Source organism: Cytobacillus oceanisediminis (assembly GCF_004366035.1).
Classification (GTDB): Bacteria; Bacillota; Bacilli; order Bacillales; family Cytobacillaceae; genus Cytobacillus; species Cytobacillus oceanisediminis_C.
The window spans coordinates 1-57671 of record NZ_SOEE01000016.1; the positions used below are offsets into that span (position 1 = coordinate 1).

49 protein-coding genes, 2 tRNA genes, 1 rRNA gene, 1 pseudogene and 3 riboswitches (1 of these 56 running past the window's edge) are annotated in these 57671 nt (G+C 40.6%); of the genes and pseudogenes, 48 read left to right on the forward strand and 5 right to left on the reverse strand.

Features of this window, described 5'->3' with window-relative positions; all coding sequences use genetic code 11:
• From rrf to tsaD, 7 genes are all read left to right on the forward strand, one after another.
• Positions 1-95: ribosomal RNA gene (gene rrf, locus DFO72_RS25995) — 5S ribosomal RNA — on the forward strand; the annotation flags it as partial.
• A gap of 42 nt (positions 96-137) precedes the next feature.
• A tRNA-Met gene (locus tag DFO72_RS26000) sits at positions 138-211 on the forward strand.
• A 3-nt stretch (positions 212-214) separates the two neighbouring features.
• Positions 215-291 (forward strand) — tRNA-Asp (locus DFO72_RS26005).
• Between the two features lie 367 nt (positions 292-658).
• Complete coding sequence (gene tsaE / locus DFO72_RS26010; protein ID WP_113885267.1) at positions 659-1114, forward strand: tRNA (adenosine(37)-N6)-threonylcarbamoyltransferase complex ATPase subunit type 1 TsaE; 456 nt, start codon at positions 659-661, stop codon at positions 1112-1114.
• The gene (gene tsaB / locus DFO72_RS26015; protein WP_113885268.1) at positions 1111-1815 is read left to right on the forward strand and encodes a tRNA (adenosine(37)-N6)-threonylcarbamoyltransferase complex dimerization subunit type 1 TsaB; all 705 of its coding nucleotides are present in this window, start codon (positions 1111-1113) and stop codon (positions 1813-1815) included. The genes tsaE and tsaB overlap by 4 nt, the downstream gene beginning before the upstream one ends.
• An 18-nt stretch (positions 1816-1833) precedes the next feature.
• Positions 1834-2283, forward strand: a complete 450-nt coding sequence (rimI, locus tag DFO72_RS26020) for a ribosomal protein S18-alanine N-acetyltransferase (RefSeq protein ID WP_113885269.1) — start codon at positions 1834-1836, stop codon at positions 2281-2283.
• Positions 2283-3311, forward strand: coding sequence for a tRNA (adenosine(37)-N6)-threonylcarbamoyltransferase complex transferase subunit TsaD (gene tsaD, locus DFO72_RS26025; RefSeq protein ID WP_113885270.1), 1029 nt, complete (start codon positions 2283-2285; stop codon positions 3309-3311). Before rimI ends, tsaD begins: the two co-directional genes overlap by 1 nt.
• Before the next feature lie 228 nt (positions 3312-3539).
• On the opposite strand, the gene DFO72_RS26030 is transcribed toward tsaD, so the two are convergent.
• Positions 3540-5462: an ABC-F family ATP-binding cassette domain-containing protein gene (locus DFO72_RS26030; RefSeq protein WP_113885271.1), complete on the reverse strand. Its 1923-nt coding sequence runs from the start codon at positions 5460-5462 to the stop codon at positions 3540-3542.
• A gap of 190 nt (positions 5463-5652) precedes the next feature.
• Between DFO72_RS26030 and moaC the strand changes: the two genes are divergently transcribed.
• Together moaC and DFO72_RS26040 are read left to right on the forward strand one after the other, a co-directional pair.
• On the forward strand, positions 5653-6135 hold the full coding sequence (gene moaC / locus DFO72_RS26035) for a cyclic pyranopterin monophosphate synthase MoaC (protein ID WP_113885272.1): 483 nt from the start codon (positions 5653-5655) through the stop codon (positions 6133-6135).
• 27 nt (positions 6136-6162) lie between these two features.
• Positions 6163-6807: a redox-sensing transcriptional repressor Rex gene (locus tag DFO72_RS26040; RefSeq protein ID WP_113885273.1), complete on the forward strand. Its 645-nt coding sequence runs from the start codon at positions 6163-6165 to the stop codon at positions 6805-6807.
• 20 nt (positions 6808-6827) lie between these two features.
• Here DFO72_RS26040 and DFO72_RS26045 read toward each other — a convergent pair whose 3' ends face one another.
• The gene (locus DFO72_RS26045) at positions 6828-7031 is read right to left on the reverse strand and encodes a YdiK family protein (RefSeq protein WP_113885274.1); all 204 of its coding nucleotides are present in this window, start codon (positions 7029-7031) and stop codon (positions 6828-6830) included.
• A gap of 46 nt (positions 7032-7077) precedes the next feature.
• Positions 7078-7803, reverse strand: coding sequence for a CPBP family intramembrane glutamic endopeptidase (locus DFO72_RS26050; protein WP_113885275.1), 726 nt, complete (start codon positions 7801-7803; stop codon positions 7078-7080).
• A 317-nt stretch (positions 7804-8120) separates the two neighbouring features.
• Here DFO72_RS26050 and groES point away from each other — a divergent pair, with 317 nt between their 5' ends.
• The 8 genes from groES (at position 8121) to DFO72_RS26090 (ending at position 17324) form a co-directional block, all read left to right on the forward strand.
• Entirely contained in the window at positions 8121-8405 is a 285-nt protein-coding gene (gene groES / locus DFO72_RS26055) for a co-chaperone GroES (RefSeq protein ID WP_009336289.1), read from the forward strand.
• 61 nt (positions 8406-8466) lie between these two features.
• Positions 8467-10098, forward strand: a complete 1632-nt coding sequence (gene groL, locus DFO72_RS26060; RefSeq protein ID WP_113885276.1) for a chaperonin GroEL — start codon at positions 8467-8469, stop codon at positions 10096-10098.
• A gap of 276 nt (positions 10099-10374) precedes the next feature.
• On the forward strand, positions 10375-12000 hold the full coding sequence (gene nikA / locus DFO72_RS26065) for a nickel ABC transporter substrate-binding protein (protein WP_113885277.1): 1626 nt from the start codon (positions 10375-10377) through the stop codon (positions 11998-12000).
• Positions 12001-12018: 18 nt separating this feature from the next.
• Positions 12019-12963 carry a nickel ABC transporter permease subunit NikB gene (gene nikB, locus DFO72_RS26070; RefSeq protein ID WP_113885278.1) on the forward strand — a complete coding sequence of 315 codons (945 nt, stop codon included), beginning with the start codon at positions 12019-12021 and terminating at the stop codon, positions 12961-12963.
• Positions 12960-13790 (forward strand): nickel ABC transporter permease subunit NikC, encoded by an 831-nt coding sequence (nikC, locus tag DFO72_RS26075; protein WP_113885279.1) that lies wholly within the window; start codon positions 12960-12962, stop codon positions 13788-13790. The genes nikB and nikC overlap by 4 nt, the downstream gene beginning before the upstream one ends.
• A gap of 20 nt (positions 13791-13810) precedes the next feature.
• Positions 13811-14641, forward strand: a complete 831-nt coding sequence (gene nikD, locus DFO72_RS26080; protein WP_113885280.1) for a nickel import ATP-binding protein NikD — start codon at positions 13811-13813, stop codon at positions 14639-14641.
• A gap of 33 nt (positions 14642-14674) precedes the next feature.
• Positions 14675-15493 carry a nickel import ATP-binding protein NikE gene (gene nikE / locus DFO72_RS26085; protein WP_113885281.1) on the forward strand — a complete coding sequence of 273 codons (819 nt, stop codon included), beginning with the start codon at positions 14675-14677 and terminating at the stop codon, positions 15491-15493.
• Positions 15494-15965: 472 nt separating this feature from the next.
• Entirely contained in the window at positions 15966-17324 is a 1359-nt protein-coding gene (locus DFO72_RS26090) for an MATE family efflux transporter (RefSeq protein ID WP_243856278.1), read from the forward strand.
• A gap of 319 nt (positions 17325-17643) precedes the next feature.
• Here the strand turns inward: DFO72_RS26090 and DFO72_RS26095 are convergent, their stop codons facing one another.
• Positions 17644-18828: a DUF4317 domain-containing protein gene (locus tag DFO72_RS26095; protein WP_113885282.1), complete on the reverse strand. Its 1185-nt coding sequence runs from the start codon at positions 18826-18828 to the stop codon at positions 17644-17646.
• Positions 18829-19217: 389 nt separating this feature from the next.
• A riboswitch (cyclic di-GMP riboswitch) is annotated at positions 19218-19304 on the forward strand.
• A gap of 117 nt (positions 19305-19421) precedes the next feature.
• On the opposite strand from DFO72_RS26095, the gene DFO72_RS26100 reads away from it, so the two are divergent.
• The 7 genes from DFO72_RS26100 to DFO72_RS26130 all read left to right on the forward strand — a co-directional run bounded on the left by DFO72_RS26100 (position 19422) and on the right by DFO72_RS26130 (position 26377).
• On the forward strand, positions 19422-19790 hold the full coding sequence (locus tag DFO72_RS26100) for a hypothetical protein (protein ID WP_113885283.1): 369 nt from the start codon (positions 19422-19424) through the stop codon (positions 19788-19790).
• 55 nt (positions 19791-19845) lie between these two features.
• Positions 19846-20556, forward strand: coding sequence for a hypothetical protein (locus tag DFO72_RS26105; protein ID WP_113885284.1), 711 nt, complete (start codon positions 19846-19848; stop codon positions 20554-20556).
• Between the two features lie 54 nt (positions 20557-20610).
• A complete protein-coding gene (locus DFO72_RS26110; RefSeq protein ID WP_113885285.1) occupies positions 20611-21810 on the forward strand; it encodes a methyl-accepting chemotaxis protein in 1200 nt (399 codons plus the stop codon).
• 270 nt (positions 21811-22080) lie between these two features.
• Positions 22081-23727 carry a pyridoxal phosphate-dependent decarboxylase family protein gene (locus DFO72_RS26115; protein WP_113885286.1) on the forward strand — a complete coding sequence of 549 codons (1647 nt, stop codon included), beginning with the start codon at positions 22081-22083 and terminating at the stop codon, positions 23725-23727.
• A 148-nt stretch (positions 23728-23875) separates the two neighbouring features.
• A complete protein-coding gene (locus DFO72_RS26120; RefSeq protein ID WP_113885287.1) occupies positions 23876-24250 on the forward strand; it encodes an immunity 22 family protein in 375 nt (124 codons plus the stop codon).
• Positions 24251-24604: 354 nt separating this feature from the next.
• Positions 24605-24805 carry a hypothetical protein gene (locus DFO72_RS26125; protein ID WP_113885288.1) on the forward strand — a complete coding sequence of 67 codons (201 nt, stop codon included), beginning with the start codon at positions 24605-24607 and terminating at the stop codon, positions 24803-24805.
• A gap of 381 nt (positions 24806-25186) precedes the next feature.
• Entirely contained in the window at positions 25187-26377 is a 1191-nt protein-coding gene (locus DFO72_RS26130) for a M14 family zinc carboxypeptidase (protein WP_113885289.1), read from the forward strand.
• 44 nt (positions 26378-26421) lie between these two features.
• Here the strand turns inward: DFO72_RS26130 and DFO72_RS26135 are convergent, their stop codons facing one another.
• Complete coding sequence (locus DFO72_RS26135; RefSeq protein WP_113885290.1) at positions 26422-27045, reverse strand: DUF421 domain-containing protein; 624 nt, start codon at positions 27043-27045, stop codon at positions 26422-26424.
• Between the two features lie 177 nt (positions 27046-27222).
• Here DFO72_RS26135 and DFO72_RS26140 point away from each other — a divergent pair, with 177 nt between their 5' ends.
• From DFO72_RS26140 to ptsG, 24 genes and pseudogenes are all read left to right on the forward strand, one after another.
• The gene (locus DFO72_RS26140) at positions 27223-28221 is read left to right on the forward strand and encodes an ABC transporter substrate-binding protein (RefSeq protein WP_113885291.1); all 999 of its coding nucleotides are present in this window, start codon (positions 27223-27225) and stop codon (positions 28219-28221) included.
• A 488-nt stretch (positions 28222-28709) separates the two neighbouring features.
• Positions 28710-29003 (forward strand): WXG100 family type VII secretion target, encoded by a 294-nt coding sequence (locus tag DFO72_RS26145; RefSeq protein WP_009336200.1) that lies wholly within the window; start codon positions 28710-28712, stop codon positions 29001-29003.
• A gap of 79 nt (positions 29004-29082) precedes the next feature.
• Positions 29083-29322, forward strand: coding sequence for an EsaB/YukD family protein (locus DFO72_RS26150; protein WP_113885292.1), 240 nt, complete (start codon positions 29083-29085; stop codon positions 29320-29322).
• Between the two features lie 14 nt (positions 29323-29336).
• On the forward strand, positions 29337-30680 hold the full coding sequence (gene essB / locus DFO72_RS26155; protein ID WP_113885293.1) for a type VII secretion protein EssB: 1344 nt from the start codon (positions 29337-29339) through the stop codon (positions 30678-30680).
• A gap of 20 nt (positions 30681-30700) precedes the next feature.
• A complete protein-coding gene (gene essC, locus DFO72_RS26160; RefSeq protein ID WP_113885294.1) occupies positions 30701-35173 on the forward strand; it encodes a type VII secretion protein EssC in 4473 nt (1490 codons plus the stop codon).
• Positions 35170-38019 carry a type VII secretion protein EsaA gene (gene esaA, locus DFO72_RS26165; RefSeq protein WP_113885295.1) on the forward strand — a complete coding sequence of 950 codons (2850 nt, stop codon included), beginning with the start codon at positions 35170-35172 and terminating at the stop codon, positions 38017-38019. The genes essC and esaA overlap by 4 nt, the downstream gene beginning before the upstream one ends.
• Positions 38009-38488, forward strand: a complete 480-nt coding sequence (gene essA / locus DFO72_RS26170; protein ID WP_113885296.1) for a type VII secretion protein EssA — start codon at positions 38009-38011, stop codon at positions 38486-38488. The genes esaA and essA overlap by 11 nt, the downstream gene beginning before the upstream one ends.
• A gap of 195 nt (positions 38489-38683) precedes the next feature.
• Complete coding sequence (locus tag DFO72_RS26175) at positions 38684-38986, forward strand: WXG100 family type VII secretion target (RefSeq protein ID WP_009336194.1); 303 nt, start codon at positions 38684-38686, stop codon at positions 38984-38986.
• Between the two features lie 34 nt (positions 38987-39020).
• The gene (locus tag DFO72_RS29730) at positions 39021-39164 is read left to right on the forward strand and encodes a hypothetical protein (protein ID WP_166672559.1); all 144 of its coding nucleotides are present in this window, start codon (positions 39021-39023) and stop codon (positions 39162-39164) included.
• 108 nt (positions 39165-39272) lie between these two features.
• Entirely contained in the window at positions 39273-40457 is a 1185-nt protein-coding gene (locus DFO72_RS26180; protein ID WP_243856279.1) for a hypothetical protein, read from the forward strand.
• Positions 40458-40466: 9 nt separating this feature from the next.
• Positions 40467-41276: a hypothetical protein gene (locus DFO72_RS26185; RefSeq protein ID WP_113885298.1), complete on the forward strand. Its 810-nt coding sequence runs from the start codon at positions 40467-40469 to the stop codon at positions 41274-41276.
• Positions 41263-41820, forward strand: coding sequence for a DUF5381 family protein (locus DFO72_RS26190; RefSeq protein ID WP_181782420.1), 558 nt, complete (start codon positions 41263-41265; stop codon positions 41818-41820). The genes DFO72_RS26185 and DFO72_RS26190 overlap by 14 nt, the downstream gene beginning before the upstream one ends.
• 191 nt (positions 41821-42011) lie before the next feature.
• A pseudogene (locus DFO72_RS30785) lies at positions 42012-42421 on the forward strand (DUF5381 family protein).
• A gap of 176 nt (positions 42422-42597) precedes the next feature.
• A complete protein-coding gene (locus tag DFO72_RS26200) occupies positions 42598-43149 on the forward strand; it encodes a DUF5381 family protein (protein WP_113885313.1) in 552 nt (183 codons plus the stop codon).
• A 129-nt stretch (positions 43150-43278) separates the two neighbouring features.
• Positions 43279-43650 (forward strand): hypothetical protein, encoded by a 372-nt coding sequence (locus DFO72_RS26205; protein ID WP_113885299.1) that lies wholly within the window; start codon positions 43279-43281, stop codon positions 43648-43650.
• Between the two features lie 326 nt (positions 43651-43976).
• Positions 43977-45668, forward strand: a complete 1692-nt coding sequence (locus tag DFO72_RS26210) for a transglutaminase-like domain-containing protein (RefSeq protein ID WP_113885301.1) — start codon at positions 43977-43979, stop codon at positions 45666-45668.
• A 168-nt stretch (positions 45669-45836) separates the two neighbouring features.
• Complete coding sequence (locus DFO72_RS26215; RefSeq protein ID WP_113885303.1) at positions 45837-47294, forward strand: esterase/lipase family protein; 1458 nt, start codon at positions 45837-45839, stop codon at positions 47292-47294.
• 182 nt (positions 47295-47476) lie between these two features.
• Positions 47477-48433, forward strand: a complete 957-nt coding sequence (locus tag DFO72_RS26220) for an AAA family ATPase (RefSeq protein ID WP_113885304.1) — start codon at positions 47477-47479, stop codon at positions 48431-48433.
• Position 48434: 1 nt separating this feature from the next.
• Positions 48435-49649 carry a DUF58 domain-containing protein gene (locus DFO72_RS26225; protein ID WP_113885305.1) on the forward strand — a complete coding sequence of 405 codons (1215 nt, stop codon included), beginning with the start codon at positions 48435-48437 and terminating at the stop codon, positions 49647-49649.
• Positions 49649-51853, forward strand: a complete 2205-nt coding sequence (locus DFO72_RS26230) for a transglutaminase TgpA family protein (protein WP_113885306.1) — start codon at positions 49649-49651, stop codon at positions 51851-51853. Before DFO72_RS26225 ends, DFO72_RS26230 begins: the two co-directional genes overlap by 1 nt.
• 71 nt (positions 51854-51924) lie before the next feature.
• A riboswitch (purine riboswitch) is annotated at positions 51925-52026 on the forward strand.
• A gap of 218 nt (positions 52027-52244) precedes the next feature.
• A complete protein-coding gene (gene guaA / locus DFO72_RS26235) occupies positions 52245-53765 on the forward strand; it encodes a glutamine-hydrolyzing GMP synthase (protein WP_181782422.1) in 1521 nt (506 codons plus the stop codon).
• Positions 53766-53849: 84 nt separating this feature from the next.
• Positions 53850-53951: riboswitch (purine riboswitch) on the forward strand.
• Between the two features lie 126 nt (positions 53952-54077).
• Positions 54078-55406 carry an NCS2 family permease gene (locus DFO72_RS26240; RefSeq protein WP_113885308.1) on the forward strand — a complete coding sequence of 443 codons (1329 nt, stop codon included), beginning with the start codon at positions 54078-54080 and terminating at the stop codon, positions 55404-55406.
• 120 nt (positions 55407-55526) lie between these two features.
• The gene (gene glcT / locus DFO72_RS26245; RefSeq protein WP_113885309.1) at positions 55527-56369 is read left to right on the forward strand and encodes a glucose PTS transporter transcription antiterminator GlcT; all 843 of its coding nucleotides are present in this window, start codon (positions 55527-55529) and stop codon (positions 56367-56369) included.
• Positions 56370-56588: 219 nt separating this feature from the next.
• A protein-coding gene (ptsG, locus tag DFO72_RS26250) for a glucose-specific PTS transporter subunit IIBC (RefSeq protein WP_113885310.1) crosses the window boundary here: on the forward strand, positions 56589-57671 show its 5' portion. 975 nt of this gene lie beyond the right edge of the window; 1083 of the gene's 2058 nt are visible here — the first part of the coding sequence; its start codon is at positions 56589-56591; its stop codon lies beyond the right edge, outside the window.

The following is a 57671-nucleotide window of genomic DNA, read 5'->3' on the forward strand; positions in this document are numbered from 1 at the left end:
TCACACCCGTTCCCATACCGAACACGGAAGTTAAGCTTCTCAGCGCCGATGGTAGTTGGGGGCTGTCCCCCTGTGAGAGTAGGACGCTGCCGGGCGAAACAACAATTTGTGATGAAAAATCACATAAATAATACTATCGCGGGGTGGAGCAGTCCGGTAGCTCGTCGGGCTCATAACCCGAAGGTCGCAGGTTCAAATCCTGCCCCCGCAATCTGGTCCGGTAGTTCAGTTGGTTAGAATGCCTGCCTGTCACGCAGGAGGTCGCGGGTTCGAGTCCCGTCCGGACCGCCATTTTCTAATGTTAAAAAAAGCAAAACGAAACCTGGTTTCGTCTTTTTTTATGCTTTTTTATCTTAAGCTTATATTCCATTTACGAAAATAGCTTACTTTGCCCATTGCTGTAAAATAAGGTAAACTACATATAGATTATTCTCCTTAGGATTTATCCTAAGGTTTTTTTGTAATATCAGAATTTATATCTTTGTACTTCGAGAACTGTCTAGCTCCAGCGCATACCCCCTCGAGGTCACAAGCCAATAAGCCCAGAAAGGTAAAGAACACCTCTCCGTACGGCTCGTCTTGTGCTTGTCGGGGGAGGACAAGGCGCTTCCGCTTTTCTTTTCATTTATAGATTAGACTATAAAAGGTGATGAATCATATGAGTCAGTTTGAGTTTATCTCTAAGAAGCCAGAGGATACGATGGCGTTTTCGGAAAGGCTGGGCAGCCTGCTTCAGCCGGGGGATGTCCTTGCTCTAGAGGGAGATTTGGGAGCAGGAAAAACGACATTCACCAAGGGGCTGGCAAAAGGACTTAATATTACCCGTAATGTAAATAGCCCCACTTTTACGATTATAAAAGAATACCAAGGAAGGTTGCCCCTTTATCATATGGATGTATATAGAGTTGAAGATTCCTTTGAGGATTTGGGGTTTGATGAATATTTTGAAGGCAATGGGGTCACAGTTGTAGAATGGGCTCATCTAGTTAAAGAACAGCTGCCCGAAGAGCTATTGACGATTTATTTATATCTTGATGATAATGATTCAAGAAAGCTTGTCCTGGATCCCCAGGGAAAAAGATATGAGGAATTGTGTAAGGAGATAATATTATGAAGGTTTTAGCCATTGATACATCCAATTATCCTTTGGGGGTAGCTCTTTTGGATGGTGATCAGGTTATAGGCGAGTATATTACCAATGTAAAAAAGAATCACTCTGTTCGTGTTATGCCGGCAATTGATATATTAATGAAAGATTGTGGTGTTACGCCGGCTGAGTTAGACAAAATTGTTGTTGCGAAAGGACCTGGATCCTATACAGGTGTCCGTATTGGGGTAACAATTGCAAAAACTCTGGCCTGGACTTTAAAGAAGCCGCTGGTTGGGGTATCCAGCCTGGAAATTTATGCGGCTTCGGCTGGCAGATACTTTAATGGCGTCATATCTCCTCTATTTGATGCACGGAGAGGACAAATATATACTGGCCTGTATCAATATAAGGAAGGGCAGTTAGCATCTCTTATGAAAGACCAGCTCCTTCTTGCAAAAGATTGGGCAGCAATGCTTTCTGAGCAGCAAGAGAAGGTCCTTTTTATTGGGAATGATTTGCCTTTACATAAAGAGGTATTGGCAGAATCCCTTAGAGACCGGGCTGTGTACGCTTCGCCTGCAGAACATAATCCAAGGCCGGCAGAACTCGCCTTGTTAGGCAGAGACAGAGAGCCTGAGGAAGTTCACTCTTTTGTTCCTAATTATATTAGGATTGCTGAAGCTGAAGCTAATTGGATAAAAGCAAACCAAGAAAAAAAGCTATAGTGATGAGGAAGCGAACGTATGAATAAATCCTTAACTTTCCGTTTTATGAATGAAGAGGATATTGATGATGTTTTGGAAATAGAACATATGTCCTTTGCAACACCCTGGAGCAGGGAGGCCTTTTTTAACGAATTAACACAAAATCAGTTTGCTTTGTATGTTGTATTAGAAGAAGAAAATAAAGTAATAGGCTACTGTGGAGCATGGATAGTCGTGGACGAAGCTCATATCACAAATGTTGCACTGCTCCCTGAATATCGCGGGAGAAAACTTGGAGAAGCTCTTATGCGAAAGTTAATGGAGATTGCATCTGAAATGGGGGCCATCACGATGACTCTGGAAGTAAGAGTATCTAACTTCACAGCTCAGTCCTTGTACCGAAAGCTTGGTTTTCAAAATGGAGCCATAAGGAAAAACTACTATACTGATAATCAAGAAGATGCTTTAGTAATGTGGGTGAATTTATAATGAAAAAAGATCAATGGATCATGGGAATTGAAACAAGCTGTGATGAAACGGCTGTTGCCATCATTAAGAATGGCCGTGAAATCTCAGCCAATATAGTTGCATCCCAAATAGAAAGCCATAAACGTTTTGGGGGAGTAGTCCCGGAAATAGCTTCCCGCCATCATGTTGAACAGATAACTATAGTGTTGGAAGAAGCATTATATAAGGCTGGCATCACATACTCAGATCTTTCAGCAATTGCTGTGACTGAAGGACCTGGCCTTGTAGGAGCGCTGCTGATCGGGGTTAATGCCGCTAAAGCTATTGCTTTTGCTCATGGTATCCCCCTTGTAGGCGTCCATCATATTGCTGGACATATTTATGCCAATCGATTGGTTGAAGAAATGGAATTTCCATTACTGTCCCTGGTAGTCTCCGGCGGTCATACAGAGCTGGTCTATATGAAGGAGCATGGCCATTTCGAAGTGATTGGTGAGACAAGGGATGATGCTGCAGGAGAGGCCTATGATAAAGTTGCCCGGACATTAAATCTGCCATATCCTGGCGGTCCTCACATCGACAGACTCGCTCATGAAGGGAACCCAACGATTCAGCTTCCGAGAGCGTGGCTGGAAGAAGGTTCATACGATTTTAGCTTCAGCGGCTTAAAGTCTGCCGTTATCAACACTGTTCATAATGCTGAGCAGCGTGGTGAGACCATTGTGCCGGAAGATCTGGCCGCAAGCTTCCAGGAAAGTGTCATTGATGTATTAGTAACGAAAACAGAAAGAGCCGTTGAAGAATATCAGGTGAAGCAGCTGCTGCTCGCAGGCGGGGTTGCGGCGAATAAAGGACTTCGAGCTTCTTTGGAGAAGAGGTTTGGGGACAAAGCGGATATAAAGCTTATTATTCCACCATTAACTTTATGCACAGATAATGCAGCAATGATTGCTGCAGCAGGAAGTGTGCTGTTTAAAAAAGGACAATTCGCCGGTCTTGATTTAAATGCCAATCCTGGTTTGGACATCACTATCCACAATGATAAATAAATTAGGAAAAAGTCCCCGACCGCATAGGGGGCTTTTTTTGTGGATAATATCATTTATTTCAGAATTTTATGTTGATAATGTGGATAAAAACAGTTTAAGTTGTGGATAATGTGGAAAAGTCTGTGGAGAGTATATATAACTGTGTTTTTCTTGTGATTATCTCTGTGGATAATAAAAAAGACTGGCAGTGACTATTCTACCAGTCTAAAAGTTATGAATTTTCCTTTATTAGTCATCAGCTAAAAGTGTCCATTCTTCCATCAATTCTTCCAGCTTTGCTTTTGCTTCATCAGTTTCATTTGTGATGCCCATCACTTTTTCATGGTCTTGATAAATATTCGGATCACAGAGAAGCTGATCATTCATATCGATTACTTTCTCCAATGCTTCTATTTGCTCTTCAATTTCTTCCATTCTTCTTTTACGCTGGCGTTCGAGCTTTTTGGCTTCTTTATCCTGCTGATAATTATTTTTCTCCTGCTTAACAGGCTGTGATACGGTGGATTTGTCTTGCTCATTAAGTGCAAGGAGTTCCTCTTGTTCCTGCTTTTTTTCCACATAATAATCATAATCGCCGAGATACTCTGTTGCCCCAATGCCGGAAAGTTCAACTACCTTTGTTGTGATTCTGTTGATAAAATATCTGTCATGAGATACAAAGAGAATCGTTCCAGGATAATCGATCAATGCATTTTCAAGAATTTCTTTGCTATCCAGGTCCAAATGGTTTGTAGGCTCGTCGAGGATTAAGAAATTGGATTTCTGCATCATAAGCTTCGCAAGTGCAAGACGTGCCTTTTCACCGCCACTCAGTGTTGAAACAGTTTTAAGAACATCGTCACCAGAGAAAAGAAAGTTCCCAAGTATCGTCCGGATTTCCTTTTCCGGTTTTAGCGGGTATTCATCCCATAATTCGTTTAGGACTCTTTTGTTGCTGGTGAGTTCCGCCTGTTCCTGGTCATAGTAGCCAATTGTCACATTGGAACCGTACTGAATCTCCCCGGAAAAAGAAGAGATTTTTTTGATGATGGTTTTGAGCAAAGTGGATTTGCCAATTCCATTTGGCCCTACAAGTGCTATGCTGTCGCCTCTTGCCAGTCGCAGTGAAATATTCTCGCTGACTATCTCTTCATAGCCTATAGCAAGAGAATGAATATTTAAAACCTCATTGCCCGATTGCCGTTCAATGTTAAAGCCAAAAGAAGCTGATTTCTCGTCTCCCAGCGGCCTGTCCATCACGTCCATTCTGGCCAGCTGCTTTCTGCGGCTTTGTGCCCTTTTGGTTGTGGAAGCACGTGCAAGGTTTCTCTGGATAAAATCCTGCAGTTTAGCGATCTCTTCCTGCTGTTTCTCGAATTGCTTCATTTCTCTTTCGAAGTTAGCCGCTTTTTGATCCAGATATGAACTGTAGTTTCCCGGATACTTTCTTATTTGGTTGCGGGAAATCTCATAAACCTGAGAAACGACCTTATCAAGGAAATATCGGTCATGGGATACGATTAGAATGGCGCCATTGTATCCCTGCAGGTATTGTTCAAGCCATGATAATGTTTCAATATCCAGGTGGTTGGTAGGCTCGTCCAGTATTAAGATATCAGGCTTTGTCAGCAGAAGTTTACCAAGGGCCATTCTAGTACGCTGGCCGCCGCTCAATGATGAAATTTTAGTGTCATAGCCCAATGAACTGAAGTTGAGTCCATGGAGAATGGAACGGATATCTGCCTCATATTGATAGCCGCCATTTTCTTTGAAATCAACCTGAAGCTTGTCGTATTCTTTTAAGATGCGTTCATAGGCATCAGAATTATTTAGGACATCAGGGTCCGCCATTTGTCCTTCAAGGCTGCGAAGCTGTTTTTCCTGCTGCTGCAGATGACTAAAAACAGTCAGCATTTCATCCCAAATGGATAACTCTGATTCCAGTCCGGTATTTTGTGCAAGATAGCCAATTGTTACTTCCTTTGGCTTTATAATCTCACCGGAGTCATATGTCATTTGTCCGGCAATGATTTTTAAAAGGGTGGATTTTCCTGCACCATTGCGCCCTACTAGAGCAATCCTGTCCCTGGTTTGTACTTCAAGCTTTATATTGGTTAAAATGGGATCAGCGCCAAAATTTTTTGCCAGCTGATTGACTTGTAATAGTATCATGTTCTTTCACCTCGGGTATAAAGTAAGTGTAACTCATTCATATATGTTCGGCAATAAAGGAGACAGGACTATAAGCCCTTCTGAAGGGCATTAAATCAAGACAAAAGGCAAATAAATATGTGAAGAACAGTACAAAGCACATACAAAGTAACAGAAAAATAGTGTATGATTTTGAAGAGAGGTGTTTTAAATGGCGGAGTTTACTCATTTTAATCAAGAGGGCAGGGCAAAAATGGTGGATGTCAGCGATAAACCTGAGACGGCAAGGACAGCCATTGCTCAATCAAGTATTACTCTTAATCAGGAGATATATGAGAAAATAACATCCAACTCCATGAAAAAAGGGGATGTACTCGCTGTTGCACAGACTGCAGGCATTATGGCGAGCAAGAAAACATGGGACATTATTCCGATGTGCCATCCGCTGCCGCTTAAGGGCGTGGACATTTCATTTTCATGGAAGGCGGAAGAGGAAGAGTATGTCCTGATCATTACTGCTTCTGTAAAAACGAAGGGAAATACGGGTGTGGAAATGGAAGCGTTAACAGCTGCTTCTGTCTGTGCGTTGACCGTATATGACATGTGCAAGGCTGTCGATAAAGGAATGGTGATTGGGCCAACCTTTTTAATAGAGAAAACAGGCGGGAAAAACGGAGATTTTAAAAGAAATTAATTCATCATAAGAAATGGGGATGGACGAATGGCCAATGAACCAATTAAGATACCGCAGGCAACAGCTAAACGGCTGCCTTTATACTACCGCTTTCTAAAAAACCTTCACTCATCAGGCAAACAAAGAGTCTCTTCAGCAGAATTGAGTGAGGCGGTAAAGGTAGATTCTGCTACAATCCGCCGCGACTTTTCGTACTTTGGTGCGTTAGGGAAAAAAGGATATGGATATAATGTGAATTACCTGCTGAGCTTCTTTCGGAAGACTCTTGACCAGGATGAACTGACTAAAGTAGCTTTGGTCGGGGTAGGGAATTTAGGAACAGCCTTTCTTAACTATAATTTTCTTAAAAATAATAATACCAAAATAGAAGTAGCCTTTGATGTTGATGAGAGTAAGGTTGGCACGAGTATCGGTGATGTGCCGGTTCATCATATGGATGACCTTGAAGAAGTTATTATAAATAATAATATTCAGGTGGCGATTTTAACAGTGCCGGCACCGCCTGCCCAGGCTATTACCGATCGGATGGTGAATGCGAAAATAAAAGGAATCCTTAATTTTACACCTGCGAGGCTCACTGTGCCAGCCTCGATTCGGATTCACCATATCGATCTGGCAGTAGAATTGCAGTCACTGGTTTATTTTCTGAAAAACTATCCCGAACAACTGTAAAAAATGAGCCTTTTGCGGGCTCATTTTTTCACTTTATTTTTCATTTTAAAATGCATGCCAACCATCCGCAGACCGGTGCCTAAATCGAATGTGGCAATTATGATCAGAAAATAAGTAAAGAATCCCCAGGTTTCTTCACGCTGAATATTCTGTATGGCTATAAAAGTGAAAAGGCATCCGAGAAGGATGTAAATAAAGCCTGAAAACAAAGGTGTGCTTCTCATCAAAATCCCCCAATAAGTTTAAAACTCTGCACAGCATTTCACTATGCTAGAAAAAGCTGATAAAGCTCTGCATTTTTTCCATTTCTTCTAACCATTTTTGCATATTATCCTGATTCAGCTGGATAACCGCAACAAAGGTGTTCATCGCCACATGGGCAAAAATCGGGACAATAATCCGCTTCGTCTTGACATATAAGAAAGCAAATGTGAACCCCATTGCCGAGTACAGCAGTACATGTTCAGGCTCAAAATGGGCAAGTGCAAAGATGACTGAGCTGATCAGGGCCGATAGGAAGAAGTTGAAGCGCTTATGGAGTGAACCGAAAATAATTTTTCTAAAGACAATCTCCTCAAGTATTGGCCCGATAACCGAGCTGATTAAAATTACGATTGGCGATGCTTCAATAATCCGGATAATCTGCTGTGTATTCTCAGACCCCATTTCAATGCCAATCATATTTTCAATGCTGGCAGCAGTAGCTTGAGCGATCAGGGCCAAAAATATACCCCCAATTGCCCAGCCCGCTGAGTTTGCTGCGGAAGATGCATCCCTATCCAGGCCTCTTTTCATCTCTTTTCTTAATAATAGAAGCGTAATGATCAGTGTAACCGTAAAACTGATGACAAGCCAGTAGGCTACAGCCATGATCTGCATGTTTTCGGGATTCTGTCCGAGGGCATCTGCAATAAATAACACAAGCGGAACGCCAAACAAACTGGACAGCTGCATGGCAATATAAGCTATTAATATAAACCAATATTCCTTCTTCAAAATGTTATACTCCTTAATCTGAGTGTTGGAAAACAAGTCCTAAAGCCATTGTACTCTTAATAAGGAGCGGGTTTCAAATATCAGCATCAAAGCAGGAGAATACCATGGTTAAAGTGAAGAGTTCCAAAGCATACTTAAGAGGTTGTCTGTGTCGAAAAATAGCGTGTATGGGCGAATGAAATTTTTTCTAAAAAATTTAAGCTTCACCCTTGCAAATAGAAATGAGATTCATTAATATAATAATTGTGTTAGCACTCATACAGAGAGAGTGCTAATAAATAAAAATATTTACATATTATTTGAGGAGGTTGTTTCACTTGTTAAAGCCACTAGGTGATCGAATCATTATCGAGCTTGTTGAAACTGAAGAAAAAACTGCAAGCGGCATCGTACTGCCGGACACTGCTAAAGAGAAGCCTCAAGAAGGTAAAGTTGTAGCTGTGGGAACTGGCCGCGTTCTTGAAAATGGTGAGCGTGTTGCCCTTGAAGTTGCTGACGGCGACCGTATCATCTTCTCAAAATATGCCGGTACTGAAGTAAAGTACGAAGGCAAAGAATATTTAATTTTACGCGAAAATGACATTCTTGCTGTAATTGGCTAATCGCCGATCAGACGAAGATTATTAAAAGATAAAGCTAAAATTTTTGAGGAGGTTTTTATCAATGGCTAAAGAGATTAAATTTAGTGAAGAAGCTCGCCGCGCGATGCTTCGCGGTGTGGATTCCCTTGCAAATGCGGTAAAAGTAACTCTTGGACCTAAAGGACGCAACGTGGTTCTTGAGAAGAAATTCGGTTCTCCGCTTATCACCAATGATGGTGTGACAATTGCGAAAGAAATCGAACTTGAAGATGCTTTCGAAAACATGGGTGCAAAGCTTGTTGCTGAAGTTGCAAGCAAAACAAATGATGTTGCCGGTGACGGTACAACAACTGCAACTGTTCTTGCTCAGGCAATGATCCGTGAAGGTCTTAAGAACGTTACTGCAGGCGCTAACCCAATGGGCATCCGCAAAGGTATTGAAAAAGCGGTTGTTACGGCTGTTGAAGAATTAAAAACTATTTCAAAGCCTATTGAAAACAAGGAATCTATCGCTCAAGTTGCTGCGATCTCAGCTGCTGACAATGAAGTTGGCCAGCTAATCGCTGAAGCTATGGAGCGCGTTGGCAACGATGGTGTTATCACAATTGAGGAATCTAAAGGATTCACTACTGAGCTTGATGTGGTAGAAGGTATGCAATTCGACCGCGGATATGCTTCTCCATACATGGTAACAGATTCTGATAAGATGGAAGCGGTTCTTGAAAACCCTTATATCTTAATCACTGATAAGAAGATCACAAGCATCCAGGAAATCCTTCCTGTCCTTGAGCAGGTGGTACAGCAAGGCAAGCCGCTATTGCTTGTAGCTGAGGATGTTGAAGGTGAAGCTTTGGCTACATTGGTAGTTAACAAGCTTCGCGGAACTTTCAATGCAGTTGCTGTTAAAGCTCCTGGCTTCGGTGACCGTCGTAAGGCTATGTTAGAAGACATCGCGATTCTAACTGGCGGCGAGGTAATTACAGAAGAGCTTGGCCGTGACCTTAAGTCTGCTACAATCGACTCTTTAGGACGCGCTACTAAAGTAGTTGTTACAAAAGAAAACACTACAATCGTTGAGGGTGCTGGAGACAGCGCGCAAATCGGCGGTCGTGTTAACCAAATTCGCACGCAAATGGAAGAAACAACTTCTGAATTTGACCGCGAAAAATTACAAGAGCGCCTGGCTAAACTTGCTGGCGGAGTTGCAGTTGTTAAAGTTGGTGCTGCTACTGAAACTGAACTAAAAGAGCGTAAGCTTCGCATCGAAGACGCCCTTAACTCTACACGTGCTGCTGTAGAAGAAGGCATCGTTTCCGGTGGTGGTGTTGCCCTACTAAACGTATACAATAAAGTGGCTGCTATCCAGGCTGAAGGCGATGAAGCAACTGGTGTTAACATCGTATTGCGTGCGATGGAAGAGCCAGTCCGCACAATCGCTCACAATGCCGGACTAGAAGGTTCTATCATTGTTGACCGCTTAAAGCGCGAAGCAGTTGGAACTGGCTTCAACGCTGCTACTGGCGAATGGGTAAACATGATCGAAGCAGGTATTGTTGACCCAACTAAAGTAACTCGTTCAGCTCTTCAAAACGCTGGATCAGTTGCGGCTATGTTCTTAACAACTGAAGCAGTTGTTGCTGACAAGCCAGAAGAAAACGCTGCTCCTGCAATGCCTGATATGGGCGGAATGGGCGGAATGGGCGGCATGATGTAATCTGCCCCCCAACCCTTGGGATTTGTTGGTAAGGTGAGAGTAATATTATAACATTTGCTAACAAAATGGAGGCTTCCCAGTAATTCTCGAATTACTGGGAAGTTTTTTTATATTTACCTAGACACCAACCAACATAAAATTAAAAAATTTTGGGACAATGAACCTGCATGTCCCCTATTAGATCCTTTATGATAACTTGAAATTAGATTGACATTAAGATGATTCAACTCTAATATTGATAATAGTTATCATTATCAATGCGAGAGGTGCATACTTATGTCAAACCGAATAAATAAAAAACGGTATTTAGTTATCTCTGTAATTATTCTTATTTTATCAATGGCTTTACTCGGATGTTCAAGCGAATCAGTTAAAAATCCAAATTCCTCAGAAAAAAATAATAATATGATTACTTTTGCTTGGCCTAGAGATATAGGCGAAATAAATCCTCATGTTTACAATCCATCTCAATTATTCGCTCAATCCATGGTATATGAACCTTTAGTTAGCTACCAGGATGGTGGAGAGTTAAAGCCACATTTAGCAGAGTCTTGGAAGATTTCTGAAGATGGGAAAGAATATGTATTTAACTTACGCCAGGATGTTAAATTTTCTGATGGCACAAATTTTAATGCTGATATTGTGAAAAAGAACTTTGATGCAATACTAAAGAATGCAGATATGCATGGTTGGTTAGGATTTATTCCAAAGATTGATCAAACAGATGTCATAGATGAATATACATTCAAATTAACATTAAAAGAGCCATATTATCCTACTATTCAGGAATTAGCAGTTGTACGTCCAGTTCGTTTTCTAGGAGAAGCTGGTTTTCCTGGAGATGGTGACACTTCAAAGGGTGTAGACCAACCTGTTGGTACGGGTCCATGGGTGTTAGATGAATATAAAGTAGATGAGTTTGCTATTTTTAAACATAACGAAAATTATTGGGGAGAACTTCCAAGTGTAGAGAAAATTAAAGTCAAAGTCATTCCTGATGCTGAAACACGCGTACTTGCTTTTGAAAAAGGTGATTTAGACCTTGTATATGGTGAGGGTGTTATTAGCATAGATTCTTTTAAGCAATTAGAGTCTACAGGTTCCTATGGAACTAGCATTTCTGAGCCAGTCGCTACTAGACAGCTGGTTATGAATACGAATAAAGAACAGCTTTCAGATGTACGAGTTCGTCAAGCATTACATTATGGATTTAACAAACAAGCAATGGTTGAAGGTGTGACATCTGGCTTGGAAGAGAAGGCTGACTATATCTTACCAACAAACTTACCTTATACTTCACATGTTGATACGACCACGGTTGAATATAGTGTTGAAAAAGCGAAGCATTTATTAGATGAAGCAGGCTGGATATTGCCAGAGGGTAAAAGTGTACGTGAAAAAGATGGGAAACCACTTGAAATTGAGTTAATGTATAACTCTGCTGAAGTAATCCAAAAAACAATGGCTGAAACTTTACAGTCTGAGTGGGCGGGCTTAGGTGTAAAACTAAATATTGCCGGAGTTGAGCTTACCACTCAAGTGGAAAGATTCAAAGCTAATGAGTTCGATATGAATTTCTATAGTAACTTTGGTGCTCCATATGATCCGCATACTTTCGTAAACATGATGGCCACAGATGGATTTGGATTTAGAGAAGCGATTTCATCTTATCCTAACAAAGAAGAATTAATGAATCAAATAGCTGAAGTTCAACAAACAACGGATGAAAACGAGCGTCAGCAACTTTACACGGCAATTTTAGGCTCATTACAAGAACAAAGTGCCATTGTACCTATTTCGTATATTAAGAAAATAGCAATTTATCAAAAGGATGTTGCTGATTTTACATTCCCTGGTAACCGAGATGAACATCCATTTACAGGGATTAGCGTAAACGAGTAAGCGACAGGAGATGTTTTCATGGGTTCTTATGTCTTGAAACGAATAATGACAATCGTTCCAATCTTTCTTATTGCTACTCTGCTAACATTTGGAATGATTAACCTATCACCAGTGGATCCAGCTGAGGCATACTTCTCTGCAGCACATATCCAAGCGACAGATGAGATGCTGGAACAAAAAAGACATGAGTTCGGCTTAGATCAACCTCTTCTAATCCAGTATGTGAACGCCCTTATTAAGATATGCCAACTTGATTTTGGGATATCTTATGTTACGAATCAACCTGTATGGGAAGAGATTTCTTCGCGAATACCTGCAACTATTCAGTTAACATTAGGCAGTCTATTGATTGCAATTTTAGTGAGTGTCCCTTTGGGGTTTTTAGCAGGTATAAAGAAGAATAGTGGCATAGATCATTTTAGTCGATTCCTCTCTTTTATAGGGGCATCGATACCATCATTTTGGCTTGGATATTTATTCATTTTTTTCTTTTCTGTAAAACTAGACCTGTTCCCAGTAGAGGGTACGGGAACCTGGAGACATTTAATTTTACCTTCAGTCACATTGGCTTTCCCTTTAATAGCTTTATATACTCGCCTGTTACGTACAAGTGTTCTGGAAAATTCACAAGAGTCATATGTACTTTTTGCGCGGACGAGAGGTATTCATGAAAAAATCATAATGGGAAAGCATGTATTAAGAATTGCCATTTCTCCTATGATTACTGGTCTTGGAATGAATTTAGGAAACTTAATGACTGGAGCTATTATTGTAGAGGCAGTCTTTTCGTGGCCAGGGTTTGGACGGTATTTTATTGAGGCTATTTTTAACCGTGATGTTCCTGTTATCCAAGGCTATGTGGTATTAGCAGCGGGAGTATTCCTTATAAGCAACTTAATTGTTGACCTTATCCAAATGTATTTAGACCCTCGTATTTCCAGAAAAGGAAGGCAGTATCAATGATAGCAATATTTCGTGGTATATTAAAAAGTCAAAAAATGATTGTCACATGTTTCCTAATACTGTGCATATTACTTTTGATCTCAATATTCGCTCCGTGGCTGGCACCTAACGACCCTATCGCTATCAATTTAACTCATAAACTACAGCCACCTTCTTTGGATTACCCATTAGGAACAGACCATTTAGGTCGATGTATGTTTTCTCGTATTCTATTTGGGGCAAGAATTTCGCTGGGATTTGCTTTCCTAATTTTTATTTCAGCTTTAAGTATGGGTTTATTAATTGGTATCATATCTGGATATATAGGTGGTTGGGTTGATCAATTGTTAATGAGAATCGGTGATGGCCTGATGGCGATTCCAAGCCTTTTGTTTGTTCTTGGATTTGTTGGAATTTGGGGAGCGGGTCTTAAACAAGTTATTTTAGGATTAATCCTCGTACAATGGGTTTATTATGCAAGGGTAATCCGGGGAATGGTTCTAAGCCTGAAGGAACAGAACTATATTACCGCAGCTAAAATCAGTGGTTCTTCTACATGGATTATCATGAAGAAACATATTATTCCTAATGTTCTCCCATCACTAGCGGTAATGGGAACATTAGAAATGGGTTGGGCGATTATGAATTTATCATCCATGTCCTTCTTAGGCTTAGGTGTGCAACCCCCTACACCGGAGTGGGGGGCGATGATTCATGAAGGGAAATCATATATCAGAACGAATCCAACATTAATGATTTATCCGGGTTTAATGATCATGCTAGTGGTTGTGACGTTTAATTTATTAGGTGAATCACTATCAGAACGTTTTGGGGTTAAACGCCGCTAATGAAAAAGGACTGTTGAATAATGGATGTAAATGAGCGAGACATTTTAAATGTTAAAGACTTACATGTACAAGTAACAACTGAAGTAGGTTTTTCCACACTTGTTCAGGATATAAATTTTGGAATAAAAAAAGGAAGGATTCTTGGGCTTGTTGGGGAAAGTGGCAGTGGTAAAACGGTTACAAGTATGTCCATTCTGCAGCTGCATGACAAGAAAAAAATGGATATTAGAGGGAGTATTACATTACAAGGCAAGGAGTTGAATGGTCTCGAAAACAAAGAAATGCGGAAAATTAGAGGGAAGGATATTGCTTTTATTATGCAAAATCCAATGAATGCTTTTACACCAGTTTTTACGATTGGTCATCAATTTGTTGAAACCATCAGATCTCATACCACATTAAAGAAAAAGCAAGCAAAAGAGCTTGCGATTGATGTAATGAAAAGTATAAATTTACAAGATTCTGATAAAATATTAAAAAACTATCCTTTTGAATTAAGTGGAGGTATGCTTCAACGTGTGATGATTGCAATGGCTGCATGCTTAAACCCTTCCGTTATAATCGCGGATGAGCCAACTACTGCATTAGATCTTCATAGCCAATCATTAGTACTCCGTCTATTAGATAAAGTTCGTTCTGAATATGGTACATCTATTCTGCTCATTTCCCATGATCTTGGCGTTATTTCGGAAATGGCGGATGATGTAATCGTTATGCAACACGGGCGAATAGTGGAAGCTGCAAATGTGTTAGAATTGTTTGATAATCCACAACATGAGTACACCAAGAAGTTGCTGAGGACAAGACCGACCTTATATTCCCAGAAACAGTCCTATACCTATATGTTATGATAGGCCCATTGAATCTTGCAAGGGGTGAAACCATTGAGCTTGCTACAGGTAAAACAAGTTAGTCTTAGCTTTAATTCTAAGAAGTTTTTTATAGGAAAAGATCTATCAAAAAAAGTTCTTAATGATATTTCCTTTACTATTGAAGAGGGAACATGTTTAGGTTTAATTGGAACCAGTGGAGCCGGTAAAAGTACCTTAGGAAGAGTAATTCTCGGGATACAGCGTCCACAGCAAGGCCAGGTTTTGTTTCAAGGATATGACATATATAATTCGGATAAAGCTACCCAACATAATATACGCCGCGACCTCCAAGTTGTATTTCAGGACTCATACTCAGCTGTTAATCCCCGAATGACCGCTGAACGTATTATCAGCGAGCCGTTGGAGAACTATGGAAAACTAACCAAAGGAGAATTAAGAAGAACAGTTTGTGAGCTATTAGAAAGAGTAGGATTAAGCGAAAAGGATTTAAAAAAATACCCGCACCAATTTAGCGGAGGACAATTGCAAAGGATAAATATTGCTAGAGCAATCGCTCTTAAACCGAAGTTAGTCGTTCTAGACGAATCAGTTAGTAGTTTAGATATGGTTACACAAAGCTTAATTTTAGAACTATTAAGCGAGTTAAAAGATGACTTCGGCTTATCTTATCTTTTTATTACACATGATATTAAAGCAGCCTTTTCGATTTCTGATAAAATTGGTGTACTTGAAAAAGGGGAATTGATTGAGCGTTACGATTCAAAAGACCAATTTTTTTCATCAAAACACCCTATAGTTAAACGATTAAGAGACTGCATCCTTGCAGAACATCCACGCTTTCGTACACTTACAACGGGCAAACTGGGTTAACATAAACAGAATATAAGCTTCGTGAAGTCAGTAAATAAAACATAAAGTTTGATGCCAAAGACTGCTCCAAAATATCCAAATGAAAAATTCCGTCATTATATCCTCGAAGCAATAAGCAGATGTATTCCACGAGATGAAGATCTATCTTTAGATGAAAGAGGATGGGTGAAATTTATGGATAAGGACAGGGAAACCTGTCTTTTTCTGCATTTTTAAAGAAATTATACTTAAGCTATTAGGTACTAATTATCTCATTACTTGTTTTGTTAGGATGTATAGGAGTTCTTTTAAGCAGGAATATTTTATGATGGGATAGAAAATCTTCGGATCTTATGGATGCAATCCAAAAAATCGAGATATAAAAATTGATAACGTTTAGAATTGATTAAAATTTGCTCAGGTTGTAGGTCTTGGAAATTCCAAATTTAAACACCTTCAATTGATTAAGTTATGGATAAAGCAGGAGGAATTTATGAAATTGGCAACAGATTCAATGGTCTTAAATAATACTACATCATCCTGTAGACACAGAGAATATTTAGTGTTGGCCATTCCACTCATTATATCAGGCATTTCAACACCTATTTTAGGGGCTGTTGATACTGCAGTTGTTGGAAGGATTCCCGACCCGGCTTCAATAGGTGGTGTTGCCATTGGGGCCGTTATCTTTAATACAATGTATTGGCTGCTTGGATTCCTGCGAGTGAGTACAAGTGGATTTACTGCTCAGGCAGAAGGAGCAAATAATCAAAATGAAATGGTATTATCCTTACTTAGACCAATGATTTTAGCTATTTTGTTTGGCTTGTTTTTTATCATTTTACAGGGTCCTATTTTGGCCATTGCCTTATCATTAATTGGAGGAAGTGAAGCGGTATCATTCTTTGCATCCTCCTATTTTTCTGTTCGAATCTGGGGAGCACCGTTTATTCTGCTTAGCTACGTGATTATGGGTTGGCTTATTGGAATGGGAAAGGTGCGTTTAGCTTTGGCTACTCAAATATGGATGAATGCCTTAAACATTATATTAGACCTTGTTTTTGTTTTAGAGTTAGGAATGGGAGTTAAGGGCGTTGCTTATGCTACTCTTATAGCTGAGATTAGTGCTGTTGTGTTAGGAGCATGGCTTCTTTACTTGACCAATAGAGAGAAACTAGCCAATATAAAGTTATCAATGCTGCTAGAAACTGGACCAATTCTAAAAATGATGAAAGTGAACCGAGATTTATTTCTAAGGACTGTATGTTTGCTCACGATGACCTTAATTTTTACTTCTATAGGTGCAAGTATGGGCGAAGTTACGTTAGCAGCCAATGCCATCTTACTACAAATTCACTATATAATAGCTTATTTATTTGGCGGTTTCGCGAATGCTTCTAGTATATTGGTCGGCAGAGCTATAGGTGGGGTTAATTTTTTTCTTTATAAGCGTGCGTATACTCTTTCCGCTCAATGGGGATTAGGCTCGGCCATTCTTTTGAGTTTAATCGTACTTATTTTCGGAGAAAGTATAATCGCCTCATTTACGACAATTACAGAAGTAAAAGCTATGTCAGAAGACTTTCTGGTATGGATGCTTGTGTTTCCTATCTTTGGTTTCTGGGGTTTGCAGCTAGAAGGAATTTTTTCTGGTGCTACTGAAGCAAAGTCTATCCGGGATTCCATTGGTTTATCATTGATAATTTTTTTAATTGCACTTTGGGTGCTTGTACCGCATTATGAAAACCACGGATTATGGATCGCGTTTGTCGTATTTAGTTTATTTCGGTCTTTCTTTTTATCGTTATTTATTCCCAAATTAACTCGTAAAAAATTTACTAACAAAAAATAAACTCTAGAATTCGACTACCTTAGTATAACGCTTATAAAATACTAACATTTTGCTAACGCAATCCAGTGAAAAAGTAGTAATATGTTATAGATGTTACAGATGAAATATGGAAAAATCTTGAGCTGCCGCACCCTGCCACACACCACGTTTAAGATATTCACACTCTCACCTTAGGGGTAGTATGGTGTAATTTAAAGCGTTGAACCCAACGTTTTAAAGCATCATCCGCTAGGACATAGGTACAGGTTTTCTGTCCCGCTGATCCCCAAACTGCTTATAACAAACAAAAAGGAATTCCTATTCGGGAATTCCTTTTTTATTATTCTTTGTCCGGACCTCCACCAAAAGTTTCGGGAATCATCGTGAAGCCTTCAATCACGGTATCTTCTTCCACTTCGATCATCAGGTAGCGCTTGCCGTCAAAATGGATTTGTTTGACATATCGAAGATCTTGCGGGCAGATGGATATGTTGGCTGCCTTCGTGCTGATTTTTATTGATTTTGAATTAAATTTGGGCAGGACGCTGCTTGCCTTTATTTCATATTTGTCATCGTCGATGATTTTTTGATAAGCGGATTGGATCCTTTCTGAATCAATATCTTCGAGTCCGCTCACCTTTAAAACACGTTCTACGTCTTTGGAATCCAGCTTAGGCGGTTCATCCTCTTCGTTTTCCACGATCATCCGGTTAATCTCTTCATATACGCTGGAAAGTGTTGATGTGCTTAGCTGATCTCCTGTTACGTCTTTAATAATTTCCTCAAAAACGATTTTATCATCCTGCGCCGTCATCGTTTCTTCCCCGTTTAAAACGTCCTCTATGAACTGGTGGTCGGGCTCATGAACCTTGCCTGCTGAATACAAGACGTGATTGACATCAGCAGCATGATCGGTGAAGCATGGAAATAGGAACCCTGAAATGGGAGCCTTGAGGTTGATAATCGGATCAACGGTAAAATGATATTTAAATTCCTTTTCGACATAGTCAAAAAGCAGTTCTTTCTTCGGTTCTTGCGTGTTATTTATGCTGCAAAGAATAAAGGGATGAGAATAAACGGTATCCCGTTCACTTTCCTCGGCTTCTGCATTGCGGCGTTTCATTGGCTTAAGATACTCCCCGCGAATGAACGTAACGACAATATCCTTTTCATATTGCCGGATTCCCAGCATTTTGCCGACAATCTGAAGCATTAATTCTGTCCAGCCTTCAGCATCACTGCTAAGCAATCCTTGATGCAGGATGAGCTGGCTGCTGTTTTCGGCATCCCTCTGAAACTTTAATTCAAAGAGCTTTTCATCCAATTGGCCGCCAAGCAGCTTTTTGAAGTTATCCATAAATAGCTCCTGCTGATCCTGGTCCAGCATTTCAAAAGGCTGGCTCTCATAATGATAAATCTCGCTTGATTCCTTCATAATATAGACATTAAAAATATCTGAGATCTTTAGTAAGTCATTATTTAACTTAAATTGTTTCCGAATCTGTGCGATGTCTTTTTTGTTCACGGTTAAAATCCACTCCTAAGCTGCCCAATATGCATATTTACTAGAATAACAAAATACATCAGCTCTATAAATTATTAATCCCTTTTATTTTCGCTTTTTTGAAAAGGGATTTGTGAATTAGAGCATGAAGTTGATTTTTACCGGCCGAAGTTTGCGCTGGCGGGGTGAATGAGGGATACTGATATTTTGTTGGCATAAAGGTTTTTAATTGAGGCTTCTCATAAGTTAACTAAATTTATGGGAACCTTTTTAATTTCTTTAACATTGGGAACATACTATTTCGGATGAAATTGGATATGAGGATAAAAAATACAAGCATCGACAAAAAATGGCAAGTTCTTTATAATGGTATAGTAAAATGTAATCGCGAAATTAGTCCTACTTAATAAAATTGAAAAAGGCAAACTTATCGAAAGGTAAGGACGCAAAGCTACGAGTCTAAAATCCTCCAGGGTAATGACAGTCGGGTTGCCAAGGATAATAACGAACGTTTATTTGGCTATCCCCTATCTATTTGGGGGTAGTCTTTTTTTGGGACACCCTTTAAATAGCGGCAAAAAAATGATGGAGAATACAGGAAAAGGAGATCAGCGATGATAGTTGTAGATAAGAAAAAATACAAAATGGCCATTAATGAGGCCGCAAAGGAAGTTCATGTACAGGTTCATGGGTTAATGAGAGAGGAGGATGCGGAAGGTTATATGATAGATTTACAGGATACGATTAATAAGGTATCAAGGCAAAGTTATACATTTGTTGTAGACGGGACCCATCAAACCCCTGTCCCATCAAAGGTTGTTCCACAGCTTGAACAGACAATGCAATTTTATTCTTCATTGGGATTTAAGGATATTCTTGTAGTAAAACCATCATCTAAAATTGCGCAGGTGCAAATCAGGAATGCACTTGAGAGAATTGAGTTCTCAGGTACGTTTGTTGATAAAGTGCCTCATGGCATCTAATGTTCGTGACTATGATTAGGGAATCATTATTTTACATTTGAAAGGGAGTAAAGAAGTGCAAACAACACTAGAGCTATATACATACGAAATTATAACGAAGGATCAGCCAGAATTAATTGTGAAAGCAGCTGATTGTCTGGCTCGAACATTCATAGGAGTGGAGGCTGCAGGGAAATGGGTTCAGGAGCCAATGGTAGGTCAACTGAATATAGGCTATGAGGATTTCTATCAGTTTACCAAGGATTATTTAGACTCTACGATTGAACAGGGATATTGCGCAGTTGCACAGGATGCTAATCAAAATGTTGTTGGTGTGCTTGCGGGAGATACAAATGCACCTGAGATAATTGGGGAAGACATATTTGAAGGTTCTTTTTATGATATGAATGTAATTCTGCGTGTTTTGGAAGATGTCGATAAACGTTTCATGGAAGATTATAAAATACAGAATGGACATGAAATCAAGGATGGAGAACTATTACATCTTTTCATGTTAGGCGTAATAGCTGAACATAATCGTCATGAAATTATTCAGCAATTAGGAAATAGATTAATCGCAAAAGCATCATCCCAAGGATTAAAGGCTGTTTTAGGTGAAGCAACCAACCCGAAATCAATACGGGTCATGGAAAAATATCATAATATGAAAAAATATATAGATATAGAAGGAAATTATATTGTCCATAAATATCAGGATAATCATAAGTTGAGCGGTATTCCTGAAAATGTAGCGGATGGTACATATATCCTTATAAAAGAGCTGTAAATATACACACTGAAGTTTAATTCAATTAAATAGATGTAAGGGGATTTACTTAAAATGGAAGCGATTATGCTAGGCATCATTATTATCTTAATGGGAGTATCGGTGTTTTTTGCCTACCGGTATTTTTCGTTAAAGCACCATCTTCATATTCATAAAGAAATAATAAATGGAATGGAAGAATTATCAGCGGGCAATATTGCAAACAAAGTTGATGAACGAAGCTCTAAACATACTGCATTTAATGGGCTAATCGACTATTTTGGCCTTGTAAGGGAAAAGTTTTTTTCCTATTCAAAAGATGTTCATGAAAAAGGTGAAAATCTTACTGAAGTCGGTGAATATGCTTCTGAGAAAGCGGATATTGTTAGAGCGGCAATTGATGAGGTAGGCAGAGGGTTGACGAAACAATTGGCAGCTACAGAAGAAAGTGCTGCATCTATGGAGGAAATGACACAGGCTATCGAAGATCTATCCGTGAGATCCCTTCAGATTTCAGAACAATCGAATACTACCTTAGAACTGACGCAGGACGGAAACGAGAAGCTAAAGGATTCTTTAGATAAAATGAATCAGTTTAATCAAACGGTAAATATAACATTTGATGCCATAAATAAACTCGGAGAAAAGTCTCATGAAATCGGCACGATAGTAAAAGTGATTACAGGGATTTCAGAACAAATTAATTTATTGGCATTGAATGCGGCCATAGAAGCGGCCCGTGCGGGAGAGCATGGCAAGGGATTTGCGGTCGTTGCTGATGAGGTTCGAAAATTGGCCGAACAATCACGGCAGTCCTCCTCTGAAGTATCAAACATTGTAAAGAATATACAGGAAGAAACTGAAGTAGTTGTGAACTCCATGCAGCAGGGAACAGAGGAATTGAAAGATACAAATACCACTCTTGTAGAAGTTGGGGCCATGTTCAAACAAATTCTGGCTACTACAAAAATTATTGCTGAAAATAATGAAAACTCTTCTGCGAGTACACAGGAATTATCCTCTGCTTCACAGCAGATCATGGCAACAATTGTTGAGATTGCCTCAATCTCAAGGGAATCTGTTGAAATGTTTGAGGAGCTACTCGAAATTAGTGATGATGAACTATCTGCAATGCAAAAACTCGTTCAGGTAGCAAAAAACCTTGTTGAGCTGACAAATGATGTAAACAAATTAATATTTGCATGGAATCATGGTGCTGAAACAGAGGCAGCTCAGGATCAAATTGCTGATAAAAAGGTCAGTGCAGCAGTATAAAGATCCTTACCTTGCTGGCTGATTAATATAAAGGTGCTTCTTTCAGGTAAATGCAGCTTGTGGGAAGCTTCCCTTTGATGCCCGAATTAGTCCTTATAAAAGAAAGGATCAATAAATATTACAGTATCCCTTCTATTTAATAGGGAATATTTCTATGGCAGCCAGGTTGCCAAAAGGCTTAATTAGGCACTGATTTGTCCACCTGTGTGGACTTTTTTATTGGATCTTTAGATAAAACTGCTTCAAGAAAAAGCATCCAGGAGGTACAGGATGAAGGAAATACAAAAGTTATTTCCCAGCATGGATGGGAATGAACTCCAAAGAGAGGAATTATTGTCTTACTTTAAGACGATCTTAACGAAAATAGATGAGTTAAAGGATCCCAACAAACTAACACTGGGAATAATGCCCGAATACACAGAGGATTACTATAATCGTATCATTGAAAAGGCCGATGTTCCGAAAAAGGGTGTGCCGATGGAGGAAGTGATTCAGGAGCTTCTTAAATTGGCAGAAGGACACCGCTACGTCAATCGAAATTATGTAGCCAACGCAGCGCCCCTTCCGAATATAGCCAGTATGATCGGGAACTTAGTAATGGTCCTGGTCAATGGGAACAATCTTTGGGATGTGGAAGGACCGGCTGCGGCTGCAGCAGAAATCGAAATAACCAGTATGCTATCCAAATTAATCGGATACGATGAGAGCATTAGTGCAGGGTATACAACCTGGGGAGGACAAGGCGTTGTTTTTAATTCTTTGCGACTTGCCATTGCACGGTACGCTCCGTCTTCAAATGAAAATGGTGTACCGCAAAATCTCTATTGCTTCTGTTCAGAGCTATCACACTATAGTCTGTATAAGTCTGTAGAAGCTGCAGGGATTGGCGTGAAAAACATGATTCGGGTAAAAGCGAATGCTGATCATTCTATGAATCTCGACGATTTAAAAGAGAAAATGGCGCTTGTTATTGGCAATGGCGGTGTTCCTCTTTATGTACTTGCCACAATGGGAACGACTGATACATTTGGGGTTGATGACATTGAGGGGATTAAGCGGATAGCAGAAGACTTGGAACGCACCCATGGCGTATTTCCGATCTATATCCATGCAGATTCGGCCATGGGCGGCATGTATACCTTCTTTAACCATTACGATTTTGAAAGCAACCCTCTGAGATTTGAAGACAATGTTAAGAAGGTTTTAAGATCCTATCAGCATAAGTTCAAACAGATAAAGCTTGCAGATAGTATGGTCTTTGATTTCCATAAGCTTGGACAAACCCCATATATCACAAGTTTATTTTTAATTAAAAACAGAGAATATCTTAAGTATGTAGACTTAGATGCAGCGGAAACGCCATATGTTGGGAATCGTGGGTATGGCAGCTATCATACAGGCTTTACACTGGAATGCTCGCGGATGGGAAGTGCTTTGGCGATTTATGCATCGTTATTAGCATTTGGAATGGAAGGCTATCAAGAGCTTTTGGCCAATTATATCCGTGTCAATATTGCATTTAGAGAGATGTTAACAAGAGAAGTTTCGAATGTGGCAGTAACGAATGAAATTTCTCCTATTACAACATTCCGCTTTTACCCTGAAAAGACTGAATGGGATAATGAATTGAACGGACATTTACCTGTGGAAGAAATAATGGAAATTAATCAATTTAATGACGAGTTTGCTGAGGTAATTGGTGCTGAACGAGATACTGTCTTTTTTGGAAATACGAAAAAGCAGCGGCTTGTGGAAGCGGCAGACTCAAACAAGCAGCTGCCGGTGTACGCACATAAATTTTTCACGATCTCTCCCTACTCTACGATAGAAGAGGTCGACCGTTATGTCGGATTCTTAAAAGAACACTTGGAGATTTTCCTGAAAATGAGAAATCGTAAGTATAGTATTATAGGCTAAAGCCCATAATGAATTATTTACAATAATAGATACATCTAACGATTATAATACATTTGTTAGACGACTTAATAATTGGGCTAATTATAGACTTGAGGGTGGGGTTTCGTCTTTACCGGATGATCTGAGATCAAAATAGGAGGGTACTATAATGGAAAAACAAGGATGGGTTTCTATTTGGTTAGGTAATATTAAAGAAGAAGACTCTATAGAAAAGTATGTAGATTTAACCTATGATGAGGATGGTGAGTCTGTCCCATCCAAATTTTTTATCGATTTTAATATTGATATGGATGAAACAGATGAGGATACTATAGAGAAAGTAGTTTATAAGAATAGCAGTAGTGATATTTCGACATTATTAGATGGGTGTTCGTATGAAGAAATTATTATCCCAAAAATCAAGAAAAGTATAGACCTTAAAAATTCATATAATGCCGTAATCCTGATATATAATTTTGAGTATAACAATGAATTTACTTCAACTGATACTTTTGACTTTATTGCCGCTACAAATTATGAGTAAAACAAAGCTTAATAAGTATTAAGAATGAAGAATAGACGAAGTTGATGGATAAGACACAGATATTACTATTCTTTAAGTAATGCTTTATTATACGGAAAAAGAATATATTCAGTAAGGCATTGTAGGCAATCCAATAAAGAAGCATTATTAATAAATCACCAGGTGAAGTAGTTGGGATTTCTAAAAATATAATATATTTTTTTGAACCTTGGATCGGCTATGCCTTTCAAGGTTTTTCGTTTAATATGTCCCAAACATTCCCCCTCCATATGTAATGAATTTGCCCAAGCCAAACCCATTTCCACGCATATAAAGTAGTGTAAGCATATATAGAGGAAATGGAGGTATAAACGGATGTACCGTTATAGAGGCCATTATCAGCCGCAGGATCAGCGGTTTTTTGGATTCTTTGGTCTGCCCTTTTTAGGCGGGTTAGCAGGAGGTTTATTGGGCACTGCCTTATTTTATCCGCGTCCATATTATTGGTATCCTCCACCACCGCCGCCTTTTTACCCGCGACCTTGCTGTGGACCAGGATTTGGATATCCTTATTAATTAATTTCAGGGGAAGCTCTTTAAAAAGGGCATCCCCTTTTTGAATTCGGTAATAATCTTCCTGCTGAATTCAGGAGCAATAAGAGGGTCATAAGTAAATGAGGAAGGCCGGCGGCTTGCCTTGGCTGAGATGCTTGAAAAGGCAGAAGGCGAATCAGATTAATGCCGCAAGTTTGTGTATCAGCATTAATGAAGTAAGATTTTTTATAAAAATAATGTGAGTGACTCTTCATATATGATGAAAGTCTTATCAAATAAGGAAAATGTAGGATATTTATTATTCAGAATATTAATTCTTTTAGCAGATTTACATCCTCCTGTGGAAAAGGCATGATATAAATAATTCGGATATCGAATTAATAGATTAGGGGAGGCTAAAACATGAAGAAAAGGTCATTATGGAAAGTACTTAGTTCAGCAGCACTGGCAGCTTCGATTCTCGTACCCCAAGTAGGGTTTGCTGAGGGTGCAAAGCCTGTGACAGAAGAAAATGTATCAATTAATGGTTTTGTTGATTATGAAGAATTAAAGAGTAAGTTAAGCCAAATTGAAAAATCATCGAACGGCCTGGTTCAGGTTGAATCAGCGGGAAAAACGAATCAGGGGAGAGATATCTTTACAGCACGAGTGGGCCATGGAGATAAGGTGGTACTGGTGCAGAGCGAAATTCATGGCAATGAAAAGACGGGCACTGTTGCGCTGCTGAATATTCTTCAATATTTAGGTTCAAGTCAATCACCAGAAGCGAAAAGGATTAGAGAAGAATTAACGATTGTCGCAATCCCGATGATGAATGCCGATGGTTCTGAATTGGACAGGCGCGGCAATGTGATGACCTGGGCAGAAGTTCAGGCACAGTTTCCTCAATTACATAATGCGCAGCCAACCTGGAATTATTACACACGCAGTCTTCAGGGAGATGACTATTCTGCAGCTCCAGGATTCGATGTAAACCGTGACTTTAACCCTGACTTGAACTATGTTCCGAAGGCGGAGGACTTCCCTGGCAATTCCAGTACTCCAGGCTGGTATATTACACCTGAATCGCAAACAGTCCGGGATGTATATAAGGGTCTGCAAGAGGAATTTGGCAAGGTTGAAGTCTTTTTAGATCTTCATCACCAAAATTTCTATAAGATTGAAGGAACAGATGAAGATGTAACAATGTCCATTTCAGCAGACTTTGTTCCGGACCCAAGTTCTCCAGAGGGGGCAAAATATAGCCAATATGCGGAGAATTATCGCTTTGATTTCTCACGACAGTTAAACGTTGAACTATATGATGCACTTCAGGAAAAAGGAAATTCAGTGTTTACCAATATTTCTTTATATGACCAGGACTTAGACTTGCCTGGAACTGCCTTGGGCTCCTTTGCCTTGAACGGTAGCGGGGTTGTCCTATTTGAAATAAAAGGACAGACACATAACTATGGACAAAAGATGAAAGGCCAGCTGGTTAAGACAGTAGAAACAGGTGTCATGGGGGTAATCAATGGCGTGGCAGATGGCAGTGTGTATGATTTGAATCCAGAAGAATATAACGAAATCCCTAACAGGGTGGCAATCCGTTAACAGAGTCAGTAGAAGCTGGTTCCCATTGGGAATCAGCTTTATTCTTACTGCAGATGATCTGGTACATTATCAGTCGTTTCTTCTGCCACTTCTGTAAAAATGTCCTCTTCGTTTTCGGAAAGCCTATGGACAGAGAAGCCCTTGGCAAAGGCAGGTTCGAGCAAATGAATCAGGTGCTGGACATCAGCCTGCAGCTGCAGGAATTCCTTTTTCGTCACTGGCTGGGCCTCTTCCTTTAATTCATAGCCAACCTGACCGTTGGGCTCCAGAGTCGCCCATTTTACATCGCTGATGACAGCAACATTATGCTGGCGAAGCTTCATTTCTAGCTGATCCACAGTAAACCGCAGTTTTCTCAGGTTTTGTTCATTTAATTTTCCATCTTCTATAATCATTTTGGATTGCCCAGTGATAAACTTCTCGAATTTGTCTGATTTCATTTGCGCATATTCCATGATAATTAAAGTAAGGACAAGGATGAGTCCTACAGCAAGAGTAGTCCAAATGCTTTCCCCTGAAACCGGTTCAATTAATAGGGAACCAATGCCAATCATGATTACTACTTGAGCTAATGTCATCTGTGAAATAGACTTTCTGCCAGCGATCCTTAATAACAGCGTGCCCCCGATGACGACAAGGATTGAGTTCCAAATCCAATCGAATTCCACTCTTATTCCTCCCTATATTTTATTATAGTCTTTCGCAAATAGAGCCTTCTAAAACTGCTAATGTCAATTTATCTAACAAAAAGTGGGATTAGCTATTGTTCCGTTCATATTAAACGTGTTAGTATCAAAATATTATAAAAATTTTAAAAACTACACAATTGTCGGGGGGAATTTGTGATGAAGAAGATGTTAGCCATCCTAGCAAGCAGTGCATTACTAATGCTTGCTGCCTGTGGATCAGGAAATGAGGAAACCAGCGGGGAAGCGTCAGAAAAGAAAACCGTAAAAATCGGGATCACGCAAATTGTGGAGCATCCATCATTGGATTCTGCGAGAGAGGGGTTTATTGCCGCACTGAAAGATGCTGGCTATGAAGAAGGAAAAAATCTTAAAATTGACTTCCAGAATGCCCAGGGGGATATGAACAATAATATGTCCATTGCCCAGAACCTGGTTGCAGACAAGAATGATTTGATCCTGGCGATTGCTACTGCGAGTGCACAATCGGTTGTGCAATCCACGAAGGATATTCCAATTCTATTTACTGCCATCACCGACCCTGTTGGAGCTGAGCTTGTGGAAAGCATGGAAAAACCAGGCGGGAATGCAACGGGTACATCTGATACACATCCGGATGCCATCAAAAAAACGATTGACTCAATTAAAACATTTGTACCGGAAGCCAACAAGGTCGGCATCATCTACAATGACGGGGAGCCAAACTCAGTAGTTAATGTTAAGCATGCGAAAGAAGCCATCGAGGCAGCAGGGCTTGAAGCAGTTGAAACGACTATTTCAACAAGCTCCGAGGTAAAGCAGGCTGCTGAATCCTTAGTAGGCCGTGCTGATGTGTTCTACATTCCTAAGGACAATACCGTTGTATCTGCCCTTGAATCTGTTCTGAACGTAGCCAATGAGAAAGACATTCCAGCCTTTGTTGGAGAAAGTGATTCGGTTAAACGGGGCGGATTTGCTTCATATGGTTTTGAGTATCATGATCTTGGATACTCTACTGGCCAAATGGCTGTTGATATCCTTGAAGGCAAAAAGCCTGGTGAGATTCCTGTAGGCTACCCTGAAAGTCTTGAGCTGGTGATTAACAAAAAAGCAGCTGAGGAGCAGGGAGTTGAATTGACGGATGAGATGCTAAAGGATGCTAAGGTGGTTGGGGAATAAATAGTTTGTTAAGAGATACAGCGATTCGGCTGTATCTTTTTTTGCTTAAAGAACCCGGAAATTTTTTCTTGAAAATGATTCAAAAGAACTACAAAACCTAGAATGGTGATTGAAGGAAAAAAAGGGGCTCAAAAAAGTTCAATTGAAATATAAATAATAGGGTAATTTTACCTATGGAATACAATAAGGGGTTTATAGATTAATAGGAATAAAACCACAGACATAATTCGACAAGGCTATATAAGCGATTTGACGAGTTTTGACTGCCATGATAGTAATAAAAAGGAAGAAAATTTGTATTTTAAAATGAGTGAATAACAAAAAATAGAAAAAACCTATGAAAAAAATACCAATTTGGGTTTAAGTATTTCAAAATTGGGTATTGATGGGTATAAATGACTGTTTTGTTATTTTTTGCAAGTAAGTAATTGACCTTTTAATTGTGTATTTTTACAATAATAGTAACCTATTGAAAAGGAGAGATTTGAATGTCAGGAGTTATTCGCGTTACACCAGCAGAATTAGTAGGCATGTCTAACCGTTATAATGGAGAAAGCAGCCAGGTTGGGGATCAGATTGTCCGTTTGGATAATATGATTCGTGAACTGGAAGGTGCATGGGAAGGGGAAGCAAGCAGAGCGTTTGCTGAACAATACCAATCTTTAAGACCTTCATTTGTTCAAATGCAGCAATTATTAGAGGATATCTCTGTTCAGCTTAATAATACTGCAAGAGCTCTTGAAGATGCTGATAACCAAATTGCTGGCCAAATCCGCGGTTAATTTCATCTGAAACAATAAGTGGAGAAGGAGCGCTACATTCATCAGATGAAAAGCGCTCTTTTTTTATGGGGTGTTGAATATGTACATAGAATTAACAATCGATCTGAAAAATTATGAAGTTGAACCTTTTGATCTCCGTCTATCTAACTATCACTCTGTTAAAAAAGTAGTTGATATTGTTTGGCAAGCTAAGTCGATTCCTCAGCCGCCCCGGGAAGGCTATTGGGTCAGAATTCCTAACAAGCAAATGATTCTGTCAGGAAACGATAAGCTGGCAGATAGGGGGATTACCACTGGGGACCGTTTCAAAATTTTATAAAGGAGCATTAAAAAATGTCAGAAAAGAGTCAAACCTACCTTGAAGAGCAGCTTGAAGCGGTTGTCGAAACAGATCATCAATCCCTTACCATTCTTTTTCAAAGAGAGAAAATAAAAGCTGATGCTGCTGCGGAATTGGAATTGCTCAAAGCAATGGATTCAGCTATAAAAAGGGATGTCCATTTAACAGAGGATGAACTGCGCCTCGTCCTGCAAATTCCCTCAAATTATTTAACCTTTTCCAAATTAAAAAAGAAAGACCAAAGAAGCAGATGGATCTTTTCTTCACAGCTCCTCAAGCTTGTGAAAAGTCATCCATATACCAGACTGCATCTCATTGTTTGTCCGGAAAATTTAGTGGCTGATGAAAGTCTGTCGCCGCATTTGCTTCACTATGGTGTGAAAGAAAGCCTTCCGCCTTATGAAGCCAATCAGGAAAAACTCTGGATGGAATTGAAAGCGACCGTTGCAGCTGCTGTAGATGGAAAGCATTCCTTCCGGGATTACCTTAGACTCCATGAAACCATTGAACTGTCGCCTGCAGCGGCTAGTGTGATCAAAGCCAAGGATGAAAATGAATTGTCAGAAGTCATCCGGACTAATATTGAAATGCTTGAAAAGAAAGATAAGGAATATGTTAAGGTTCCGCAGAAAAAATGGAAAGCCACAAGGTATTCTGCTTGGGGGCTGCTGATTGCTTTATTGCCTTTCCTTGCTTTCAGTCTATATTCCCTTTTCTTTACACAGCCTAAACAGGCAGCATTTATTAATAGCCAGGAACACTTCTTGAAAAGCCAATATAGTGAAGTCGTTTCTGAATTATCCAATTATGATATTGATCAGATGCCGCGAGTCGTGCAATACGAACTTGCCCAGTCCTACATAATAAATGAAGCATTGACAGAAGACCAAAAAGAGAATGTCCAAAATACCATCACCCTGCAGACGGATCCTCTTTACTATCATTACTGGATTCATATTGGGAGGGGAGATGCCAAGGAAGCTCTCGATATCTCCCGGGATCTTGAAGATAGAGACTTAATCCTATTTGCATTGCTAAAGTACCGTGAAGTTGTCAAAGCAGATGATAGCCTTGAATCCGATGAAAAACAGCAGAAAATTGACGAAATCCAAGCTGAGATCGATGAGTATATAGAGGAACAGAAAGCTCAGGAGGAAGAGGAGCAGCGTCTTCAGGAAGAGCAAAGCAACAGCGGGGATAATGAACAGGCTGTAAAACAAGAGTCTGAACAGAAGGCTGCCGACGAGCAAAAGCCTGCAGATTCAAAGGCAGCTGAAACATCAGCTGAAAAGCCAGCCGAAAAGCAGGAAGAGGCAGCAAAGACAAAACCAAATTAAGATAGACAGGAGGTGGAGAGATGGAACAGTTTTGGTTGTTTTACAGCGATTACTGCCAGCATCTGTCTATGCCATTTGAAAGAAGCGGCAGGATCACCATTGGCCCAGAGCTTGAGCAGCTGGTGACAATAAGAGATTTCCCTTTCACAAAAGGGGCTGTGTCAATAGAAAGGCACGACAGCTTCTATGAAGTGAGGCAAAATGAGTCAGTTCTCGGAAAGCTAAATGACGGGGAACCCTTCCAGCTAAAAGATGATGGGAAGACCCTGACGATACTCGTAACTTCTGAAAATATGAATAGCCAGACCTACTATGCTGGCTATCAAAAGCAAATAGAATTTTCCTCTGAAAACCCGGAAGCATCGATTTATAAAAAGAGCGGCATTTTAATGGATGCCAGCCATTCCTTCGAACTGATTAAGACAAATAACGGCTGGAGGGCAGAACCACAATCAGGACAGCTTTATATAAACGGAAAAAGAGCTGAAGAGAGAGTTTTCCTTGAAATCGGAGATGTGCTGTTCTTCCCATTTATGTCTATTCGAATCCTGGAAGAGGACCTTTTCCAGATCGACAGCATTGAAAACTATGAATCTAAGCTTCCGATTACGATCAGGCCGCAATCAGAGATGGCAAAGAAATATCCGCTCTATCGCAGAACGCCAAGAATGATTTATGAGATGCCGGATGAAAAAGTTTCTCTATCCTTTCCGTCACAGGAGCCTGATGATTCCAATCGAGGGTTATGGATGATCATTATGCCGCCGCTGATTATGCTGATTGTGATGGGCATCGTGGCCCTAATTCAGCCAAGAGGAATTTTTATTATCATTTCAATGGTTATGTTCATGACCACGTTAGTCACATCTACCGTTCAATACTTTAAGGATAAAAGCAACCAAAAGAAGCGGAAAGAGCGCAGACATCGAGTGTATACTGCCTACCTGGAAGAGAAGCGGAAGGAGCTGCAGGTACTGTCTGACCAGCAGAAGCATGTTCTGGAATTCCACTTTCCTTCTTTTGAGAAAATGAAATATTTCACAAGCCATATATCTGACCGGATTTGGGAGAGGCCTCTTGAAAGTTTCGATTTTCTGCAGTTCAGGCTTGGAACCGGTAATGTGCCTGCGAGCTATGATGTTAAGGTCAGCTCAGGGGACATGGCTAACCGTGAAATTGATGACCTGCTTGAACAGTCACAGCAGATGGAAAAAGTTTATAAAGAGATTAGAAATGTGCCTGTGGTGGCTGACCTTGCTAAGGGGCCAATCGGGCTGATCGGAAAAGAGTCGGTTGTTAAGAATGAAATACACCAGATCATTGGGCAGCTCGCCTTTTTCCACAGCTACCATGATGTGCGGTTTGTATTTATTTTTAATGAAAAGGAATATAAGAATTGGGAATGGCTGAAATGGCTTCCGCATTTCCAGATGCCGCATGCACATGCAAAAGGGCTGATATATAACGAACAAACGAGGGATCAGCTGTTATCTTCCATTTATGAAATCCTGCGAGAAAGGGATCTGGATGAAAATAAGGAAAAGCAGGTGTATTCTCCGCATCTGGTGTTTATCATTGCCAATCAGCAGCTGATTGCAGATCATGTGATTCTGGAATATTTGGAGGGCGGCCACTCCAACATGGGACTCTCCGTTATTTTTGCGGCTGATTCAAAAGAAAGCCTGCATGATAATATTCAAACACTTGTCAGATATGTCAATCAGGAAGAAGGAGACATTCTGATTCAGGACAAAAAGGCCGTGAACATCCCATTTAGGCTTGATGCTCATCAGAAGAAGGGGAATGAGGAATTTTCCCGTCTGTTAAGAACGCTTGATCATCAGGTTGGAATGACCAATTCCATTCCAAATAGCGTTTCGTTCCTGGAAATGATGAAAGTAAAGGAAGTAGGAAAGCTTCCAATCAAGCAGAATTGGCTCACAAAAGAGTCTTCCAGATCTTTGGCGGTACCAATTGGATTAAAAGGAAAGGAAGATCTGTCGCTTTTGAATCTTCATGAAAAAGCGCATGGCCCGCACGGACTGCTGGCTGGGACAACGGGATCGGGTAAGAGTGAATTCCTGCAGACCTATATTCTTTCACTTGCGGTTCACTTCCATCCCCATGAGGTCGCTTTCCTGCTGATTGACTACAAAGGCGGGGGAATGGCTCAGCCGTTTAAGAACATGCCGCATCTTCTTGGAACCATTACGAATATTGAAGGAAGCAAAAACTTCAGTTCAAGAGCGCTAGCCTCAATCAAAAGTGAATTGAAAAGACGGCAGAGGCTTTTTGATCAATACCAGGTGAATCACATCAATGATTACACAGACCTTTATAAAAACAAGATGGCAAAGGAACCGCTGCCGCATTTGTTTTTAATTTCCGATGAGTTTGCAGAGCTTAAGAGTGAAGAGCCAGAATTCATCAGGGAGCTTGTCAGTGCTGCACGAATTGGGCGAAGCCTGGGGGTGCATTTAATTCTGGCAACCCAAAAGCCAGGCGGTGTCATTGATGAACAAATCTGGAGCAATGCCCGTTTCCGGGTAGCTTTAAAGGTTCAGGACACAGATGACAGTCGGGAGATCATCAAAAACGGAGATGCAGCAGCTATTACCGTAACCGGACGCGGCTACCTGCAAGTCGGCAATAATGAAGTCTATGAGCTTTTCCAATCTGCATGGAGCGGGGCGCCTTATTTGGATGACTCCTCAGAGACAGAGGATGAAATTGCAATCGTAACCGACTTGGGCCTTGTGCCATTATCGGATGTTAATTCACGCCAAGGAAAGAAAAAAGGCGGAAAAACAGAAATTGAAGCAGTGGTGGAGGAAATTGAAGCAGCACAGTCTTCGATGGGCATTAAAAAGCTTAGAAGTCCGTGGCTTCCGCCTCTTGAAGGGCGTTTAAGCAGGAAGCTCCATCGCGCTGAAGAGAATCATGAGATTCATTTAGGGATGGTGGATGAGCCTGAGAAGCAGAGCCAGTATCCATTGAGCTATCAAATCATAGAGGATGGTAATGTGGGGGTATTTGGCTCCTCCGGTTATGGAAAATCCCATACGATTATGACAATGCTTCTTAGCATTGCCGAAAAGCGGACTCCGGAAGAAGCCCATTATTATATTTTTGATTTTGGAAATGGCTCACTTCTTCCGCTAAGACAGCTGCCGCATACGGCCGACTTCTTCCTGATGGATGAAGAACGCAAAATTGAAAAGTTCATGAATCTGATCAAGGATGAAATTGCCCGCAGAAAGCTATTGTTTCAGCAGCAGGAAGTCAGCGGAATTAAGATGTACAATTCGATGAGCAGCGAGAAATTGCCGCTCGTATATATCACATTTGATAACTTTGATTTAGTAAAAGAAGAAATGCAGGAGCTTGAAACACAAATCAATCAGATTGCCAGGGACGGACAGTCACTCGGCATTTATATGATTTTTGCTGCGACGCGGATCAATTCGATCAGACAATCGCTTATGAACAACCTCAAAACGAAGGTCGTCCATTATTTAATGGACAGCAGCGAGGCATACTCCGTACTGGGAAGGGTTCCGTTCGCACCTGAGCCTATACCGGGAAGAGCCATTATTAAAAAGGAAGAGGCGTATTTCTCACAGGTATTCTTGCCGGCAGATGGCAAGGATGATTTTGAGATTATAGAAGCCATCCGGGAAGACATCCAGGAACTGAAAGAGAAATACAAGGACTGCAGGCAGCCTGAAGAGGTGCCGATGCTTCCAGCAGAGCTTAATACGATTAACTTTACCCGCTACACTACAGGAGTGACACAGCCGGGACTTGTGCCTGTTGGCCTTGATGAGGAATCTGTAAAACCTGTATATGCGAACTTCAATAAAACGAAACACTGCATCATCCTGGGGCAGGCCCAAAAAGGAAAGACAAATGTTCTTAAGCTCATGATCAATCACATGCTTGTTCAGGATGCAGAGTCCGTCGGTATTTTCGATTCTTTTGACAGAGGATTATCATCCTATGCCAGCGAGGAAAAGTCGGTTTATATCGAGACAAAGGAACAGATCAGCGATTGGGCAGCACAGGTGGAAGAACAATTATCCCTCAGGGAAAAAGAATATCTAAACGCAATCCAGCATGGCAAGACCGATATAGAGTTTTCGCCAATCGTACTGGCTGTGGATGGATACTCCCGTTTTGCGCAGACATTGGATAACAGCCTGCAGGAAAGAATGGCAAGGCTGATGAAAAACGGCAGCCATCTGGGCTTTAGTGTCATCGTTACAGGCAGCAATAATGAACTGACAAAAGGATACGATTCCTTAACAGCAGAAATCAAACAGATCCGCCAGGCGATCGTTCTGATGAAGAAATCGGAGCAGACGCTGTTTACCCTTCCATACGACCGGAAAGAGGCAGAGATCCAGCCGGGATATGGTTATTACGTTATAAACGGAAAGGAATTAAAAATTCAAATTCCTTTATGTGCCACTGAAAGGAAGGTCTTAGCATGACAGCCAAAACAAAATACATCGTGAAAATGGTTTTGGTGATGCTTCTGATTATCGCCGCGCCAGCCATCTTTTTTGGCTCCATTGGCGATAATCCTCTGCTAGTCAGGGAGAATGCCACAAGAACCATAGCTGTTGTTAATGAAGATACAGGCGCTGACAAGGAAGAGAAGTCACTTGATTTTGGAGAGGAAATTACATCGATTCTGCAGGACGGCTCACAGTATGAATGGACCGTCATTGGCAGGAGTGCTGCAGCGAATGGGCTGAAAAATACCAAGTATGACGCAGTCGTTTATATTCCATCCAACTTTTCAAAGAACATCATGTCCTATGAAAGCAAGCAGCCTGAAAAAGCAAGTTTTGAATATACGGTACAGAACCAGCTGAACTCACTGAACCGGGAAAAGGTTCTGCGTGAAATCCAGACTGCCACCAACCGTGTCAATGGAAAGATTTCAACATTGTATTGGACCTATGTATCCCAGGACCTTGAAAATGTGAAATCCCAGTTCGATACCATTTTACAAAAAGAAATAGACTTCCAGAATGCAATGCTCGCTTTCTATAAGCCTAGTTCAAAGAACCTGGCAGAGGAAATTGAACAGCAGCGCAATATGCTGGAGAGCATTCAATCGACAGTGAAGACTACTGCCGAAAGCACTACTGAGGGTGAAAACAACCTCAGCCAATTTGAAGAGAACCTTGGCTCGTTTGTAAAGTTTGTAGATCAGTATAAAGAATACCAGGATAATCAGCAAAATATCCTTCAAAAAATGCAGGATGAAAATGTAGTCAATATTCAAGCTGTTGCGGGAAAACAGCAGCCAACTTATTCTGAGGCAATTAGTGTATTGAATAAGGGGAATCAGGAATTGGCTGGCGGGATTGATAGTGTGGAAAAGCAGCTTGAAGAGAATAGTGAAGAGTTTGGAGATTTGTCAGCTATCCGAAAAAATGAGGTAGATCGGCAAATTAAAGAGCAATATAAGGAACTAGATGAATATTTCAATAAGCAAGAAGAATCTTCCTTCAATAAAGCAGCTGAAACTATCGGTTTGTTAAAAGGAGAGCTATCAAACGGACAACAACCGGGGAATCCAGGTGCAGGGACAGGAGCGGCATCTAACAAGAATAACGGTGGAGCCAAAACTAATTCCATTACAGCAGCCAGCTTAGATGCTCCATCTTTACCTGGTATGGAAGAGGAAAGAAATGAGATTTTAAGCGTTGAAAAAGAGTTAGCGAATTTGAAAACATCTTTAGAGACGATTGAGGGTACCAGGCCCGAACAGGTTGTTTCCGCCTTGACTGTCTTACCTACTTTATCCCAGCGCTTAATAGCAGTTGAGCAAGAACTGGCAGCGAAGGAGTCTGGAGAAAACCCGCTGCAAGAATTGGTTGAGAAGCTTGAAGCAGAAAATGCCAAATTATTTGAGGAGCTTAACAGCCTTGATGCAGCATACAAAAGTTTAGAGGAAGAAAAGAATAGTCTATTAGATCAACTTGGTGCCTCAATGAGTTTCTCTTCAATGATAAATCTTATTGAGGAGAAAGAGCAGCAAATTATAGAACTTGGAAATAAATATCATTTGGGTGCTTTTGATGATGAAATTACCAATACTAAACCCGTAAAAATGATGGAGTATTATGCCTCACTTATTCAATATGAAGATTTAATAAAAAATTCATACAGTCAAAATCCTGAAAAAGTGGAAGAGCTTGTACAGAAATTAAATTCTATAGTAGCTGTGAATGAGGAAGAACAAAAGGTGTGGGATAACCTGAACACAGCAATACCATCATCTCAGCAAAAGCTGACAGACCTCGAAGGTCAGTTTACGGCATTCTTCACAGAATACAATAAGAAAATTGAAGAACAGCAAGCAGCCATCGAGACAGATTTGTCCGCTCTGCAGGAAAATGCAAATTCGGTTAGGGAGCAAATTCAAACATCCTCAACGAATATACCAGTTCCTGTAGATAGCATCGACGGTACTTCTGTGATGGTCAAACAGGAAGGAATCAGCCAAAGAATGCTGATGATTAATGATCTTGTTGGGTCCATCGGGGAGAACCAAAGCAATATCGTGTCCTATACAAGCGAGCTTGAGCAAAAGGTGCAAAGTGTCCAGCAGGATGCAGATACACTGAATTCCAAGTGGGGCTCGAATGTAGAGACGACTCAGATGTTCCGGGATGATATTTACAACCTTCTTGGTAATACCTATGTGAATGGCCAAAAGAATGGTCCGGTATACGAACAATTATCCAATCCGCTTCAAATCAGCGGAGAAACAGCTGCAAAGAAAGAAGAAAGCAAGCTGCCGCCGGTTGTTGTGTTGGCCATTGTTCTGCTCAGCAGCTTAATGATCGGATACTTCAGCCATTATTTCAAAAATGCGCCGATGCTTGTCCATGCTTCCATGTTTGTACTGCTGAATCTTATTGTGGGTCTGATTATCAGCATATTTGGCCTTAATATTTACTCAATGGAACAGGATCGGGCTATTGAGTGGACGATTTTCACCATATTGCTGCTGACTGCAGCCTCAGCCATTGTGCTGTCGGGTTTCAAGATCGGCAATCTTGCAGGATGGATTTTGAGCGTGGGTCTCATTGCTTTCTTTATCAGTCCATTTCTTGCTCTTACAGCACCGAATATTAACTATGAAGACCCAATGTCCAAGGTATATATGTCGATCCAGTATGATTCGCAATCCCTGTTTATTCCGGCCATTCTCATACTGCTTGGCATCATTGCCTTCCTTGCCATCATTCCATTTGCAGTCCGGTCGATAAAAGACCTGCGTACAAAGAGGGATGAGGATCAGGCTTATGAAGCTTAAAAGATTTATTAAAATCATTCTGTTGATCCCGGCGTTTTGGCTGATAGGTGGCCAATCTGCCGGGGCAACCCCTGACTTTAATAACTTAACGCCGAATACCTATGAAAAAAAGGAATTCAAAGAGAATACTGATTACTTGCATGAAAAATCGCTTTATGAAAATAAGAAAGAGATCCCCGAAGAACAAAAGGATCTTACTTTTACAAAAAAGAACCTGGATCCTTTGAAGGAAGTGAAGGAGCAGCTTTTTGATGGCGGTGAAACCACTAATAATACCATCACCGCAAAAGCAGACCAGCTTCAGCTTTTTTCCGATTCTAAACAGGAAAGCTTTTTGAAGGCGGAGGATCAAACTCCAACAGAACAAGATAACAAATTAATCTTTCTTTATATTATTCTGTTTATCATTGCCATAGGTGTGATTATGGGATTCCTCATACCGAGGATGGCAAAGCAGGCCGACAATTGAATAATTCCCGTACATGTCTCCGGTTTGGAGACATGTACATAAATACTGCAACCAAATTCTTCAGCAAACTCTCCTCAAATAATTGGCCTCTAAAAAATAGAATAAAGAATTAGGGATGAAAAAGTCTGGCCAAATAGCCAGCTGACGAGACTTTTAAATTATTGGATAGAATAACTTTTAAAATGAGGTGTCAAAATGAACTCATCACATGTAAGAGCCCTGGCAAGGGTATTTCAGACAGCTTCAGATGATATTAAAACAGAGGAATTCAAACTAAAGCAAAGTGTCCAAAACCATGCAGATGAATGGAAAGGCAAAGCCCGGGACAAATTTGATTCCGCATTGGAAGAAGCAGGTGTCCTCTTCCAAAGGCACTCTGATAACCTTTATAACATCAGCCGAGAACTGGAAAGCGCTGCGAATGAAGTTGACAGAGTCAGAGAAGAAATTGAAAGACAAAGAGAATTAGAGAGATTGGCAAGGCTTAAGGAAAAATAATAATTGAAGAATGTAAAGATTGGATGGGTTTTTTATGTCTAATAATGAAGAGAAGAAAAAAGGTTCTTATGACAAGAATAAAAGATATGATGGCGAAGCGGTGCCGGGATGTGCAGACCTTTTTATATTGCCAATTCAAGTATTATTAGTTGGGTATCAAATAATTAATTTAATTTAATTTAATTAGAAGAACTAATCCGAAAAGAAAAGAGGTATTGAAATGGGAAATGAAATATCTGTAAATCCTGATCGCCTGGAAGACCTGGCAAACGACTTGGTTACTCGTTTGTCCAGAATTGAAGACGAATACAGAAATCTCCATATGGAGCTTGCAGATTTAATTAACAATGCTCCTCCGGAATACAGGCATTGTTTCTATCATGTAGGAGATCCTTGGGGTACTGGTAATCAGCTGGTTGGGCAGCTTAGTGAAATGGAGATTGACCTGAGAATGGTCGCGAATAAATTTGCTGACGCAGATAATCTTGTCGGTAAGTTGTATAAGTTATATGAGCAATATGGTGCCGTAACAGCTCTCGGAGCATTGATGACAAAACAGCTTTCTTTTTATGGGTTGGGCTTTACTCAATTTATAAAGGATGCTGATGGTGTATTCACCTATAAACATATGGCAGCCCTTCAGAAGGTAACAGATAAAATTGACGAAAGTAAAAAGTTAGGAACGATGGCAAGAGCCTTCCTGGGTCCATTATATTTGAGAAGTAAGTATAGAGATGCACCACTTGCGGATTTGATCCATAAAAAGATTGCTAAATACCTTCCGGATGATGTAGTGAAGTATACTGGTAGTTCTAGAGAATTTTTTAAAGGGATACGTAAAAATAGGTTAGACGCAGCAAAGGTAAAATCCTTTCTTCAAACAGGGTCTAAGTTTGCAAAAACAAATGCTTTTAGTACTTTTGCGATAACTGGAATTATGGAAACTAGCGGTATGGGTTTGAAAATTTCAGAGAACTATGCTAAATACGGAAATAACCCAGAGGTACTTAAGCGGGAAAATGCAAAAGCTGTTGGAAAAGCTGTTAACAATACTGTAGCAATTTCTGGGGGCGCAATCGCAGGTGCGGTAGTTGGCGGAGCCTTACTAAGTTTTGCTGGACCAGTGGGTACAGTTGTGGGAGCTTCTATAGGCTCTTTTGTAGGGGGGATTGTTGGAGAGCAGGCTGCAAAATTAACTGCTGGAATTGCTGAGAAAATTTCAATAGGATTAAAAGAGCCTATACATTTTGTAGTAGATAAGTTTAAAGGCGGGCTTGAGAAAGCTGGTGAGGTTATTGAAACAGCTAATAAAGGTATCGATTTTGTTAATAAACAGATAAAAGAAACGATTGAAGACCCAGTTGGAAAGGTTAAGGAAATTGGAAAAGGATTATCTAAGGCCAAGGAAACAGCTGAATCTTTGCTGGATGGAGCAAAGGGATTCTTGGAAAAAAAATTATCATTTTTTTAAGGAGGCAACATGACTAACATACAATTAAGTATTGAAGAACTAATTTTTGCATTTTATAGTGAAGGATTATATGAAGAAGGAATATCTATGAAAGAGACATATTTTCCTTCACTTCAAGATTCCGAACTGAAGTTAATGCTGGAATTTGCGGCCCGTTCATTGCTTGCAAAAGATATGGCTATAGAAGTTAATAATCAATATAGATTAAAAGAGAACTATAAATCCTATATTAATATTCTAAGAAATGCAGAGAGGACATTTAAAGCTTCCAAATTTGATTTAACGCTTGAAGGGGAAGAAAATATATCCTTTCATATTGGGAATGGGGAAATATATTTCCATAGGTTATTACACGATCACCAGGTACATTATATTTCAAAGTTCAAGAAAGAAGAGATATTACCAAGTATTATTGAATTTTTCAATATAAACAATCTCCCTAAGCAGAGTGACGTACTATTTAGTCTGAGGAATGAAGAGTTTGAAGAATTTCTCGGAGATATGAGTGAAAATGAAACATTATCAGTTTCTATTGTTGAGAAGTGGCAAAGTAGGATAAGCAGTTCATTTACATCCGAGTTTTTAAAAGATTTTTCAAATAGAAAAGGAAAAATGGATAGCTTGCTTAACTTGGGCTATGACTCTGCAAATAATCCAGATTTAATAGATCTTTATTTTGTTATCCCTGGAGAAACAGAGAACTGGTTAATCACAAGGGATCAAAACTTAGATTTAAATGTTAAAAGGGTAAACGAGACATCAATTAAAAGTTTATTCGGCAAAGCTCTTTTAGGAGGATTCTCTCATGTCAATGATTGAGGAAAAAAATGAGAAAATATTTATTAAGGGCTCAAAGTTTATGTATGTTTGGGTGACCCTTGCAATGGTGGGTTTTTTAATTGCGTGCATTTTTTTGATAATATACGGGTTGAAATTCAATTCAAAGTACTCTGTTCTATATCTTGGAGGAGGACTTGTCTTTACTCCCGTCATGCTATATCTCAATCTGTGGAGTTTGCCTGGCTTTATTCCTGGAAAAGTGCTGTTTTCAATTGTTCCTGGAGAACATGGCACTGTTAAAGCTAACAGGAGAGAAGTTCCAATAAAAAATATTCGTAATATTGATTTAGTCAGAAACCCACTAAATCTTATAAACGATATTGTAATAGAAACCTATGATGATAAAAAGGTAAAGATTCGAACTTATAACCTTCTAGATGATTGCGATTTTCAGATTATTGTTGATCAATTCATTTTCCCATATTTGACTGAAAATGCCAGAAAGGTATGGGATCGGAAAATAGATCTTGATAAGTTAAGGAAAGAGGATAATTATGTAAGGCGGGATCATAAGATAGAATAGATGTGTTATAAGTTTGAGGTTTCTTTACTTTAGACTTGCTGGATCAAAGGAGCGTGTCTATGATTCAGGAAAAGGGCGGCACGGTAATTTTAGAAGTTTTAAAGTCATGTATGTTTGGGGGTTTTTGGCTACAATAGGATTTTTAGCAGCATGTATTTTTTTAATAATACATGGGCTGATCTAAATATTCTTTGTTTTATCTTGACGGAGGAATTATATTTATCCCTTTCTATCTTTATTTGACTTTATGGACCCTGCCCGGATTAATGCCAGGGAAGGTTTTGTTTAAAATAATCCCGGGAGAACAGGGGACAATTCTTCGAAAAAAGATACGGTATCTATAAGTAGTATTCGAGATATTAATTTAGTAAGAAACCCTTTAAATTTAATCAATTATATTGTTATTGAAACCTTCCATGATAAGAAAATAAAAATTAGAACATATAATCTTCTTGGAGATTCACATTATGAATTAATTGTAGATCAATACATTTATCCATATATGACGGAAAATGCAAAAAAGGTTTGGGATCGAAAGGTAGATCTTGAACGTCTTCGTAAAGTGGCAAGATACGAGAGAAAAGAGCCTAAAATTGATTAAGCTAAATTGAATCGTTCTCACAAATTCTCTCATATGTGAGGTCTTTCTCAAGGGGGGAGTAAAAAGTGACTCCTTTTTTTGGCAACAGGCTCATTATGAAAGCTTAGAATAATAAGGCATGTAGGTAAGGTATATGGTTCTCTCTGTCTGATTCAAAGGAGGAGTATTAATTGTCAATGGTTCAGAAAAAAGGGGATGCAGTTATTATAAAAGGCTCGAAATTTTATTATGTATTAATGTTTCTAGCCACGGTAGGATTTTTAATAGCATGCATTTTTCTAATTATACATGGATTAAAATTTAACTCCAAATACTCCTTTTTCTATCTTGGCGGAGGAATAATATTTACTCCTTTTTATTTGTATATCACTCTCTGGAATCTGCCTGGTTTTATTCCAGGAAAGGTTTTGCTAAAAATTGTTCCCAGAGAGAATGTTACAGTTATTTCGCCAAAAGGCCCTGTTTTAATAAAGAACATCCGAAATATTGATTTGATAAGAAACCCATTAAACCTTATAAATGATATTGTTATTGAAACCTTCGATGATAAAAAAATAAAGATTCGCACCTATAATCTTTTGGATGATGGTGACTTTCAGGTAATTGTTGATCAATATATTTTTCCTTATATGACTGATAATGCCAGGAAGGTATGGGATCGGAAAATCGACTTGGATAAGTTAAGGGAAGAAGATAACTATGTTAGGCAGGAACATAGGATTGAGTAAAGCGTGTCTAAGTTTTTTTGATAATTACTTTGAATTTAGGAACTGCAATACAGCTCTTTAAGGGTCAACCCCTATAAAGAGCTTTTGTTTTGAGATTAGCCGTCTCTCCCCTATCGGAAGGAGAATAATATGAAAAATTTAATCGCCTTTACAGCAGTATTTCTGATTTGGACATTACTCTCTTTAATGCTGACTGGGATAGATATACCAATTCCAAGTTCTTATATTGCTCTAATAATTACGACAAATGCTGTTTTTGCCTTTTTCTCAATCTTTGTTCAAAAACTAGTTATTATCCTTTATGAAGTTAATGTTTATGAAAAGCCTAAAACCCTCTTCGACTATTGTTTTAAGTATATTGCTATTATCACCTCAGGTGTAAATTACCATATTCAAAATTTGTTAAATAGGCTCCCTCTCATTCTTAATAAATTGGCATCTGTATTTTTCTTTATCTTTCTTATCTTTACAGGGTTCGGTCTGATGGCTGTTTTTAATTAATACAAGTAGTTAATAAAATGGGGAGGGAAAAGAGATCATGACTGCAAAAGGGGAGCAAAGGAAATTTTCATTAAAGAGAGGGTTCTCATTTTTTTGGAAAAGCAACTTGGCGCTGCTTATAGCTATCTTATTTCTCTATATTAACCAATCGAGCTGGAGTAAAGAAGGGGCTCCTTTAATTCTTATTTTGGCTTTGGTGTGGGAAGTGCTCATTTTATTTTTATGCTTAATTGGCTGTTTAAAAAAACAAGAAGGTTAAGTCTCTGAAACCATAATGGTTTAGCGCTCGTAAATGTATTAAACATATTTTAACAAAGGAGGACACTATGCCAAGGAAAAGCCCCATCACCCTATTGATGATAGTATTAACCAGCTTCCTCTTCCTCTCAGCCTGCAGCTCAGAAAGCGGTTCAGAGGCCAAAGCAGAGAAAAAGGAAGAAGACAAATATGAAAAACTGGTTAAAGAGAAAAACAAGGAACTCGAGCTCGAACCTCTCGAGCTGACTTCTTACAGCGAGGAAGTCGGAGCGGCTTTGAAGAATCCGGAATATAAGGAGTTTGCTGCAAATGGCCAGGTGGCTGTGCAGGGAGAGGTTGAGAAGTACTCTGAGCTAAAATCAGGCTATGCCTGGATTAAGGTTCGTTCCAAAGAGGATGGACCGGCAGGGAACGATCTTGAATACTACACACCCATCAAAGAAGGGAAGTTCAAGCAGAGTATCCGCTTATTTAATGGAGAAGGCGAGTATAAGGTAACCGTACAGCTTCCAAGCACGGATAGTGAGAATTACTATTATGATCTTGCCTCGTTCACTGTCCACAATGTGAATCCAAATGCGGAACGGGATGTGACGTATACTCCGTTTGGCCAGGAGGCAGATCTGACTTTGGATCTTGAATCAAGCTATATAAATGGCAATGAAGTATTCCATTTAAAAGGGGAAGCGGGAAGCCTATCAGACAGCGATACGATCATGCTTAAGCTGAATAAGGAATCGGATATGTGGAAGCATGTCATGCCGCTTAAGGACGGCAAGTTCTCTTATGAAGTGCCCTTATTCTATGGAAAAGGACTTCACGAGCTTGAGGTGCTTGTTCCTGACAAGGAAAGGGGAAATTACTATCAGACGGCAACAACTATCTTAATAGACAACGAGTCTGATAGGACGATGAGCCCTATCGAATATTCTAAAACGTATGAGGAGCGGGGAGTGGCGCTTGAATATCCTCGATATGGCGGTGAGGAATCTGACGGTATCTTTTCTGTAAAAGGAAAAATTGATCCGCAGGCAGAATTCGGTCCTGAAACCGATCATATTTACATTACCACTAAAAAGGGTGAGGACGAAGCACTGGATGTTATCCCGGTAGAAGACTTCACATTTGATGATTCGTTTTATTTAAGGTTCGGCCCGGGCACATATGAAGTCACGTTAAGTGTTCCTGAAATTAAAGAAGAAAACAGTGATTATTTCCGTTATTATGGATTTGCCAAGTTTGAGGTGGAGTCAACAGGCGAGGATAAGCGGGACCTTCTGCCTTCAAGAGGCGTCCAGTCAGATGCACCGCAAATTACTGAACTGGCCAAGGAATTGACAGAAGGCATAAGCGGTGAAAGAGAAAAAGCGAAGGCTGTTTATGATTATGTCGCGAAAACTGTTTCATATGATGTGAATAAGCTTGAAACAGATGACTTCAGGTGGGATGATAGTGCACTTAAGACACTGGATTCCAAAACGGGCGTATGCCAGGATTATTCGTATCTTGCTATTGCCCTGCTCCGGGCCAGCAATATGGAAGCCCGTTTTGTCGAAGGGAATGCTTTCGGCGGATTTTGGCCGCAGAAGCATGCATGGGTGGAAGTGAAAGTGGATGGAGGCTGGCTTACTATGGATCCTACATGGGGAGCTGGATATATTAAAGATGATAAATTCGTGGCAGCTTTCAATGAAAAATACTTTGATCCGAATACAGCAGAGTTTGAAAAAACCCATAACCGCACAGGTGTATCCTATTAATTGCTATAAAGTCACGGGGCTTGTTCCTGTGGCTTTTTTCAATAACTTGGCCGTTTTTTTTCAAATGGGTGGAAATTATATCGAAAGACCCTTCAATAAATATTCTGAAAATTATAAAATTATGATGACTGGGCTTCCGTCCGGATCTCCTTTAAGGAGGGGAAAAGCTTGATAAAACAAATGGCAGGAGTGATCTTTAGTATGATGCTGATTTTCCCTGGTATGGTAAATGCTGGAGGTTTTGGCGGTGATGACAGTGGAACTCCGGGTTATTGGTATGCTGGAGAAACACCTTCAAGCATTGATCCTTCCAAATCACCTCTTGTGTTTGTGCACGGCTATAATAATTCATCCGCTGTCTGGCATGAAGGGAATGATATGTATGAAGTGGCTTTGGCAAATGGGTATGAAACAGCATTCATTGACCTTTATCATGACCGTGATATGTGGACGAATGGTGCGATTCTGGCTGAAAAGCTTCAAGAAATGTACTATTATTTCGGCGGAAAGAAGCTTGCAGTTATCGGCTATAGCAAAGGCGGGGTGGATATTCAGACAGCGCTTGTTCATTACAGTGCCCACCCATATGTATCAAATGTCATCTCCCTATCCTCCCCCCATCATGGCACCCAGCTCGCAGATCTGGCTCACAGCAGCGCAGCCTGGTGGCTTGCTGCCCTCCTTGGCAACAATAATGAAGCAACCGAATCCCTGCAGACAGGTAATATGCAACACTTTCGAAGCCTTACAGATTCCCATCAGAATGCTGCAAAAAATCGATATTATACACTTGGCGGCACTAAATGGGGTTCATTTGGCAGTGCATCCTATTGGGGAGGCTTATATCTGAGCCAGTATGGAAAAAGCGATGGCGTCGTGACGGCGGTTAATTCCCGCTTGCCAGGAGCATCTGTTGTTCAGGAAGGCAGCTGGAATCATACAACCATCCGGGAAGGATCCCATACATTTCCAGTGTTCAAGCCCTATACCACTATCACTCAGTCTGCTTCGGATTTCTCACCAGCAAGCTCTGAATCCGCTGCCAGACAGCCTGGCACTCATTCCATTGTAAAAGGCGGGAAAGCTGTCAGTGCAATAAGCGAACAGTTTTCCGTGGAGGAAAATGTAGAATCCATGACCGTTTCTTTTTTAAGTGAAAAGAATTTGTCCACTTTAAAACTGACCAGTCCGGACGGAAAGGGATATAAAACGAAAAAAGCGTATCAGGAAGAATCCGAGTTTTTCAAAGGAGCATGGGTTCATCAGTTTGAAATAGATTATCCTAAAGAGGGAAACTGGGTGTTAAAGGCTCCGGCAAATGCTTCGTATCTATACACTGTTGTGCTGGACAGCCCGTTAAATGATAAAGTTCTGGGCAAGTCTGCGAAAAGCCATAAAACCTTTAATACAAAATGGATCCTCTTCGGGTTTGATCCTTCAGGGAAAAAACTGCAGCAAAAAGCCAAAGGAGAAAAGACTGGCTTCATGACCGAAAGCGATTTTACACATGAAGGTGTATACAATGTGACAACAGAAGTAAAAGGCAAGACTGAAAATGGAGAGCCGTTTGAAAGAACCATCATTGAATCTTTCTATGTAGATCAAAGTGGAAAACGATATAAGTAATGTATGTTTGGCTGCTGAGAAGCAGTCTTTTTTTATTGCAAACCCAGGAATAAGAGAGAATCATCCCTAAGAAAAACACAGGAGTTTCTAACGCGACAGCGAATATATAATAGGTTAGAATTAAATTCAGGGTAATGTAAATTAATGGAATTAGAGATATAGATAAAGGGGAGAGATTTCACATGGATAGAAATCAAATGCACCCGGCAATTGAGAGGGTATTAGGAAATATTGAAAAAGTCATGATCGGCAAACGGGATGTCGCAGAATTAAGCTTAGTGGCACTTTTAGCGGAAGGCCATGTTTTGCTCGAGGATGTGCCGGGTGTCGGGAAAACAATGATGGTGCGTGCACTGGCTAAATCAGTCGGAGCCGCATTTAAACGCATCCAGTTCACGCCTGATTTGCTGCCTTCGGATGTGACAGGTGTATCCATCTATAATCCGAAGGAAATGGAATTTCAGTTCAGGCCTGGCCCCATTATGGGCAATATTATTTTAGCAGACGAAATTAACAGAACCTCTCCTAAGACGCAATCTGCTCTTCTTGAAGGGATGGAAGAAAGCAGTGTAACCATCGACGGAGTGACACATCGCCTTGAGAAACCCTTCTTCGTTATGGCAACGCAAAATCCGATAGAGTATGAAGGAACTTATCCGCTTCCGGAAGCCCAGCTGGACCGATTCCTGTTAAAAATGAAAATGGGCTATCCTGATATCGCTGATGAGATAGAGGTCCTGAATCGGGCACAGCGGATTCCGCCGATAGAAGATCTGGAATCTGTAATAGATTTAGCTGAATTGCGCTCACTCCAGCAGGAAATTAAAGAAGTGCATGTCGATCAAACGATTAAACGCTATATTGTGGAAATTGCCAATCAGACCAGAAACCACAGCAGTGTCTATTTAGGGGCAAGCCCCCGCGGTTCGATTGCTTTAATGAAAGCAGCCCAGGCTTACGCATTCATGTATGGCCGGGATTATGTTCTTCCGGATGATATTCAGTATTTGGCGCCTGCTGTTTTTGTCCACCGGATTATTTTAAGGTCTGAGGCAAAATTCGAGGGCATTACCGCTGAAGAAGTAGTAGAACGGGTCATTGCCAGGGTTTCTGTTCCTGTACAAAGGTTAGTGAAGTAAAATGAAGCAGCTGTTAAATACACTGAAAGGTGCCTGGAAGCTGATTGTGTTATTTTTGCTTATTCTGTTCGCTTTTTCATATGCGATGTTTCAGGGCGGCTTCGTAAGCTGGTTTTTGTTTTACAGCTTTCTTCCTTTTGCTCTTTACGCACTTGGTTTATCGTTTTATTCTTTAAACGACTTTAAGGTGGAGCGGATCCTGCCGAAAACAGAATTCAATGCAGGTGAACAGGCAGTTATTACCTTAAAGATAACCAGAAGAACAGCTTTTCCCTTATTGTATCTGGTCATTGAGGATGAGATGAGTGAACAGCTTCAGCATGCCAGGAAATCAAACGAGGCAAAGCGTTTTTTATTTCCTGGGTTCCAGAAGGAAATGTCCCTTCAATACAGGATTAATAGCCTGCCGAGGGGTGAGCATTTTTTTGCCTCTATCCGTATGAAAACAGGTGATCTGCTCGGTTTAATAGAAAAAGAAAGGCAAGCTCCTGCTGAGAGCCGGATGATTGTCTACCCGGCATATGAGGAAATCATTTATAAGCCTATGGCACATCATTATGATCAGGGAATGACTGCTTCAAAAGAGCGGGTGCAAAGGGATACATCCATGGCCATCGGCATCAGGGAGTATCAGCCGGGAGACAGATTCTCCTGGATTAACTGGAAAGCTACTGCTAAGCGGAATGATATTATGACCAAAGAATTTGAACAAAGGCAATCACATGACGTCTATATCCTCATGGACTGTGCACCGGATAACCGGTTTGAGGCGATCGTTTCATTTACAGCCTCCATTGTGAGGGCGATTCTCCGCAAAGGTGCACAGACTGGGTTTTTGACTTCAGCAGAAACGCGGACGGCCTTTCCAATCAGAGGCGGAGAAGCACACCAGCTCCAGCTGTTTTATCATTTGGCAAAAATAAAGGATAATTCTGCTGCAGCAGTGGACCGGGTTCTTGAAGCAGAGCACTTTCTTTTACAGCAGAACAGTCAGCTGATGATTATTACAGCGCAATTAACAAAAGCTCTAATAGAGAAAGCCAGTTTTTTCACGTCGAAGAAAGGGATTGTCACTATATTTCTAATGAAAAATGAGAATGAAGCTCCTTCCAGTGATGAACTCCTGCTCAAAACCTCCGCCAATGCGAGGGGAATCCGGGTAGTTTTGGTTCATAACGGACAGTTTGCAGATGTGTTTTCGGGGGTGAGCAAGTGATGAGTTCTCCAAAGGTACAGAAAGATCTTACCTCCTTCCTCCTTTATGTTCTGGGCTTTTTCTTATTATGGGAATGGCTTCGTCCGGTTGAAGAGCTGACGGACACATCCAATGTCATTGTTTTCCTCGTGTTTCTTATACTGTCGCTTCTACTGGCTTTTTTCGGTGTCAGCCCTGTATTAAGCGGTTTTATAAAGGTGCTTTATATTCTCTATGAATTGCATTATTTGTACTTTGAGGGATCGTTTTTCCAATTTTCATGGATATCTTTATTTGCATCGGACATGGTGCACAACTTTGGTTTAATGACTGATAGAGACTGGCCTGGCATGACAAATTTATTCAGAAGCCTTCTCTTTTTTATTCTGCTGTGGCTCATGACCTATTTGATCCAGTACTGGCTGATTAATCGCAGACGGATTTTCATTTTCTTTTTTATGACACTCATTTATATAACAGTATTGGATACCTTTACGCCTTACGCGGCAGACGCGGCGATTGTCAGAACAGTTATTGCGGGCTTTACGGTTATGGGCATTTTAACGTTCAACCGTCTTCTGGATCAGGAAGGGCTGAAAAAGGAAGCCTCCCTGTCGCGCAAATGGATGATTCCGCTGACCGTACTGATCGCACTAAGTACTGGCTTAGGGTTTGCAGCTCCTAAGGCAGAACCGATTTGGCCCGATCCTGTTCCGTTTATTAAGTCGTATGGACAAAATAGCGGCAGTGATGGCCCGGGTATTCAGAAAATCGGCTATGGGGAAGATGATTCCCGTCTTGGCGGCCCTTTTATAGGAGATAACGCTGTGGTCTTCAGGGCGGAAGTAGAGTCCCGCCATTATTGGAAGGTTGAAACAAAAGATACTTATACAGGCAAAGGATGGATTACATCCCAGGCTGAAGGAGAATATCAGCCGTTTGGAATGGGAGAAGAAATCCCGGTTACATCGTTCATCGATAACGATGCAATTGAAACCACTGAAGAAGTAAGCTCCGTTTATACCTTTATGAATTACCCTCATGTGGTGTATCCATTAGGGCTAAATAATATTGAAGCTGCACCGTTCATTACCTATGAGCTGGAAACGGCCACTGAAAAGATCCGGACATTGGAGGGCGGACGGCCATTTGCATTGGAAGAATATAAGTTAGGCTTCGAGGTGCCTGAATACAGTGTGACTGCAATGAAGGCAGCCGGGTCAAATGCGGAATCACTGCCTGGGGAATTTATAGCGCGATATACACAGCTGCCAGAAGAATTGCCTGAAAGAGTCAGGGAACTTGCTCTGGAAATTACTCAAGAGAAACCGGACTGGTTTGAAAAAGCAAGGGAGCTTGAGAGATATTTCCGAAGGGCAGAATTTACCTACAGCCAGACAGACGTAGCTGTTCCAGATGAAAATGAGGATTATGTGGACCAGTTTTTATTTGATACCAAACAGGGATATTGCGACAACTTCTCCTCCTCCATGGTGGTAATGGCCAGATCCATTGGATTGCCGGCAAGATGGGTGAAGGGCTATACAGAAGGAGAATTCAAGCAGTCATTAGGGTCTGGTCTTCGCTTGTTTGAGGTAACAAATAACAATGCCCATTCATGGGTGGAAATCTATTTCCCTGAAATGGGCTGGGTTCCATTTGAACCAACTCAGGGGTTCAATAATAACGTGCAATTCAACTTTGACAATGCAGGCCAAAATACGAGCCAGCCGGAAGCAGTAAAGCCAAACGAGACTGAAACTCCTGTAAAACCGGACATGCCTGAAGAAGCAGCGGCGGAAAAATCGCGGTTTTCGATAAAAGAGCTTTGGGACAGTCTGGGAACTTTCTTTAAAGATAATTGGAAAGTAATCGGAGCAGCCATATTGGCAGCTGGTGTGCTTGTTTTCCTGCTTTTCCAAAAGAGGGGCAAATGGATGCCGCATTATTTCATCTGGAGATTTAAAAAGACGAAGGAGGATGAGCATTTCCCTAAGGCTTACCTGATTCTATTAAAAGAATTGGACCGCTACGGGCTAAAGCGGAAAAACGGCCAAACCTTAAGGGAGTATGCCAAATATATCGACAGCTTTTTCTCAACAGGGGAAATGAGCAGACTGACAGCCCGCTACGAAGAACTTGTTTACAGGGGAGTTCTAAAAGAAGGAAGCTGGAATGATACGAAGGAATTGTGGGAAAATTTAATTAAAAAGACAATAGCTTGACCGGGATTTAGGGCTGTTGTTACAATAGGCAAATAAGACAGCGGCATATTGTTCGGTTTTTGCCGCGTATTACAATTAAATCATGCAACCTTCATATATCCTCGATAATATGGTTCGAAAGTCTCTACCGGATCGCCGTAAATGATCTGACTATGAAGGCAGAAGAAGCTTTTTGCTGTACGTGAAAACCGGAATTCTGCCTTCACTTTTTTTTGTGGAGAAAGAGTTCCGGTTTTTTTATTGTCCAGCTTCTGGCTGGTTATATATGAGATTGCAAAGAAATTATATTTTTACTAGATATTTTACCTGCAGGAGAGAAGACTAAAAGAAATATTACAAATTTAATGAGGTGAACAGTGTGACGGGGAAAACAGAACTTCAAAATCAAGAAATGATCGTAGTACTGGACTTTGGAAGCCAATACAATCAGTTAATCACGCGCAGAATCCGTGAACTGGGTGTATACAGTGAGCTTCATCCGCATACAATTACAGCTGCGGAAATTAAAGAAATGAATCCAAAAGGAATTATTTTCTCGGGCGGGCCTAACAGTGTTTACGGCGAAAATGCTTTCCGCTGTGATGAAGAAATTTTTGAACTGGGCTTGCCGATTTTTGGAATCTGCTACGGCATGCAGCTGATGACGATGCATTTTGACGGTAAAGTAGAACCTGCCAAGCACCGTGAATACGGAAAGGCGGTCATGAAGATTGAAAATGAATCTAAATTGTTTGCAGATCTGCCTAGAGAACAGACAGTCTGGATGAGCCATGGCGATCTTGTCGTAGAGGCTCCAGCTGGCTTTACAGTGGATGGTATAAATCCATCATGCCCGATTGCGGCTATGAGCAATGAAGAGCGCGGTTTATACGCTGTTCAATTCCACCCTGAGGTGCGCCATTCAGTTCATGGAAATGATATGCTGAAAAACTTTGTGTTCGGCGTTTGCGGCTGTACAGGCGATTGGTCAATGGAAAACTTTATTGAAATCGAAATGGAAAAGATCCGCCAGGAAGTTGGAGATAAAAAGGTTCTTTGCGCATTAAGCGGCGGTGTTGATTCATCTGTTGTTGCCGTCCTTATTCATAAAGCAATCGGCGACCAGCTAACTTGTATTTTCGTGGATCACGGCCTGCTGAGAAAAGATGAAGCAGAAGGCGTCATGAAGACCTTTGCTGATGGCTTTAATATGAATGTTATTAAAGTGGATGCCCAGGAACGCTTTATGAATAAGCTTAAAGGTGTTAGCGATCCTGAACAAAAGCGAAAAATTATCGGCAACGAATTCATCTATGTATTCGATGATGAAGCTGATAAGCTTAAAGGTATTGATTTCCTTGCACAGGGGACGCTCTACACAGATATTATTGAAAGCGGAACAGCTACTGCGCAAACCATTAAATCTCACCATAATGTAGGCGGACTTCCTGAAGATATGCAATTCAAACTGATCGAGCCTCTTAACACTCTGTTTAAAGATGAGGTGCGTGCGCTGGGAACAGAGCTTGGCATTCCGGATGAGATCGTTTGGAGACAGCCATTCCCTGGTCCGGGATTGGGTATCCGCGTACTTGGGGAAATCTCAGAAGATAAGCTTGAAATTGTGCGCGAGTCTGATGCCATACTGCGCGAGGAAATCCAAAAGGCAGGGCTTGATCGTGACATTTGGCAGTACTTCACGGTTCTGCCTGATATCCGCAGTGTTGGTGTAATGGGAGATGCCCGGACCTATGATTATACCATTGGAATCCGTGCGGTAACTTCAATTGACGGCATGACTTCTGATTGGGCGCGTATCCCATGGGATGTATTGGAGATTATTTCATCAAGAATCGTTAATGAAGTATCACATGTCAACAGAGTGGTTTACGATATTACGAGCAAGCCGCCTGCAACTATTGAGTGGGAATAAAATACGAACGTTAAGGAAAAACGGACATGAAAATGTTCGTTTTTTTCTTGACTAGGACTTTTTGGGGTGCTATGATAAAGAAGAATTAAATATGTCGTTTTACGTCGTATAATATTGGGGATATGGCCCAAAAGTTTCTACCGAGCTACCGTAAATAGCTTGACTACGAGGTAAGTGCAGATAGGGATGTTTTTGCCATTATTTATCTTTGTTTTCCCCTATTGCAAGCACGAGCCCAGTTGTCAATGCTCCGGTAGTCAAACCGGAGTTTTTTTATTTAAAAAAATAAAGACAGCAATAGGGGGAAGAGAAATGAAGAAGTACTTCCAGTTTGAAGAACTTGGTACTAACTATCGCCGTGAATTTATCGGCGGACTTACAACTTTTTTAGCAATGGCTTATATCTTAGTCGTTAATCCGATTACTTTATCGTTAATGGATATACCGGATTTGCCGGATGCAATGAGAATGGACTATGGGGCAGTATTTGTGGCAACAGCAGTGGCTGCGGCAATTGGATCCCTATTGATGGGGGTACTGGCCAAGTATCCGATTGCGCTTGCCCCGGGTATGGGTTTAAATGCATTTTTTGCTTATACTGTTGTGTTAACGATGGGAATTCCTTGGCAGCATGCATTAGGCGGGGTTCTTATCTCAGGTATTATCTTTATCTTTTTATCCCTTTCAGGGCTGCGTGAAAAAATTATTAACTCGATTCCTGCTGAATTAAAGTATGCGGTCAGTGCCGGAATCGGATTGTTTATTACATTTGTCGGTGCTCAAAGCGCGGGGCTGATCGTCAATAATGATGCAGTTCTCGTAGGATTAGGCGATTTTACCGATGGGAATGTGCTTCTGGCTATTTTCGGCATTACCATTACTGTTATTCTAATGACAAAAGGTATTAATGGCGGAATTTTTATAGGAATGGTAATCACGACGATTGTTGGTATGATTGCCGGCTTGATTGACGTTCCAGGAAAGGTTGTTGATTCCGTGCCAAGTGTAGCTCCAACGTTTGGAGCGGCATTTGGGGCATACAGTGACCCTTCGTTCTTCTCAACAAGCATGCTGGTCGTTGTTTTGACATTCCTATTCGTTGACTTCTTTGATACAGCAGGAACGTTAGTGGGAGTTGCCAACCAGGCGGGATTAATGAAAGAAAATAAATTGCCCCGCGCAGGTAAAGCGCTTCTGGCGGATTCCACAGCAACTGTCGTTGGTGCGATATTCGGAACATCCACGACAACCTCTTTCATTGAGTCTTCATCAGGGGTTGCGGCAGGTGCGAGAACAGGATTTGCATCGATTGTCACTGCAGGGTTCTTCCTGTTATCATTATTCTTCTTCCCGTTATTAGAAGTCATCACTTCTGCTGTGACAGCTCCGGCACTGATCATAGTCGGTGTGTTGATGGTTGCATCGTTAGGCAATATTGATTGGACGAAGTTTGAAATTGCAGTTCCGGCATTCCTTACCATTATTGCTATGCCATTGACTTACAGTATCGCAACAGGAATTGCAATTGGATTTATTTTCTATCCAATCACCATGATTGTAAAAGGAAGAATCAAAGAGGTTCATCCAATCATGTATGTACTGTTCGTGATATTTGTTTTGTATTTCATTTTCCTGAAGTAATATGATGAATTGGGCCCGCTTCAATGCGGGTCTCTTTTTATTTTATTCTCAATCCGTTGACTTCCCGGACAGGCTTTAATACCATGAGAGTACATTTGTTTATTGGGCGGGGAGAAGAAAATGGGTGAGTATAAGGTAAAAAAAGTGCTTAATAATAACGTCCTCATTGGCAGTCACGAGTCATTTGGAGAAGTTGTCCTTATCGGCAAAGGAATTGGCTTCAGCCGGAAGCCAGGCCAGCCAATCGATTCTAATTTGGTTGAGAAGCTCTTTGTGCTTAAAAATGAAAAAGAGCAGGAGAATTATATTAAACTGATGCCTTTTGTGGATAATGAATTGCTTGAAGCAATTATCTCCTCAATTCAATTGATTAAACAAAGGGCGAATTCCATGCTTAATGAACATATCCATGTTGCGTTAACTGATCACTTGATGTTTGCGATAACTCGTCTGAAAAAAGGGATGGAAATGAAAAATCCTTTTCTTATCGAAACCAAGACTCTCTACCCATTTGAATACGAAATTGCCCATGAAGTTGTGAATCTTATAGGACAGCGAACCGGCATTTATTTGCCTGAAGGGGAGATTGGGTTCATTGCCCTCCATGTTCACAGTGCTGTAATGAACCGCGATTTATCCGAAGTCAATCAGCATTCTCAGCTGGTAACCCGTCTTGTGAACATGATTGAAGAACAGCTTGATATTAAGATAGATAAAGACAGCATCGATTATATGAGGCTTGTCCGCCATATCCGATTCACCATTGAACGGGTTAACAAAGGCGAGGTGGTTGAAGAGCCGGAAAAAATAACTTCCCTCTTGAAAGAAGAATATCCGGTGTGCTACAATCTCTCTTGGAAGCTCATTAAAGTAATGCAGCAAACATTAAAAAAACCAGTCTTTAATGCAGAAGCTGTTTATCTGACCATGCATCTGCAGAGGCTTCAAAAGAAAATAAATTAATTACAATACAATCTTGCGAAACAGGCAAGTCTTTACGTGTTACTGATTCGATCAGGCATGAGTGAAGAAAGGTAATTGAATTTAGGTAAATAGGGTATGATACCCTTGTATACACCTGAATTCCATCCTTTTTTCCTCATGCCTTTTTTATTTTTTTTTAATGCTTGCCGCTATTAAATGAAAACGCTTAATGAGTAAAAAACTTTAGGGGGTTAACATATGTTTAAAAAAGTATTTGGCGTCCTGCAAAAAGTAGGAAAAGCCTTAATGCTTCCAGTAGCATTACTGCCGGCAGCGGGTATACTGCTCGCAATCGGTGCGGCTCTGCAAAATCCGGCGCTGCTTGAGCTGGCTCCGTTCCTGGATAACAGCGGGGTTGAAATCGTCGCGCAGGTTATGCAAAAAGCAGGAGATATCGTCTTTGCCAACCTGCCTGTTCTATTTGCAGTTGGTGTAGCAGTTGGTTTGGCCGGCGGTGAAGGTGTAGCTGCGCTTGCTGCCATTATCGGCTATCTAATTATGAATGTGACAATGGGTACAGCTGCAGGAATTACTGCAGAGGATGTAAATGGACTTAATTATGCAAACATCTTAGGGATCCCAACTCTGCAGACAGGTGTATTCGGCGGTATCATTGTGGGTATTATCGCCGCTGCATTATATAACAAGTTTTTTGAAATCGAACTTCCATCCTATTTAGGATTCTTTGCCGGAAAGCGTTTCGTTCCGATTATTACGGCTGCAACGTCAGTGGTCCTTGGTTTGCTGATGCTGGTTATCTGGCCGCCAATCCAGGAAGGGCTAAACGCTTTCTCTCAAAACATGGTTCATGCGAATTTGACTCTATCGGCGTTTATTTTTGGATTAATTGAGCGCTCATTGATTCCTTTTGGCCTTCATCATATTTTCTACTCTCCATTCTGGTATGAATTTGGACAGTATGTAACGAATGCTGGTGAAACGGTTCGCGGTGACCAGCGTATTTTTATGGCACAAATCAGTGACAATGTACAAAATCTTACTGCCGGTACATTCATGACTGGTAAATTCCCGTTCATGATGTTCGGTCTTCCTGCCGCTGCATTAGCAATTTATCATGAAGCACGCCCGGAAAAGAAAGTGGTAGTCGGAGGTCTTATGGCGTCTGCGGCGTTAACTTCTTTCTTAACAGGTATTACAGAGCCGCTGGAGTTCTCATTCTTATTCGTAGCTCCTATCCTGTTTGCGGTTCACGCAGTGTTTGCAGGTCTGTCATTCATGACCATGCATCTCCTGGATGTGAAAATCGGCATGACTTTCTCA

Coding starts and splice junctions, on each gene's coding strand:
- tsaE (WP_113885267.1), top strand. CDS start 659: ATGAGTCAGTTTGAGTTTATCTCTAAGAAGCCAGAGGATACGATGGCG.
- tsaB (WP_113885268.1), top strand. CDS start 1,111: ATGAAGGTTTTAGCCATTGATACATCCAATTATCCTTTGGGGGTAGCT.
- rimI (WP_113885269.1), top strand. CDS start 1,834: ATGAATAAATCCTTAACTTTCCGTTTTATGAATGAAGAGGATATTGAT.
- tsaD (WP_113885270.1), top strand. CDS start 2,283: ATGAAAAAAGATCAATGGATCATGGGAATTGAAACAAGCTGTGATGAA.
- DFO72_RS26030 (WP_113885271.1), bottom strand. CDS start 5,462: ATGATACTATTACAAGTCAATCAGCTGGCAAAAAATTTTGGCGCTGAT.
- moaC (WP_113885272.1), top strand. CDS start 5,653: ATGGCGGAGTTTACTCATTTTAATCAAGAGGGCAGGGCAAAAATGGTG.
- DFO72_RS26040 (WP_113885273.1), top strand. CDS start 6,163: ATGGCCAATGAACCAATTAAGATACCGCAGGCAACAGCTAAACGGCTG.
- DFO72_RS26045 (WP_113885274.1), bottom strand. CDS start 7,031: ATGAGAAGCACACCTTTGTTTTCAGGCTTTATTTACATCCTTCTCGGA.
- groL (WP_113885276.1), top strand. CDS start 8,467: ATGGCTAAAGAGATTAAATTTAGTGAAGAAGCTCGCCGCGCGATGCTT.
- nikA (WP_113885277.1), top strand. CDS start 10,375: ATGTCAAACCGAATAAATAAAAAACGGTATTTAGTTATCTCTGTAATT.
- nikB (WP_113885278.1), top strand. CDS start 12,019: ATGGGTTCTTATGTCTTGAAACGAATAATGACAATCGTTCCAATCTTT.
- nikC (WP_113885279.1), top strand. CDS start 12,960: ATGATAGCAATATTTCGTGGTATATTAAAAAGTCAAAAAATGATTGTC.
- nikD (WP_113885280.1), top strand. CDS start 13,811: ATGGATGTAAATGAGCGAGACATTTTAAATGTTAAAGACTTACATGTA.
- DFO72_RS26090 (WP_243856278.1), top strand. CDS start 15,966: ATGAAATTGGCAACAGATTCAATGGTCTTAAATAATACTACATCATCC.
- DFO72_RS26100 (WP_113885283.1), top strand. CDS start 19,422: ATGATAGTTGTAGATAAGAAAAAATACAAAATGGCCATTAATGAGGCC.
- DFO72_RS26110 (WP_113885285.1), top strand. CDS start 20,611: ATGGAAGCGATTATGCTAGGCATCATTATTATCTTAATGGGAGTATCG.
- DFO72_RS26115 (WP_113885286.1), top strand. CDS start 22,081: ATGAAGGAAATACAAAAGTTATTTCCCAGCATGGATGGGAATGAACTC.
- DFO72_RS26120 (WP_113885287.1), top strand. CDS start 23,876: ATGGAAAAACAAGGATGGGTTTCTATTTGGTTAGGTAATATTAAAGAA.
- DFO72_RS26125 (WP_113885288.1), top strand. CDS start 24,605: ATGTACCGTTATAGAGGCCATTATCAGCCGCAGGATCAGCGGTTTTTT.
- DFO72_RS26130 (WP_113885289.1), top strand. CDS start 25,187: ATGAAGAAAAGGTCATTATGGAAAGTACTTAGTTCAGCAGCACTGGCA.
- DFO72_RS26140 (WP_113885291.1), top strand. CDS start 27,223: ATGAAGAAGATGTTAGCCATCCTAGCAAGCAGTGCATTACTAATGCTT.
- DFO72_RS26145 (WP_009336200.1), top strand. CDS start 28,710: ATGTCAGGAGTTATTCGCGTTACACCAGCAGAATTAGTAGGCATGTCT.
- DFO72_RS26150 (WP_113885292.1), top strand. CDS start 29,083: ATGTACATAGAATTAACAATCGATCTGAAAAATTATGAAGTTGAACCT.
- essB (WP_113885293.1), top strand. CDS start 29,337: ATGTCAGAAAAGAGTCAAACCTACCTTGAAGAGCAGCTTGAAGCGGTT.
- essC (WP_113885294.1), top strand. CDS start 30,701: ATGGAACAGTTTTGGTTGTTTTACAGCGATTACTGCCAGCATCTGTCT.
- esaA (WP_113885295.1), top strand. CDS start 35,170: ATGACAGCCAAAACAAAATACATCGTGAAAATGGTTTTGGTGATGCTT.
- essA (WP_113885296.1), top strand. CDS start 38,009: ATGAAGCTTAAAAGATTTATTAAAATCATTCTGTTGATCCCGGCGTTT.
- DFO72_RS26175 (WP_009336194.1), top strand. CDS start 38,684: ATGAACTCATCACATGTAAGAGCCCTGGCAAGGGTATTTCAGACAGCT.
- DFO72_RS29730 (WP_166672559.1), top strand. CDS start 39,021: ATGTCTAATAATGAAGAGAAGAAAAAAGGTTCTTATGACAAGAATAAA.
- DFO72_RS26185 (WP_113885298.1), top strand. CDS start 40,467: ATGACTAACATACAATTAAGTATTGAAGAACTAATTTTTGCATTTTAT.
- DFO72_RS26190 (WP_181782420.1), top strand. CDS start 41,263: ATGTCAATGATTGAGGAAAAAAATGAGAAAATATTTATTAAGGGCTCA.
- DFO72_RS26200 (WP_113885313.1), top strand. CDS start 42,598: ATGGTTCAGAAAAAAGGGGATGCAGTTATTATAAAAGGCTCGAAATTT.
- DFO72_RS26205 (WP_113885299.1), top strand. CDS start 43,279: ATGAAAAATTTAATCGCCTTTACAGCAGTATTTCTGATTTGGACATTA.
- DFO72_RS26210 (WP_113885301.1), top strand. CDS start 43,977: ATGCCAAGGAAAAGCCCCATCACCCTATTGATGATAGTATTAACCAGC.
- DFO72_RS26220 (WP_113885304.1), top strand. CDS start 47,477: ATGGATAGAAATCAAATGCACCCGGCAATTGAGAGGGTATTAGGAAAT.
- DFO72_RS26225 (WP_113885305.1), top strand. CDS start 48,435: ATGAAGCAGCTGTTAAATACACTGAAAGGTGCCTGGAAGCTGATTGTG.
- DFO72_RS26230 (WP_113885306.1), top strand. CDS start 49,649: ATGAGTTCTCCAAAGGTACAGAAAGATCTTACCTCCTTCCTCCTTTAT.
- guaA (WP_181782422.1), top strand. CDS start 52,245: ATGATCGTAGTACTGGACTTTGGAAGCCAATACAATCAGTTAATCACG.
- DFO72_RS26240 (WP_113885308.1), top strand. CDS start 54,078: ATGAAGAAGTACTTCCAGTTTGAAGAACTTGGTACTAACTATCGCCGT.
- glcT (WP_113885309.1), top strand. CDS start 55,527: ATGGGTGAGTATAAGGTAAAAAAAGTGCTTAATAATAACGTCCTCATT.